Consider the following 53,332-nt stretch of genomic DNA (forward strand, 5'->3'; position numbering starts at 1 on the left):
ACGACGAACGGCAAACCGATGAAGGTCAGCGCGATCAGCACACCGGCCGGCGTGAAGGCGATCTTGATGCCGAGCGGTTCGAGAAACTGCCCGATCCAGCCGTTGCCCGCATACACCGCCGCGAGCGAAATACCGGCCACGGACGTCGGCAAAGCAAACGGCAGATCGACCACCGCGTCGACGATGCGCTTGAACGGGAACGTATAACGCACCAGCACCCACGCGACCAGAAAGCCGAACACCGCGTTGATCAGCGCGCCGCCGAGGGCCGAGAAAAACGTGAGGCGATACGACGCGAGCACGCGCGGCGAGCTCACCGCGCGCACGAACTGGGCCCAGTCGAGCGTCGCGGTCTTGAGAAAGGTCGCCGCAAGCGGAATCAGCACCACGAGGCTCAGATAAGCCACCGTGATGCCGAGTGTCAGGCCAAAACCGGGCAAGGCGCTCGGTTTTCGGAAGGTCAACGTCGTCATGCTCAGTACTCTTTCAGGGTTGAGGCCGGCGGCTCTTTTTCGGCCGCCTGGCTGGCCATGAAGCGCGCCGGTGGGTACGCTTCATGGCAAGGTATGACTAACGTTTCTAACTGCGGCGTCTAACCGCGGCGTCTAACCGCGCATCTCGTCCGGCTGAGTGCCCGTTACTGCGGCGAGTAAATCGAATCGAACACGCCGCCGTCGGCAAAGTGCGTCTTCTGCGCGTTCGCCCAACCGCCGAACGAATCGTCCACCGTGTAAAGCTTCAGCTTCGGAAACTTCGAGGTCAGCTCGGCCGGCACCTTGTTCGAACGCGGGCGGTAGAAGTTTTTCGCCGCGATTTCCTGACCTTGCTCGCTGTACAGGAAGTTCAGATACGCTTCCGCCAGCTTGCGCGTGCCGTGCTTGTCGACCACCTTGTCCACCACCGCAACCGGCGGCTCGGCCAGAATGCTCACCGACGGCACGACGATTTCAAACTTGTCCGGACCGAATTCCTTCAGCGACAGGAACGCTTCGTTCTCCCACGCGATCAGCACGTCGCCGATCCCGCGTTGCACGAAGCTGGTGGTCGCGCCACGCGCGCCCGAATCCAACACGCCGGCATTCTTATAGAGCTTGCCGACAAATTCCTTGGCCTTCTGGTCGTTGCCGCCCGGCTGATGCTCGGCATAGGCCCATGCGGCCAGATAGTTCCAGCGCGCGCCGCCCGAGGTCTTCGGATTCGGCGTGACGATCGACACACCCGGCTTGATCAGATCGTCCCAATCCTTGATGTGCTTCGGGTTGCCTTTGCGCACGAGAAACACGATCGTCGACGTGTACGGCGAGGCGTTGTCCGGCAAACGCTTTTGCCAGCCTTTGTCGAGCAAACCCTTGTTGGCCAGCGCGTCGATGTCGTAGGCCAAGGCCAGCGTCACGACATCCGCCTGCAAACCGTCCAGCACCGAACGCGCTTGCGCACCCGAGCCGCCGTGCGACTGCTTGAAGGTGATCGTCTCGCCCGTTTTCGCCTTCCATTCCTTGCCAAATGCCTGGTTGACGTCCTGGTACAGCTCGCGTGTCGGGTCGTACGACACGTTCAGCAGCGTCGTGTCGGCTGCATGTGCCGGCGTCATGACGCCGGCCGCGGCGATCGCGCCGACCGCGCCGAATGCGAGCGCCGCAATGAGTTTTCTGGTCCTGCCTGCCAGCCCCGTGCCTTGATGGTTCATGCCAACTTTCTCCGCGTTGTGGTCCGCTGAAACAGCGTGGTGTTGTTCTATGTCGCGGTCACGTGCACATGAGCGCCAACTCGAAGGGCAGTCTATCGAAGAGCTTTCATCATTAAAAATAATGTTTCTTCATTTTTTAATACGTAAAAGTGGTAATGACGGCTGGATAAGGCGTTGCGACACGAAAACGGGTGTTAGGGCGTCCGTTTGCGGCGCTGGAACGCCACCCCAGGCCACGAACTTAAAGTAAAGCTTGAATTGTGCGGAATACTGTATAAAAATACAGTCACCTGTTCATACATACAGTGGCGCCATGACCAAACTCACCGCACGACAGCAGCAGGTTTTCGATCTGATCCGCCGAGCCATCGAACGCACTGGCTTTCCGCCCACTCGCGCGGAGATCGCCGCCGAGCTGGGTTTCAGCTCGGCCAACTCGGCAGAAGAACATTTGCGGGCGCTGGCTCGCAAGGGCGTGATCGAGCTTGCGGCAGGCGCATCGCGCGGCATTCGCCTGCTGGCGGGCCCGGAAGACTCGCCCTACCAGTTCACGCTGCCGCACGCCAGCATCATGCAACTGTCGCTGCCGCTGATCGGCCGCGTTGCGGCGGGTAGCCCGATCCTCGCGCAGGAACATATCTCGCAGCACTACGCGTGCGACCCGGCGCTGTTCTCGAGCAAGCCGGATTACCTGCTGAAGGTGCGCGGGCTATCCATGCGCGACGCGGGCATCTTCGACGGCGACCTGCTCGCGGTGCAGAAGAAAAGCGAAGCCAAAGACGGCCAGATCATCATCGCGCGCCTTGGCGACGACGTGACGGTCAAGCGCCTGAAGCGCCGGCCGAACGGTATCGAGCTGATCGCCGAGAACCCCGATTACGACAACATCTTCGTTGAAACCGGCAGTGCGGATTTCGCGCTCGAGGGTATCGCCGTCGGGCTGATCCGCCCGGGCGAGTTCTAACCACCCCCTCGTGCGCCAACCCAAAGCTGCCCCAACGTTGAATCGCCTGGAGAGACTCATGGAACGCCTTGCCCGCCTGCTGCCTTTTCGCCAGTTCGGTCGTTTGCGCCATCTGCGCAAACTGGTGCCCTGCTCACTGATCGAGGCGTCCTCGGCGAGTACTCCATCGCTGTTCGACGCGCCCGCCGGTGTATCGGGCTTGCCGTCCTCGTTGCCGGCTTTTGCGCGCGTGTCGTTGAATTCGGGGCTGAATACGGCCGAGCCCGCGCGTCGTGCGCCGGTGCGCGTCTATCACGGGCCGTCGCGGCTGATCATGGTCGGCACGGTAGACGCCGTGTGCCGCATGATCGATCGTTGCATCGCCGACGAGGCCAACGTGCACGGCGCGGTGTTCGAGTCATAAGCTGCACTCCGCGTGCACGGCATTCCACTGTGGTTGTGCGGCTCGCGGCGTGCGACGCCCGGCGTGCGACGCGCGGCCTAAAGTCTTTCGCCCGCCCGCATCTTCTCGGATGTCGCATCGCCTGGGATCGTTTTCGCGTGGCCGCGGTCCACGTTAGATCACACCTGATGGAGAGTCCCACCTGATGCCAGTTTCAACTCGCACGAGACGCAGCGCTATCCGGCCGCTGATCGTCACTTTGATTGTGATTGCGGTGATCGCCGCGTTGGGGTTCGGTTACGCGTCGCCCTACATGGCGCTGAATAACCTCAAACGCGCGGCAGATGCGCGTGATGTGCAAACCGTCAATGAATACGTCGACTTTCCCGCATTGCGCGAGAGCCTGAAGCAGCAGGTCACCGGCTTGCTCACACGTCGGATCGAGGCGCATGGCAACGGCAATCCGTTCGCGGCGATTGGCGCAATGATCGGCGTGGCCCTGATCGGTCCGCTGGTCGACGCTTATGCGACACCCGACGGCGTTGCGGCTTTGCTGAACGGCATGCCGCCGCGCGGCAACCCGGGCGAACGGCCGCCTGTTCCGCCTGCCGCAGCGGCGCCTGCATCGGAACCGGCACCGCCTGTTGCCGGCAATACGGCCAACGGCGCAGCTAATAGCGAAAACAACGCGACGCCACCGCAACCGCCGCAAACCACTGCGGGCTATCGCGGCCTCAACGAGTTCGTCGTCACCTATCAGCATGGAACTGGCGACGCGCGTTACTCGGCGATCTTGCGGCGCGAAGGCTTGTTCACATGGAAGCTTGCCGCGGTCAATCTGAACGAGTGATCGTCTGGCGAGCGCTATTGACTTGAGCGAGCCACAGTTTGGCCAACACGGTCGCCCTGAACGAGCGACCGTTCGGCCCACGTGGCCTATTCAACCCACCGAGCCCGCCAAGCCCAGCAGGCCTCCACCCCGCCGTGCGTCAAGCCGCCGCCGCTTGCTGCTGCTCCTGCGCGGAAGAGCACGCCACCAGAATGCTGCACGAGACCCGATCGAGCAGCGGGGTATTCCCCGCGCCCATCCACCATCGTGACAGACCGGTGCGGCAACGATGGCCGACCACCACGAGGTCGACATGTAATTCGTTGGCGAGGTTGGCGATCTCGTCGATCGGATGGCCAAACGCAAAATGCCCTTGCGCGGTCACGCCACGTTCGGTGAGCCAGTCCACCCCTTCCTGCAGGATGTCACGGGCTGTTTTTTCAAAGCTGCCACAGGCCACATCGGTCAGGAGGCCCGCGCTTTGGGCGATGCTCGAGCGCATGTCGACCACTGACAATAAGTGCGTTTCCGCCTTCAGATCCAACGCCAGGTCGGCACCGCAACGTAACGCTTTGCGGCCTTCGCGCGAGCCGTCGTAGCACAACAGGATTTTTTGGTAGCTCGCCATGATTTTTCTCCCATCCCGCGAAGCACGCGGTCTGAATGAATCATGGTGCGCCGCAATTCAGGTTGCAAGGGATGGAAAACGCTAAGTGCGCCCTAAACAGGTGCGTGCTGGATTCGGGCGGGGTCCAGGTCGCCCGTGAATCTATGCGGCAGCGCAAGAAACGCCGTCGGGCGCCTCCGGTGGCAATCAACACCTCGCTGCCGATGCCATAGAATGAGCGGCCTTACCGGCCATTTGCGTCTTTTCCCGGAGCCTCGATCGATCCATGTCTGAAGCCGCCATTGAATTCCACCAGGTTAAAAAAAGCTACGGCGAAAAGACGGTCGTCGACGGCCTGTCGTTTCATGTCAACGCCGGAGAATGTTTCGGCCTGCTCGGTCCGAACGGCGCCGGCAAGACCACCACGTTGCGCATGCTGCTCGGCATCGCCGCACCGGATGCCGGCACGATCCGCCTGTGCGGCGAACCGATTCCCGGCCGCGCGCGCGTGGCGCGAGCGCGTGTCGGCGTCGTGCCGCAGTTCGACAATCTCGATCCCGATTTCACGGTCCGCGAAAACCTGCTGGTGTTCGGCCGCTACTTCGGCCTGAGCGCCGCGCAATGCCGCGCGATGGTGCCGTCGCTGCTCGAATTCGCGCGCCTCGAGAGCAAGGCGGATGCACGCGTGAGCGAACTGTCGGGTGGCATGAAGCGGCGCCTCACTCTGGCTCGCGCGCTCGTCAACGATCCCGACGTGCTGATCATGGATGAGCCGACCACCGGCCTCGATCCGCAAGCGCGCCATCTGATCTGGGAGCGACTGCGCTCGCTGCTCGTACGCGGCAAGACCATCCTGCTGACCACGCACTTCATGGAAGAAGCCGAACGGCTGTGCCACCGCCTGTGCGTGATCGAGGAAGGACGCAAGATCGCCGAAGGTGCGCCGCGCGCGTTGATCGCATCCGAGATAGGCTGTGATGTGATCGAAATTTTCGGACCCGATCCGGTTGCATTGCGCGATGAATTGGCGCCGCTTGTCGAGCGCACCGAAATCAGTGGCGAGACGCTCTTCTGCTATGTGAACGACGCCCAGCCGGTGCATGCCCGGCTCAAGCAACGCGCCGATCTGCGCTATCTGCATCGCCCGGCGAATCTGGAAGATGTGTTCCTGCGCCTGACCGGGCGCGAGATGCAGGACTGACGCGAATCGGCATCGGCTCGCCATCCTCTACAGCTATAACGACACGGCAAGAGACACGCAATGGACGCACGCACTTACGAACCCCACGGCGAGACACCGCCGAAGCAGGAAACCTTCGCCGCTTTCCCCGCCAACGCCGTCAACTGGATTGCGGTGTGGCGCCGCAACTATCTTGTCTGGAAGAAGCTCGCGATTGCTTCGATGTTTGGCAATCTTGCCGATCCGATGATCTATCTGTTCGGCTTGGGCTTCGGGCTTGGGCTGATGGTCGGGCATGTCGACGGCGTGTCGTATATCGCGTTTCTCGCTGCGGGCACGGTGGCATCGAGCGTGATGATGTCGGCCAGTTTCGAGTCGATGTATTCGGGGTTTTCGCGCATGCACGTACAGCGCACGTGGGAGGCGATCATGCATACGCCGCTGACGCTCGGCGACATCGTGCTCGGCGAGGTGATCTGGGCAGGCAGCAAGTCGATGCTATCGGGCGCGGCGATCATGCTGGTCGCGGGGGCTCTCGGCTATGCGAGTTTTCCGTCGATGTTGCTGGCGTTGCCGGTGATCGTGCTAACGGGGCTCGCGTTCGCGAGTATCGCGATGGTGGTGACGGCGCTCGCGCCGTCGTATGACTTCTTTATGTTTTACCAGACGTTGGTGTTGACGCCGATGTTGCTCTTGTCCGGGGTGTTTTTTCCTGTTTCACAGTTGCCGGCCGCGGCGCGGGTCGTGACTGAACTTTTGCCTTTGGCGCATGCTGTCGATCTGATTCGGCCGGCTATGCTTGGGCGGCCTGTCGATGGTGCTGTTTTGCACGTTGCCGTGCTGGTGGCTTATGCGGTGGGTGGGTTTGTTGTTTCGGCGGTTTTGTTTCGGCGCAGGATGATGAAATAGGGGTTGGGGCCTGCGGCTGGTTTTTTTCCGCGTGGCGGGTGAATCGTTTTTTTGTGCTGCGCGGCGCTTGTTGTCTGTTTGCCTATGGCGCTGGCATTTCCTTGATCTGGTTGCCCACTCTGCGCTTTTTTCTGTGTGCTTACGGCGCTGGCCTTTCCTTGATTTGTTATTGGTTTATACACGGCCGGCAAAGAGAAGTAAGTGCCGCCCCGCACAGGGGCAACGCTAATAAACCAATATCAATTCAAGGAAAGGCCAACGCCATAGGCAAACAGACAAACAAGCGCCGCGAAGGCAAAAACCCTCATTTAATCCTCATCATCCGTCCAAGGAATCTCCACATCAGAAATAAAAGCCACCGTTGCAAACGGCCCCCCATCCTGACGTCCGATCTTTCCATCTGCCCGCTGCCATTCCACCCTGAACACCGTGGCCGGATCATCGGCAATCAACCGGACAGTTCGAACCTCATCCGGATCCGCCTCCTCGACGGGGCCGTCCAGCGAAACCAGCAATTCCTGTGGCCACAGCCCATCGGCGGGATCGTAAATCTTGTCGCCGTCCGGAATCAGCGTGAATGCCTCCACGCCGATCGTCGCCGACGCGTCGACAATCATCTTGCCCAAGGCGCGCAGCAACGCGGTCGCCCGTGCCGAATTGGCCTGGCGAATTGCAAGATCCCCGCGCGTCAGCGCCTGCTCAAGTTTTGGGTTTGTTTTTTGTTGCGCCATTCGATGTCCTGAGTCCTATCGCTCTGTTGTGGACGGCACGCCCATTCATCGCGTACCGCTCTCCATTTTTCGGGCTGCATCCTACCACTGGTATGGGCCACAGCACCGCGAGCCGCGCAGTAAAGGCCGACCAGCCCGCCCCGTCCCCTCAGTTTAGGTCGTGATTCGCCGTCCGACAGAGAGATTTGCCTTTCAAGGCGATCAATGCGTCTCGCCGCGCTTTCGTGCCGGCTTCGGCGCCGCAGCATCCGCGGGTTTCGCGCCGCCGATCTCTACGATCAAATGGTCGCGGAACGCCTTCACGGACGGCGGCAACTCCCGTCCAGCCATCGTCTGCACCTGGATGCTGCGCTGGCGCATCTGCGGGTGCGTCAGCGGTATCGCGACGAAGCCGTCGCCGGCGTAACGGTCGCGCACCGACAGCAGCCCCGTGAACATGATCGCACCGGACTTCTGCGCGTAGCGGTACATCGCGCCGCTATTGTTGCAGGTGAGATCGGGCTCGAGCAGCACGCCTTCGAGCGCGCAGGTGATGTCGATCAACTGCCGGATCGTCGTGCCAGGCTCCGGCAGCACCAACGGATAGCGCTGCAGGTCGGCAAGCGACACCCTCGCGCGCGCGGCCAGCGGATGATCGGCCCGCAGCAGCGCCAACACCGGCGCCCGCTCAGTGTGTTCGACCTTGACGCCCTTCTCCGGTGCGAGACTGAACGTCAGCGCGAGATCGGCGTCGCCATCACGCACCCGGCGAGTCGCCTCGCCCGGCGGCACCACGGAGAGCGTGAAGTCGATCCCCGGATAGTGGCTGCGGAACGCCGCCATTGCACTGGGCAGGAAGTCCGCGGCAAAACCCTCCGAACTGGCGACCTTGATCATGCTGCCGTGCAACGCCTCGAGGCCGCCGATCTCCTTCATTACATGCTCCGCCTCGAGCAGGCTGCGCTGCGCGTAGGCAAGCAGACGCTCGCCCGCCTCGGAGAGCGACATGCCGCGCGGCCGCCGCTCGAACAGCGCGACGCCGAGATCGCTTTCGAGCCGCGCGATCTGCCGGCTGATCGCCGAAACGGCCACATGCAGCCGCGCGGACGCGTCGCTGATCGAGCCGGTGCGAGCCACTTCAACAAAATAGCGCAATGCGATGCCGTGCAATGAAAGTGCCATGAGCGATGCCTATGCGGGTGAACGCGCGAGCGTATGCAGCCGTGTGCGGGGTGTGTCGAGCTTTGCCTTTTTGGCAACGCAAGCTTCGAAATACGATCATTGTGACAAAAATAACGGCCTCCTAGAATCGTTTCGAAGCTGATGGCCGCGAACCAGACGTGCCACGCACGGCGCGGCGGCGCCGCCATCCCCCGCACCCCGCATCGGAGAGAGACAAATATGAGCCGCAACCAGGCCATCGAACACGCGACGCATCATTTCGAATCAGGCGCCTTTCTCGAGAACCTCAACCGGCGCGTCGGATTTCGCACCGAGAGCCAGGAAAGCGACCGCGCCGCCACGCTACTCTCGTATCTGACCGACGAAATCGCGCCCGAAGTCGAAGGGCTAGGCTTCAGCACCCGCATTGTCGATAACCCCGCGGAAGGGTTCGGACCGTTCCTGTTCGCCAATCGTCACGAAGACGACCGTCTGCCCACCGTGCTGATCTACGGCCACGGCGACGTCGTGCGCGGCTACGACAGCCAGTGGCGCGCGCCGCTGACGCCGTGGGCCGTGACCATCGAAGGCGAACGCTGGTATGGCCGTGGCGCCGCCGACAACAAGGGCCAGCACTCCATCAACCTCGCGGCGCTCGCGAGCGTGCTGGCCGCGCGCGGCGGCAAGCTCGGCTTCAACGCGAAACTGCTGATCGAGATGGGCGAGGAAACCGGCTCGCCGGGGCTCGGCGCGATCTGCCACAAACATAAACAGGAACTGGTCGCGGACGTGCTGATCGCGTCCGACGGTCCGCGCCTCGCCGCGCGCCGCCCCACCGTGTTCCTCGGCTCGCGCGGCTCGGTGAATTTCAAGCTCTCGCTGAATCTGCGCGACGGCGCGCATCACTCAGGCAATTGGGGTGGTCTGCTGCGCAACCCGGCCACCGTGCTGGCGAACGCAATCGCCAGCCTGGTCGATGCGCGCGGCGTGATCGCTGTCGACGGTTTGCGTCCGCCGCCGATTCCCGAGGCAGTGCGCCGTGCACTGGCCGATATCACGGTAGGTGGCGGCCCAGGCGACCCGGCCGTCGACGATAACTGGGGCGAGCCCGGTCTCACGCCGCCAGAACGTGTGTTCGGCTGGAACAGCTTCGAAGTGCTGGCCTTCAAGGCGGGCAATCCCGAGAACCCGGTCAATGCGATTCCGTCGTCGGCGTTCGCGCATTGCCAGTTGCGCTTCGTGGTCGGCACCGACTGGGAAAACCTGGCGCAGCATCTGCGCACGCATCTGGACGCGCATGGCTTTTCGCTCGTCGAGATCAGCGTCGAGCGCGGTGCGCCGGCGACACGTCTGAATCCCGACGACCCGTGGGTCAAGTGGGCCATCGCCTCGCTCGAACAGACCACCGGCAAGAAAACAGCGGTGCTGCCGAATCTCGGCGGCACGCTACCCAACGAAGTGTTCGCCGACACGCTTGGCCTGCCGACCATCTGGGTGCCGCATTCGTACCCGGCCTGCTCGCAGCACGCGCCGAACGAGCATCTGCTCGGACCGGTGGTGCGCGAGGGCCTGCAGATCATGGCGGGGCTCTTCTGGGATCTCGGCGAGAATTCGCCGCGCGCAAGCGCAACGACAACAGAAGCCGCGGCCTGAGCAATCAACGCAGCACGCCTGCATCACGCCCACAGTTCACCCGCAGTTCACTGTTAGCCGCATCCGCCACAAGGCACGCCCACGATGATCACATCCACCTTGCCAGCCAGCACCGCGCAGCCATCCGCCGCGAAGATCCATCGCATCATTCTCGCGGCGTCGATCGGCAATGCGCTTGAATGGTTCGACCTCGTCGTCTACGGTTTTTTCGCGGTCACGATCGCGAAGCTGTTCTTCCCTGCCCGCACAGAAGCGATTTCGTTGATGCTCACGCTTGGGACCTTCGGCATCTCGTACATGATCCGGCCGCTCGGCGGACTCGTGCTCGGCTCACTCGCGGATCGTGCGGGGCGCAAGGTGTCGCTGCTGCTGTCGATCGGTTTGATGATGATCGGCACCCTGACGATTGCCGTGATGCCGCCGTATGCCGCGATCGGTTTGTGGGCGCCAGCCGGCATCATGCTGTCGCGGCTTGTTCAAGGATTCTCGGCGGGCGGCGAGTTCGGCGCCTCCACCGCGTTTCTGGTCGAGCATGCACCCGAGCGGCGCGGCTTCATGGGCAGCTGGCAGTTCGCCAGCCAGGGCCTCGCGACGCTGCTCGCCTCGGGTTTCGGCGCGTTGCTGACGAGCCAGCTCACGACGGCACAACTCGACTCGTGGGGCTGGCGCATTCCGTTTCTGTTCGGCCTCGCGATCGGCCCGGTCGGCTTCTATATTCGCCGCTACGTGGACGAAGGCGCCGAGTTCAACACGGAACCCAAAACGCGCACGCCGCTGCGCGATCTATTCGGCACGCAGAAGGTCCGCATGCTGCTCGCGGTCGGCTCGCTGGTCATTTCGACCTCGGCCAACTACATGATTCTGTACATGCCGACCTACGCGATCAAGCAACTGCACCTGCCCGCTTCGACCGGCTTCGCGGCCACGCTCGCGACGGGAATCGTGCTGACGGTGCTGACGCCGTTCGCCGGCCACTTGTCCGACAGCATGGGACGGATCCGCATCATGGCGGCTTCGGCGACGTTGATGCTGCTGACGGTCTATCCGACCTTCGTGTATATGAATGCGCACCCGTCGTTCGCCACGATGCTGCTGGCGTTGATCTGGATCGGCGTATTGAAGGCGACGTACTTCGGCGCGCTGCCCGCGCTGATGTCGGAGATTTTCCCGACCCAGACGCGCGCAACCGGTCTCGCGGTCAGCTACAACATCGGCGTGACGGTGTTCGGCGGCTTTGCGCCCTTCGTGATCACCTGGCTGATCAATGCGAGCGGCAATAAGCTCGCGCCCGGCTTCTATCTGATGTTCTGCGCGGTGGCGAGTTTGCTGGCGCTCTATGCGGTGCGCTCGAAGCTGAAGATTCGCTGAACGAGTTTGAGTGAGTTCGAACAAGGTTGAGGTGGGCAAGGCGGATCGACTCGCCTTGCCGCCCCGGCAACTACGTCAAGGCGCCGGATTAGGCTGCAGTTCATGCAGCTTGTCGATCTCCGCGAGCGCTTCCGGCGAGAGTTTCACCTCGGCGCTGGCGATGTTTTCCTTCAGCTGATCGAGCGACGTAGCGCCAATCAAATTGCTCGTCAGGAACGGCCGGCTGTTGACGAAGGCCAGCGCGAATTGCGCGGGCGACAAACCGTGACGCTTCGCCAGTTCCACATAACGCGTGGTCGCCTGAACCGCTTGCGGCTTGCTGTAGCGTTGAAAGCGCTCGAATAGCGAAATGCGGGCGCCTGCCGGACGCGCGCCACCTTCATACTTGCCCGACAGCCAGCCGAAGGCCAGTGGCGAATACGCAAGCAAGCCGATGTTGTCACGATGCGCGTACTCGGACAGACCGACTTCGTACGTGCGGTTCAACAGGCTATACGGATTCTGGATGCTGACGATGCGCGGCAAGCCGAGCTTTTCCGCCGCGCGCAGAAACTGCGCCACACCCCAAGGCGTTTCGTTCGACACGCCGATATGGCGGATCTTGCCTGCCTTGACGAATTCGGCGAGCACCGACAGCGTTTCTTCGATCGGCACCGTATACGCGTCGTCGACCCACGGATAGGCGGGACGGCCGAACGTCATCGTGCTGCGATCCGGCCAGTGCAACTGATACAGATCGACGTAGTCTGTTTGCAGACGCTTCAGACTATCGTTCAGCGCTTCGGTCAGGTTCTTGCGGTCGAACTGGTTGCCCTCACCACGAATGTGACGCGGATTGTGCGGTTGACGCGCCGGGCCGGCGATCTTGGTAGCCAGCACGATCTTCTCGCGCGCGCTGCGATGCTGCGCGATCCATGTGCCGATATAGCGCTCGGTCGAGCCTTGCGTCTCGGGACGCGGCGGCACCGGGTACATTTCCGCGGCGTCGATCAGATTGACGCCATGGTCGAGCGCGCAATCGATCTGTGCGTGCGCTTCCTGCTCGGTGTTCTGCTCGCCCCACGTCATGGTGCCGAGACCGATCAGGCTAACCTTCACATCCGAGTCGCCGAGTCTGCGGTATTCCATCGAACTTGTCCTGTTGATTGTGAAAACGGAAAGCGCTGACGTTACCATGCCGGCGCAATGCCTGCAGCGCGGCTAAAATGCTGCTTCAGCAGGCGCGCACACCACCGCGCTCAATGAACTTTCCGTCGACCCCTCTGCGATGAATCCTGAACACCTCGAACTCCTGGTCACGCGCGTGATGCCTTACGGAAAATACAAAGGCCGGCTGATCGCGGATCTGCCCGGTCACTATCTGAACTGGTTTGCGAGCCAGGGCTTTCCGCCGGGCGAAATCGGCCGCCTGCTGGCGTTGATGCACGAGATCGATCACAACGGTTTGTCGTCGCTGATCGAGCCTTTACGCAAGCGCTGACTATTTCGCGAGACGAGGCTTGCCGAACCCGCTTTCCCTGGGCAGGCAACCCATGGCGGTCAGATGCACGAGCAGGCGGTCTACCGCCTCTTCGATCGACACCCGATCGGTTTCGATCATGACATCGGGGTCGAGCGGCACATCGAACGGCCCGGAAATACCGGTGAAATGTGGAATTTCACCTCGCCGCGCACGCGCGTAGAGGCCTTTGACATCGCGCGCTTCGCACACCGTCAGCGGCGCATTGACGAACACTTCGACGAACCCAACGCCCACGATCTCGCGAGCCATGCGCCGATGCCGATGCTCGGGCGAGATCACCGCGGCAATCGCGATGAAGCCCCGTTGCATGAACAGCGTCGCAACGTGCGCGACCCGCCGCAGATTTTCAGCGCGGTCTTCGGGTGTGAAGCCGAGGCCGGCGGTCAGGCCGCGTCGCAGCACGTCGCCGTCGAGCACGATCGAGGCATGCCCTGCTTCTTTCAGACGCTGGTGCAACGCGTCGGCCAAAGTCGATTTACCGGCACCGGACAAACCGGTCATCCATATGACCGCCCCGCGGATTGCGCTCATGACTTCCGCTCCGTGCCGCTAGCCGCCGCGTCGGCATCTGCCAGAGGTGCACGCTTGTGCGCACTAAAGTCCGCCGGCGCCAACTCCGGTCCCGGCCCCTCGAACAAGGGTCGCAGCAATGCCTGCTTCGGCTGCAAGCGCTGCACCGACGTCTTGTAGAGCGGACGGCGCACCTGTGCCGCGCTTGCCGTGTTCACCTGCCGCGTGGTCTGGTGAAACGACAGACAGCGCTCGTCCCAATTGAGTCCGCAATGCGCGAGCAAACGCCGGACATTGCCTTCGATATCTTCGACCAGCTCTTCGTATTTGATTTCGATCATCGTGCCCTCGGGCAACACGCGTTGCCAATGTGCCATCAGGGCATCGTACCCGCGATAGTAGCGGCCCAGTTCACCGAGATCGTAGCTGAACGGCACATCGTGAAAAATTCGCGAAAAAATCGACAGGCAGCTTTGCAACGGCGAGCGGCGGCTATGAATGAAGCGCGCATTCGGCAACGCCAGATGAATCAGCCCGACGTTGATGAAATTGAACGGATATTTGTCGGTGAAGCGCGTATAGCCCGGCGCTCCGGTTTGCATTTCCGGCAGCGACGTGTGCATGCGGCGCAAATAGTCGGCGCCGAGCGTGCGCAATTGCGCGGCACCGACGCCCTGCAATGCTTCGATATCGATGCGCAACGGGTCGTCTAAATCGCGGCCGATGCAATTCACCAATGCCTCGCCGAACTCCGTGCGCTCACCCGTGCCGACAACTTGCGGATGACTCGCGAGGATCTGTTCGATCAGGGTCGAACCGGAGCGCGGCATGCCGACGATAAAGACCGGTGCAGCCGATGGGTCGCCCAGACCGCGTTTAGCGGCCAGCACCTCTGAAGTCAGAAGCTCGGGCAAATGTGCGAACAGGCCGAGCGACGCAGCTTCGTCATAACGCACACCGGCGCGGTGCAATGCGTTGCCCTTCAGGAAGTGATCGAACGACGCATCGTTGCGTCCCACATCGGACAGCGCCTGAGCATACGCGAAGTGAATCTCCGCCTGATTGGCGGGCGTGAGCGAAGCGGCAACGCCGACGAGTTGCTCGAGCGCGACGAACACCGGATCGTCGGCGGTAAGGCGCTTGGATTGCACGAAGTTGCGGTAATACAGCGGCACCTGCGGCGCGGCCTCGATCGCGCGGCGATAGGCTTCGTGCGACTCGTCGAAACGGCCGAGTGCCTGCAGGCAGTTGCCCATGTTGTTGTACGAGCCGTCGGATTTCGGATTCAACCGGACTGCTTCGCGATAGGCGTCAATCGCCTGCTCGAGCCGATGCATCTGCTCGAGCGACCAGCCGAGGCCGTGATGCAAATCGGTGTTCCGCGGATCGAACGCGATTGCTTCGTGATAGCGGGCGACGGCTTCGGAAAAGCGGTTCAACGCAGCGAGCGTCGCGGCGAGGCGCTCACGGACAACGGCGTCGACGGGATCGAGCGCGCGCGCTGCTTCGAAACATTGGAGTGCGGCCTGGAGTTCGCCGCGAGCGGCACAGGCGTCGCCTTCGGCGCGCCATTCTGATGCGGTCGCAAGCTGTGGATCGTGCTTCATTGACGGCCAGGTTTTTGCAGGCTTTGCATCAGGCGGCCCGGCAAAGTGGGATGCGTTCTTCTTCGTCCAGTGTCAGCACACGCATGGGTCTGGATTCAAAGGGAAATTGTCTGACGGGAAAGTATCAGGCGCGCCCTACAGTTACGTTTCGAATATTTAACGAACTGTTACAGCGCGAACAGCGCGATGAATCCGTCATGGTTTGGAAGACTGCCGCAATACTCGGCCGCTACGGCGTTGGATCGCCGCTCGGGCGTGGTGGAAGCGCGGTGGCGCATTCGAGCCGTAATTTGCGGACACAAATCCGGCTGAACTCCCCGGCACGCCGTTTTTCTCATTCTTATACGCGGGAGAAAATCGTGAGCAGGCTCGTTGCATCAGTCGCGATGTTGGCAGTGGCGGCAAGTCTCACCGGGTGCGTGGTCGCGCCGGGCTACGACTATGCCTACGCGCAACCCTATTACCCCGGCTACGGTTATGCCTACGGGCCGGCGTATGGACCGGCATACGGCGCGGTGGACATCTGGGGCGGTTGGGGTGGCCCGTGCTGTTACTACCATGGGCACGGCGAGCACGGGCATGGCGGCGAGTGGCATGGCGGAGGGTGGCACGGAGGCGGCGGACACGGCGGTGGCGAGCACGGCGGTGGTGGCGGCTCCCACGGCAACGGCGGTGAATCGTGGAGCAGCGGCGGCGGCCATGGGGGGCATGTGCATTGACGCGGCGGGCGGCTAATCTGCCCTTCGCCGCGGCCGGGTCTCCAGCCCGAACGAGCGGTTTTATGCCTTGCGGTAAAATCGGGTTTTGATTGATGCCGTATGGCCGCCCCATGTCTTCAGCTCAAACTCCCAGTCCACGCCGCGTTTCCGTCGCGCCGATGATGGACTGGACCGATCGCCACTGCCGCTCCTTGCATCGCGTGATATCGCGCCATACGTGGCTTTACACCGAAATGGTCACCACCGGCGCGCTGCTGCACGGCGATGTGCCGCGCCATCTGGCGTTTACGCCCGAAGAAGCGCCGGTTGCCTTGCAGCTCGGCGGCAGTGAGCCTGACGACCTCGCGCGTTCGGCCAAGCTGGGTGAGCAATGGGGCTATGACGAGATCAATCTGAACTGCGGCTGCCCGTCCGAGCGCGTGCAGCGCGGTGCGTTCGGCGCTTGCCTGATGAACGAGCCGCAACTCGTCGCCGATTGCGTGAAGGCAATGCGCGATGCCGTGTCAGTACCGGTGACGGTCAAGCACCGGATCGGCGTCGATGCGGTCGAGGAATACGGCTTTGTGCGCGACTTCGTCGGCAGGATCGCGGACGCCGGTTGCAACGTGTTCGTCGTGCACGCGCGCAACGCGATTCTCAAGGGCTTGAGCCCGAAAGAGAACCGCGAGATTCCGCCGCTCAAATACGACTACGCGTATCAGTTGAAGCGCGACTTCCCGCATCTGGAGATCATCATCAATGGCGGCATCAAGACGCTTGATGAGGTGGAGACGCATCTTCAGCATATCGATGGTGTGATGCTTGGGCGCGAGGCCTATCACAACCCTTATGTGCTTGCCGATGTCGATGCACGTTTCTATGGCTCGACAGAGACGCCGCTCACGCGCGAGCAGGTCGAGGCGAAGCTGATCGAATATTGCGCGGCTGAAATGGCACGCGGCACGTACCTTGGTGCGATCACGCGTCATGCGCTCGGCCTCTACCGCGGTGAGGCAGGTGCACGTGGATGGCGTCGCGTGTTGTCCGATAGCAAACGTCTGGCGGCGCGCGATCTGAGCATCTTCGACGAGGCAAGACAGCATCTGCGCCAGCCTGTCGAAATTTTTGAATAAAGGGCTAGGCAAACGGAATTCTTGTTCGTATAATCTCGTTTCTTCATCGACGAGCCAAGTTTCTCAGCAATGAGTTGTTTAGCAAGTCAAGCAGATGTCAGTGGTGGCTGTAGCTCAGTTGGTAGAGTCCAGGATTGTGATTCCTGTTGTCGTGGGTTCGAGCCCCATCAGCCACCCCAAAGAATTCGAGCAGTAAAAGTTTTGCGAAAGTTTGAGCAAACGGCGTTGTGAGAAATCACAACGCCGTTTTTGTTTTTGCATCGCGGTTTACTGTGCCGCGGAGTGCATGCTGTTGCGCCGACTTCCCAAGAAAAACCCCGCCGAAGCGAGGTTTTCAATTGGGAAAGCGCAAACGGATCAAACCAGCCGCACTTCCAGACGCCTGCCGAGAACGGCAAACGCAGACTCGACCATCTCGATCTTTGATGAATGACGGAAATTTAAAAGACGATCGACCTGCACCTGGTTGACCTTCAATCGACGCGCCAACTCTGCCTTACGCACGTTCTGCTGCAGCATCTCGTTTGCAAGCAAAACCTTCGAGGTTACGAGAGCAGGAAGCGTTACAACACGCTGGCCGCGCTTTGCCTTAGACGGCAAAGGGATGGACCGCTTATCCGAAAAGTAGATCTCAAGTGCGGCCTCCAGTGCGTCGAGAGCTTGCACAGCTGCATCATCTTCGTTCTCTCCAACGGTGATCGCTTCAGGCACGTCCGGAAACGTGACGAGGAGCGTGCCGTTAGAATCCGGCGTCAGCTCGATGGGATACGACAACATTACGGTTCTCCAGTGGGACTGCTTCAAGAAAAACACAAAGCCAGCGAATATTGGGAGAGGCTCGCCCGGCCTCTCCTGCTCATTTGATACCAAGCTGCCTCTTGATCGCCTCGACGAGATGGGTACCCATTTCCTTGGCGCCGTGATCCGGGAAGATAGTTGTCTTGCCGTTGAGCGTAACCCGGTAGTGACTTGAACCGCTCCTGTGCCTTTCGAATGTCGCACCTTGTTTCTTCAGCCACTTCCTAAACTCGCTGTACTTCATGTTCCTCCTCTTGTTGAGCAAGAGAAGGAAAGATACAACACAAATGTTGTACCAAAAAAGCCAATGACACAACATTTAAGTTGTTTTTTTCTGCGATGCAAACAGGGGGTAAGGAGCACCGGCGTGCGCTGCGGCCGTGAGGCGGCGGCGCAGTGCGAGTCAGCGCACTTACAGTGTGGATCGCCGACATTCGAAGCGTCGACGCCCTCCCTGCGCTTCAGCAAGAACCACCGATAACCCGCCCTGCCAACCGGGCTTTTGAGCGCCGAAAACGCTTGGCCGACGGGGTCAGACCGCCGCTCACGCCTGTCGCATAACCCTCTGAGCGATTATTTCAATAGCGAGAATAGTAATTTCAGATTATCGGTACAAATTTTCAATAGTAGGGGTATACACTGCATTCCATCAACGTTGCAGATACAACCCATCGGCCCCTGCGACGCCTTCCTGAAATGAAGTCGAAACGTTATCGGAGTCACACCATGAAGACCAAGCTTATCGCCGCCCTGCTGGTTGCTGTTTCTGCCTCGATCGCTGCTCCCGCATTCGCTAGCGGCTACGGCCCGGCACCGTTCTATCGTCCGTCGGTCGGCGCACCGGCTTCGCAACAAGGCCAGAGCGCGCAAACCGTCGCGGCTGAACGCGCTAACGCCGAATCGAACGCATACGGCGGCGTGAACAACGTGTCGTCGCAATCGGGTGCGCGTGCACCGGCTTCGTCGGGCCCGCAATCGGTTTTCTTCGGCCACTAATCTGTCGCCGTTGAAGGTTGCCGTCCACAAGACGGCAGCCGAACTGGGCGCCGCGCATGCAGCGATGCATGCCGACGCCCAGTTCCGTTTACCTAGCGGCCCGTAGCGGCCGCGCTCGCGGCTTCGAGCCCGGCGTCGCGTTAATTAAATGCGTTTGCCGACTCACGTGATTGTGGCTAGGCGGCGAGGCCGGCATCGATCGTTTCGCGCGCCGCCCTGAAGCCTGCCTCGGCTGCGGCATGCTCGGTGGACCATAGGGTGTCGATGTGCACGAGCCGCCAGTCGACCACCACCGCGTCGTTGCGCAACACCCGAAAATGCGCTTTGACGCCGGTGAGCACCTGTTCGACCGCGACTTCGATCTCGTAGTCCTGATAGCGCTCCTGGTAGTCGCCCATGTCGAGGCCCTTCGGCTCCATGATCGCCTCCTTGAGGTCTTCCGTGTCGCTGGTGAAATTCCGCGGCGATACCTGTCCACCGGGCCGCCGTCGCGGCTCGGAGCATGCACCTGCCGGCCCTCATCTGACGATCAGTCGCAATCGCCAGAAAGATACTGCCGGCCGCTACAGGTGATCTCGACTTCGCCGCCGCTCGCTTCGGCGGCAAGCCCGTTCGCCAGCAACTCCGCCGTGACGGATTGCGCAAACTTCAGCATGGGCTGTCCAACGCCGACATCGTTCAGGCGCCGCAATGCTTCAACCGCTTCCGGACTTAATGACTTCGACATGGCCGTCTCCGTCGTGATGCTCAATTCATCGTAGCAAGTTTCGCGGCCGTACGCAGGGGCGTGTCGAAGCATGGGCGTTGCGTGCCCGGCGTTGCGCGCGTTAGACACGCCGATATCTAAACGCTGCGCAACAGATGATGCACGAGCCGCCCGCCAGCGCCGCCAACGCGAAATAGCGTCGGCACACGTGACGGTGCGAACCGTGCGAACGGTGCAATCGGGCTTAAAGGCGCGCGATCGACACCTCCGTCGACTTCACCAGCGCGACCACCTCCGAGCCGACCTTCAAGTCGAGTTCGTCGACCGAGCGCGTGGTGATCACCGAGGTGACGATACCGAACGGCGTGTCCACATCGACCTCGGACACCACCGGCCCGCGGATAATTTCCTTGACCTTGCCTTTGAACTGATTGCGTACGTTGATTGCGGAAATGCTCATGTCGAGTGACTCCAGATAAGCGATTGAAAACAGTCAGTCAAGGGATGTCAGACGGCCCAGCGGACGTCTGTCGGCCGCGTGAGGCGGCCTTCGTTACGTGCGTCGTAAGCGCGATGGGACTGCGCGTTGTCATTCGGCGCCGTCTTCAGTACGCGTTGCAACACATGTTCTTCCAGCGCGGCAAAACCGGCCGATGCACGCGCCCGCGGGCGCGCAAGTGGCACCGGCTGATCGAGCGCGATGCGCCCTTCTTCGATCAGCAAAATCCGGTCGCCTAGCGCGACGGCTTCATGCACGTCGTGCGTCACCAGCAGCGCGGTAAATTGATGCTCGCGCCACAGGCGTTCGATCAGCGCGTGCATTTCGATGCGCGTCAACGCGTCGAGCGCGCCGAGCGGTTCGTCCAGCAGCAGCAATTGCGGCCGATGCACCAGTGCCCGAGCCAACGCCACGCGCTGACGCTGACCGCCGGAAAGCTGCGCGGGCCAATCGTTGGCACGCTCCAGCAAGCCGACTTCGGCGAGCACGGCGCGCGCATCTTCACGCGCACTGCGGCCGAGGCCGAGCATCACGTTTTGCAGCACGCTCTTCCAGGGCAAGAGCCGCGCGTCCTGAAACATGATGCGAGTGTCGAGCCGCCGGCCGTCTTCGGCGCGCTTTTCGAGCACGCCCGACGTGGTCTTTTCCAGACCCGCGACCAAGCGCAGCAAGGTCGATTTCCCGCAGCCGCTGCGGCCGACGATTGCGACGAAACTGCCGCGCTCGATCGACAAATCAAAATCGGTCAACACCTTGCGCTCGCCGTACTGCTTGCCGACGTCGCGCAACTCGACCGCATAATCGGCGGACCGGCGTGCGTCGTTGCGCGCCGATGCACCCGTCGCCGAGGGCACAACGCCCACGCCGCCCACACCGCCCACGCGATGGCGATCGTGCGCCGGATCTGCACGGTCGAAGCCGGCAGCCTCGTCTGCGTCGTGATCGACGGTACGCGGTTGCGCCAGTTCGGCTTCGAGATCGCTGCCCGCGATGCCGCCAAACGACGCTGACAATGTCGTTGCGCTCATGCTTTCGCTCCTCGTTGATAGGCCGGATGCCAACGCAGCGACACGCGCTCGAGACTCTTGGCCAGCACGTCGGCGAGTTTGCCGAGCGCCGCGTACAGCAGGATGCCGACCACCACCACATCGGTTTGCAGGAATTCGCGTGCGTTCATCGTCATGTAGCCGATGCCGGACTGCGCGGAAATGGTTTCAGCGACGATCAGCGTGACCCACATCAGCCCGAACGCGAAACGCACGCCGACCAGAATCGACGGCAACGCGCCCGGCAGAATCACGTGCCGGTAAAGTGCGAAACCCTTCACGCCGTAACTGCGCGCCATTTCGATCAGATTGGCGTCGACCGAGCGGATGCCGTGGAACGTGTTCACGTAGATCGGAAAAAACACGCCCAGCGCGACGAGAAACACCTTCGCTTCTTCCTCGATACCGAACCACAGGATCACGAGCGGGATCATCGCCAGCGCGGGAATGTTGCGGACCATCTGCACGGTCGAATCGAGCGCGATTTCGGCGGGTTTGAAAAGCCCCGTCGCGAGGCCGAGCACGAGTCCGATACCGCCGCCGATCACAAAGCCGGACACCGCGCGCCACGTGCTGACCTTCACATCCGCCCACATTTCGCCGGACTGGATCAGCGACCACGCGGCCTTCACGACCGCGAGAGGTTCGGGCAGCACGCGCGTCGAGAGAATGCCGCTTCGCGCCGCGAATTCCCACGCCAGCAGAATCGCCAGCGGCGCGAGCCAGGGGGCAAGATGCGCACCGATGCGGCGCAATACGGTGAGAGTCGTGCGTGAATGCGCACCTGTATTCACGTCCGCATTGACGTCTGCATTTACGTCCGCGCGCGCGCCTGCGCTTGTGCCTCGTCCCGCACTCACAGTGGATTGAGCCATGATGATTTCCTCATTGCTTAACCGATGGGCGTCGTTGCCGAACCGAGCGAAAGCGCTCAGCTCGAACTCGCCGCCTTCGGCAGATAGTTGTTGCCGACGATCTCGCCGAACGGACCCGACAGCGGACCACCTGAGGTCTTGCTTTGACGGCCCGGCAGCAGCGGAAACACCAGTTCGGCGAAGCGATACGACTCTTCGAGATGCGGATAGCCGGACAGGATGAACGTGTCGATGCCGAGCTCCGCGTATTCGTTCATCAGCGCCGCCACCTGTTCGGGATTGCCGACTAACGCCGTCCCAGCGCCGCCGCGCACGAGCCCCACTCCCGCCCACAGATGCGGATACACCTCGAGTTCCGCGCGGCCGCCACGCTTGCCGCCGTGCAACGCGGCCATGCGGCGCTGTCCTTCGGAATCCATCTTCGAGAACGAAGCCTGCGCACGGGAAATGGTTTCGTCGTCGAGCTTGCTGATCAGCTTGTCCGCGGCGGCCCATGCTTCTTCTTCGGTCTCGCGCACGATGACGTGCAGGCGAATGCCGAACTTGATCTTGCGGCCACGCGCTTCGGCACGGGCGCGAATGTCGGCGATCTTCTTCGCGACGGCCGCGGGCGGCTCGCCCCACGTCAGATACGTGTCGATGTGATCGCCCGCGATGTCGTGCGCAGCCGCCGACGAACCGCCGAACCACAGCGGTGGATGCGGGTTCTGCACCGGCGGATACAGCGCCTTGCCGCCCTTCGAGCTCAGATGCTTGCCGCTGAAGTCGATCGCGTCGTTGGTATGCGCGGCGCTCAGCAGCTTGCGCCAGATATGCAGGAATTCGTCGGTGATTTCATAGCGCGTGTCGTGATCGACGAACACCCCGTCGCCTTCCAGTTCAGCCGAATCGCCGCCGGTCACGACGTTGATCAGCAGACGTCCATTCGACAGCCGGTCGAAGGTCGCCGCCATGCGCGCCGCCAGACCCGGTGACGAAATGCCCGGACGGATCGCCACCAGAAACTTCAGACGTTTGGTCGCGGCAATCAGGCTCGACGCGACGACCCATGCGTCTTCGCACGAACGGCCGGTCGGCAGCAGCACGCCCTCGTAGCCGAGCGTATCGGCGGCGACGGCGATCTGCTGGAAGTAGTCGTAATCGGCTGCGCGTGCGCCTTGGGCCGTACCGAGATAGCGGCTGTCGCCGTGAGTCGGAATGAACCAGAACACATTCATTTGCTGCTCCTGCTTGTTCGAAACTGGATTGAATGGAGACGTGTGTAACGACGATACGTCGAGTGAAAGCGCACACGCCGTCCGCGCGCCGCTGGTCGCGCACATCCATCCGGCACGAGAGCCGGAGATGCAAGCGCAAAAAGGACGGAAATACTGCGGTGAGGCGCGGATTAGTTCCGACAGCGCATCCGCAAACGCGCGTGCGCCATGGAGCAATTGAAGATCGGCATCAGGCAGGACATCGCGACGGCTTCCCTCGACCAAACGTGCGCGTGATGCGCTCGATTAAACAGGCGACGGCGTGTCGTGATCGACGAACCCACCGTCTGCATGGAGAAACAGTCTATGGATCGGGACCCGGCTTTTGAACGATTTTTTTTAGCTTAGGTTTTCCACTTTCGTGATTAGCCCGACGCTAAAGCATATGGGTGTTGCGCGGGTGTTGCACCTTACCGACGCTGGAAGCGGGTTGCCCCTCTATATAATGGCGCCACGTTTCCAATAATCCGGTGCAGGCCGCGCGAACCACGCCGCCTGAGCTCTCGCGGTGCAATGCATGCAAAAACTCATCCTGCCGTTCGTCGCCGGCTTTCTGGCTTCCCTGTTCTTTCATGAATCGACCCTGGCGTTGCTGCACGCAGCTGGTCTGATCGACCCAACCGGTTTTTCGACCGCCCCGTTTTTGCCGCTCGGGCTGCCCGAGTTCATTGCGAACGCAATCTGGAGCGCGTTCTGGGCGGTGCTGATGGCGTGGCTGTTGCGCGTGGCGCCCGAGCGGCGCGCGCCGTGGGTGCCCGCCTTTGTATTCGGCGGCATTGCGTTGACGGCGGCGAGCGTGTTCGTGGTCGATCCGTTGCGCGGCATCTGGCCGAGCGGCAACATGCTGCCGCGCCTCGCGGTAGGTTTCGCGTCGAACGCGATGTGGGGCTGGGGCGCGCTGGTGTTCATGCGCGCATTCATGGCGAGCGAAGACGAGGACTGAGCGTCTTTAGGCCTTGCTCGCGAGGCTATGCCGGTCCGGCGGTCCGGCAACCGGCATAGCTTCTACTGCTGCTATCGAAGTTGCCAGGTCTTGGTCAAGCACGCAGATGCTCAAGCACGCAGATCGCGCAACGGGTGTTCGTTCGGCGGCCACGGGCTTTCGAACATCTTCGCCACATCGGCGGCGCTCACGTCTTCAATGCGCGCAAAACGCCAGCGCGGCGCATTGTCCTTGTCGATGATACGCGCGCGAATTCCTTCGATGGTGTCGCCCTGCGCAAAGCTCGTGCGCGTCAGATCGAGATCGCAGCGCAATACATCGGCCATCGAACCCTCGGCGCGCGTCACCACTTCCAGCGACACGGCCATCGACAACGGCGAACGTTCGCGCAACACGGCAATCGTCTGCTCGGCCCAATCGGCGGCGTCGCCGCCACGCTCCCGTTCCTGCTCCAACGAAGCGAGAATCTGCGTCATGTCGGGCAACGCGAAATGCCGGTCGATCAACGCACGTGTGCTTGCGAGCAGCGAAGCATCGGGTTCCGGCGCGACCTGATGCGCGGCTGTCTCGCGCCCGACGCACGCCACCACGTCTGCGCCACGTTCGAACAGCTCGGTGCGCAACGTGTCGACTAGCGCGGGCAATGCCGCATCGTCGATATAGGCGTCGGCGAGGCCCGCGTAGAGCGCGTCGGCCGCGCCGATCGTTTCCCCGGTGACCGCCAGATAACGGCCAAGCGCACCGGGCGTGCGCGCCAGAAACCAGCTCGCACCGACATCGGGAAAGAGTCCGATGCGAGTCTCGGGCATCGCCATCTTCGTCGAGTTCGTCACCACACGCAGGCCACCGGTACGATGCGCGCCCTGCGAAATCCCCATGCCGCCACCCATCACGACACCGTTCGTCAACGCGATATACGGCTTCGGGTAGGTGAAGATCGCGTGATTGAGCCGGTATTCCTCGGTGAAAAACGTATCGCGCCCCTCGTGCTCGCCGCGCTGCGCCGACTCGTACAGAAAGCGGATATCGCCGCCTGCGCAGAACGCTCGCGGATGCTGGCTGCGCACCACCACGGCGAGCACGTCGGGATCTTCGCGCCACTGATCGAGCGCCGCGTGCATCGCGCGAATCATGCCGGTCGACAGCGCGTTGAGCGCCTTCGGCCTTTCCAGTTCGATGAAACCAATGCGGTTGGCTACGTAAGTCGCGACTTCGTCGCTGACGGCGGGCGAGGCGGAAATGGACATGGAGAGCTAAGCGCGATGGCGCGAAATGAATCGGAACTGAACGTTATCACGCACTCGCGGCTTTGCGCTTGGTGGCGGGTTTGACGGCCGATGGCCCTGGCGGCTTGGTGGACTTTTTGCCCGACGGCGCGGATGGCTGAGATGACTGAGCGGCCGGTTCGCCGCCCGGCTCGACGTACGATTCAACCGGCGCTTCAGCAGACTTTTTTTTCCGCGAGCGGGAAGCGCTCGTGACGCCTGGCGACTGCCCGGCGTCTTGCGTACCCAGCCAGGCATCGAGTGCGACACCCACCACCGTATCCAGCGGCGCGGTCGGAAACACGGGACATGTGAGGTTGAGCGCGACGATGCCGTGCAGTGTCGCCCAGAACGCCTCCGCCCACACGGCCACGTCCATCGATGCGGACAAGCGCCCCGCCGCTTTCAACTCTTCGAGCGCGGAAAGCATGATGTGCAACGCGGCGTCGCCGGGGTCGTCGTCCGGTTTCGCCGGCGCGAGGCTCGCTTTTCCGGACGCGACAGAACCCACGGCCGGTGTTCCTGCCGCCGCGATCTCCATCGCTTCATGCGCCGCACCCGCATCCGCGACCGCAGCCACCGGCGTAGCCTTCCCCGATGCAGCCGCCACGCCGCTCAGCGCCGCGCCCGTGTAGCTCGGATCTTCCATGAAGATCAGCCGGTAGGTTTCCGGATGCGCGACACCGAATGCCACATAAGCACGCCCGAGCGCCTTCAAGCGTTCAGCCGGATCGGCAATCTGCACAAGCGGCACGAACGTCTCCAGCAATTGCGCATAGCCTTCCGCGCACAACGCCTGTGCGATCTCGTCGCGGCTCGCGAAGTGAAGGTACAGCGTGGCGGGCGAATACTCGATGGCCTCGGCAATCTTGCGCATTGACAGCGCGGCAAAGCCGTCGCGCATCACGATGCGCCGCGCTGCATCGAGGATGCGCTCGCGCAGTGCCTGTTTCTGACGGCTTTTTCGTTCGACAATTCCCATGGCGAACATTTTCGGGTTGACAAACTGAAAAGTCAAATTAAACTGAACACTGTTTACTGAACGGTGTTCAGTAAATTTTCATCGGTCAGCCAACACGCCGATCGGCCAACATTTTCCAGGCGCGATACGGCGCCACCTTCAGGAGTCGTCATGCAAGCCACAGGAAAAGTGGGTTTATTCGGTGCCGCGGGCGCGGCAGGTCAAATCATCGCGGCGGCGCTAAGCGCCGCGGGCCGGGATTACCGGGTGGTCGGCCGCTCGCGCGCGCCGCTCGAGGCGGCCTTCGGCCGCGACCCGCATGCGGAAATCGTCACGTGGAATCCAGACGATCCGGCTTCGATCAGCGCTGCGGCAGCCAGTTTGCAGACCGTGATCTATCTTGTGGGCGTGCCCTACGATCAGTTCGCCACGCATCCACCGCTCATGGAAAAAACGCTCGCCGGCGTGACGGCGGCGGGTGTCGAGCGCTTCATTCTGATTGGCACCGTGTATCCGTACGGCCGCGCGCGCGGCAATCCGATTAGCGAAAATCATCCGCGTGAGCCCCATACGTTCAAAGGCAAGATGCGGCTCGCGCAGGAAAATCTGGTGCTGGCGGCGAATGGACGTGCAAGCGGATCGACCCGCTTGTCGACCTTGGTGCTGCGTCTGCCGGATTTCTACGGGCCCGGCATCGAACGCAGTCTGCTGAATGGCGTGTTCGAGGGCGCGGCGCGCGGCAAGCGCGCGCAAGTGATCGGGCCGGTGGATGTGCCGCACGAATTCATCTACCTGCCGGATATCGGACCGGTGGTCGAGAAACTCACGCGCACACCCGACGCATACGGCCGGTGGTGGCACCTGGCCGGCGCGGGCACGATCACACAGCGCGAAGTGGCGAGACAGGCCTATGCGCTAGCGGGCCGCGAGCCGAAGCTGATGGTGGCCGGCAAGACCATGCTGCGCATGCTTGGCCTCTTCAATCCGCTGATGCGGGAACTGGTGGAGATGAATTACCTGATGACCGAGCCGGTTGTGCTTGACGACGCCGCATTGGCGAAGCTGATCGGCCCGATCGTAAAAACCTCATACGAGGAAGGTATTCGGCATGCTTTCGATGCAGCGCGCGAGGCGGCATCGGCGAGTGCGGACACGCACCGGAACGCCGCGAAAACAGCCTGACTGCGAATCTGACGGCGAATGGCTTTCGCAAGCGAGGCTGTTTAGACCACGCTATCCATGTATCGGCGAATGAGCCGCCTCAGCCCGTCATGTTGCCTGGTGGGAAATGGCCGCTCTTGAGCAGCACGGGCGTGCCATTGCTGATCTGCAAATGCTCGCGCGCGATCGCCTCGATGCGCGGACGCCCGGCGTCGAACGCGCGCATCCATCCTTCGAGGTCTTCTGAGTACGCGCCGAAGTGATCCTCGAGCGCCTCGACCGAGATCGCGCACGGCACCGATTCGCCGTCCACGAGCGCGGGAAACACAACCGTCAGATTGGAGTCGCGGTAAGCAGGCGCATCCGCGGGAAACCGAATTTCCATGGTCGCCTCATCAGAAGTATCCGGCAGGATAGCGACACCGGTGAGAACCGACCGCCTCCGGACATGCCCGTTATGGTACCCGCGCGGTTGGACCGCGGTCCAGCGTCCTTCGCCCTCCTACTCGATGCCGCGCGCCCCGAGCAGATAAGTTCTTCATGCGCATCGATACGCCGAATTGCACTTGTGCCGCCGGCCCCTGTCGAAGTCGTTCATCGGCACGATCCGTGCCGATGCAGTAACGCCATTTCGAGTTCACCGAGCGCAATATGGGAAAATATTTTCTGCAGAATCACGAATTGCCTGAGCCGGATGCGGCAATCAAGTGGTTTGATTACGCCGAAAGCCACGGCATCGACATTCCGAAAGCCATTAGCATCTGGGAAGACGCGGCAACTGAAAGCGGCACCGAAAGCCGCCAACTGGTAAGCGCGGCGGGCATCACGATCGAAACGCCTTAGCCCCCCCTAGGGCACACTTCCGGTGTGCGTGGCGAGTCTCGATACCTATTTGAAAGGAAACATCACGATGCATTTCATGACGCAACTGCGCCGCTCCGGCCGCTTCCGACCTAGCAGCGCCGCGCTTGCTCTAGTCCGCAGGGCGTCCCTGACTGTCACCCTGCCCGCCGCCGTGCTGCTCGGCGCGGCTCTGAGCGGTTGCGCTTCGTCGAACACCGCCTCGCTGATCAATCTGCCGAACGGTCAGACCGGCTTTGCGGTGAACTGCAGCGGCGCAGACGCCGCTTCTAGTTGGGCCTCCTGCTACGTGCAGGCGGGCAAGGCATGTGGCGCAACCGGCTACGACATCGTGTCGAAAGACAACGACGAAGGCGGGGCCGCGGGCGGCAGCATCACGAACGTCGTCTCGGCCAACGTGAAAAACCGTTCGATGATCGTGCGCTGCAAGTAACGCTCAGTGCGCCTGCATCTTCGAGAACATGTTCAACACGGCGACGCCGGCAATGATCAGTCCAAGCCCAATGATGGCCGGCACGTCCGGCACTTGCCGGTACAGCACGACCGCGACCAGCGTAATCAGCACGATGCCGGCGCCAGACCACACCGCGTAGACGATGCCCACCGGAATAGTCTTGAGCGTGAGAGACAGGCAATAGAACGCGATGCCGTAGCCGATCACCACCACCGTTGCGGGCAACAGCCGCGAAAAACCTTCCGACGCCCGCATTGCGGAGGTCGCGATGACTTCGGCAACGATCGCAATGGCGAGCAACGCAAAAGGAGGCATCCGCATGGCCTTAGGCCTTTGCAAGCGCAAGCTTGCTGTAGTCGTGGCCGAGGTGAGCACACAGCGCTTCCACCACCAGTTCGTGATCCGCACGCTGCGGCAAACCGGATACCGTGATCGAGCCGATCACACCAGCGCCCACTACCGTCAATGGGAACGCGCCGCCGTGGGACGCATACTCAGTGACCGACAAGCCGTGCTTGTCGGCGAGCGTGCTACCCGCCTGCTGCATCTTCAAACCGATCGCGTACGAACTGCGCCGAAAATGCGCGACCGTGTTGCCCTTGCGGCGCGCCCAGTCGACGTTGTCTGGCGTCGCTCCGTCGAGCAGGCTGAAGAACAGCGGCTGACCAAACGTGCGCACGTCGATGGCGGCGGCAATGCCGCGTGCCTTGGCAACCTCGTGCAGATAGGCACCGACCTGCCATGCGCGGTCGGCATCGAATTGCGGGAATACCAGCGCGTGTTCCTGAGCGGCAATCACCTGTAGATCGTGAGCGATATCCATGGAGTTCAGAGCAAGGTAAGAAGTGAAGCGCAGGCCGTTGCGCATGCAGTCCGGCTCGCGAAGAGAATCTGGATTCTAGCGCAGTGCCTTACGCGGGCCTTCCGGTATGCGACACCGGCACTGCGCGCCGCGACTTCGGAGACTGCGTCGCTTCGGGGGCCGCATCGCATGCGGCGTGTATTGAAGCCGGTTCTTAAATAGCTATTGCGTTGGCTGTGGCTTTGTTCTATAATCCTTTCTTCGACGGACGCGGGGTGGAGCAGTCTGGCAGCTCGTCGGGCTCATAACCCGAAGGTCGTAGGTTCAAATCCTACCCCCGCAACCAAGTAGCTCTAAAGTAGCTAAAGCGGTTCGAAACGTCGAAACAACATCAAAGGCTTGCCCAACCGGCAGGCCTTTTTTGTTTTCTGCCTCGCCCTCATCGATCTGGACTCCGAATAGATTCGCATTCTTCCTCAACGGGCGTGACGGACAAGCGCGAGGCACGCGCGCCAGCGGGGGCCCGATCAGTGAAGTCTCACCCCGCGCTGACTGGCGCACACCGCCATGGTCCGCTCCCGGCAAAGCTCGCCCCAGTGATAAACTCCCATCACACTTTCTCGTCCCCTTCCTATGAAATTCTGTTCTGTCTGCGGTCACGGCGTCAGCCTGAGCATCCCGCCGGGTGACAACCGCGAGCGCTTCGTATGCGGCAGTTGCGGCACGGTGCATTATCAGAATCCGCGCAACGTGGTCGGCACCGTCCCGGTCTGGGACGACAAAGTGCTGCTGTGCCGTCGCGCGATCGAACCGCGCTACGGCTACTGGACGCTGCCGGCGGGCTTCATGGAAATGGGTGAAACCACCGCCGAAGCGGCTTCGCGCGAAACGCTAGAAGAAGCCGGCGCGCGCGTCGAGGTGCAGAACCTGTTCTCGCTGCTGAACGTACCGCACGTGCATCAGGTGCATCTGTTCTATATGGCGCGCCTGCTCGACCTCGACATCGCCGCCGGAGAGGAAAGCCTCGAAGTGAAACTCTTCGAGGAACACGACATTCCGTGGGACGAGATCGCCTTCCCGACCGTCGGCCAAACCTTGCGTTTCTTTTTCGCCGACCGTGCCGCCGGCAGCTTCGGCCTGCACACGGGCGATATCTTCCGCTCACTGCGCGAAGGTTGAGCGGCGCGCATGGTTCCCTGGCTCGGACCTGACGATCCGTTTCCCCCAGTCGAGCGCGCGCTCGGCGCGACAAGCGGCGCACCCGGCCTGCTCGCCGCCAGCGGCGACCTGCTGCCCTCGCGGCTGATCGACGCCTATCGGCGCGGCATCTTCCCGTGGTACTCGGACGGCCAGCCGGTCCTGTGGTGGAGTCCCGATCCGCGCATGATCCTGCGCCCCACCGAGTTCAAAGTGTCGCCGTCGCTGCGCAAGACGCTCAAGCGTGTGCTGCGCGAGGACGCGTGGGAAATCCGCGTCGACCATGATTTCGCCGCCGTGATGCGTGCCTGTGCGCAGGCGCCCCGGCGCGGCCAGCGCGGCACGTGGATCACCGCCGACGTGGTCGAGGCGTATTCGTCGCTGCACCGGGTGGGCGATGCACACAGCATCGAGACCTGGTTCGACGGCCAGCGCGTAGGCGGGTTGTACGGGGTGTCGTTCGGCCGGATGTTCTTCGGCGAATCGATGTTCGCAGAGGTCACCGATGCATCGAAAATGGCGCTGGCCGCGCTTGTCGGACACTTGCGCCGTCACGAAATAGAAATGATAGACTGCCAGCAGAACACGTCGCATCTGGCGTCGCTAGGCGGCCGCGAGATAGCGCGCAAAGCATTCATTGCGCATGTTCGCGCGTCTGTCGATGCACCACCGATTCCTTGGCACTTCGACAAGACCGTATTGCGCGATGTCGTCGCGCCGGCGGCGTAGGAAGAATCAGGCCGAATCCGGATCCGTCGCCCACCGAGCCGCGGGTCACGAGCCGTAAGGCACGCCGGGTTTGCAATACCAGAGACGCTTCGAGAGCTGCCAACGTGACTCATCCCAACGAGCTGCCTCTTTCCCCGCTTTCCGCGCTGCAATTTTATGCAACGGCGCCCTATCCCTGCAGCTATCTGGATGGCCGCATCGCGCGTTCGCAAGTCGCCACCCCCAGCCATCTGATCAACTCCGACGTCTATACCGACCTCGTCAAAGCCGGCTTCCGCCGCTCGGGTGTGTTCACCTACCGCCCGTATTGCGATGGCTGCCGCGCCTGCGTGCCGGTGCGCGTGCCGGTCGATCATTTCGTGGCGAACCGCACGCAACGCCGGGTCTGGAAGAAGCACGGCGAGCTGGTCGCAACGGTCGCCCCACTGCATTACGACGAAGAGCACTACGCGCTCTACATGCGCTATCAGTCGGCACGGCATGCCGGGGGCGGCATGGACCGCGACAGCCGCGACCAATACGAACAGTTCCTGCTGCAGAGCCGGATCAACTCGCGGCTGGTCGAGTTTCGCGAGCCGCTGCCGGATCATCCGGAAGCGCCGGGCATTCTGCGCATGATCAGCATGATCGACATCCTCGGTGACGGGCTCTCGTCGGTCTATACGTTCTTCGAACCGGGTCTGCCGCATACCAGCTTCGGCACCTACAACATCTACTGGCAGATCGAGCAGGCGAAGAGCCTCAAGCTGCCCTACGTGTACCTCGGCTACTGGATTCGCGAGAGCCCGAAGATGGCGTACAAGGCGAATTTCCGGCCACTCGAAGGCTTGATCGACGGTGCCTGGAAAGTGCTCGATCCCGCTACCGTCGATCTGCCGCCGGTCGATCTGGCGATTCAGGGCCGGCGCGGGCCGCTGCGGCCGTAACGATTCTCCACGCCCCTTCCAGTTAGTCTCATTAACGCCTCAAAGCCGGTAAAATGGCGGGTTCCCATTTTCCGGCCGCCCGGCCTCGTCCCGTGTTCAGTTCCCTCTACCCGCTCGTACGCGCCCAACTCTTTCGCATGGACGCGGAAGACGCTCACCACCTGACCTTGCGTATCCTCGGCGCCGCCGGCCGCACCGGTCTTGCAGGCGTGCTCGCGCCACGCGTGCCAAATGCGCCGCGCACCGTGATGGGGCTGACGTTCCGCAACCCGGTCGGGCTCGCCGCGGGTCTCGACAAGGACGGCGCGTGCATCGACGGTCTGGCGGCGCTCGGCTTCGGCTTCATTGAAGTGGGCACGGTCACGCCGCGCGCGCAGCCGGGTAATCCGCGCCCGCGCATGTTCCGCCTGCCGCAGGCGAATGCCGTGATCAACCGGATGGGCTTCAACAACGCGGGCGTCGACCAGTTTGTCAAGAACGTGCAGGCTGCGCGCTATCGCGGCATTCTCGGGCTGAACATCGGCAAGAACGCTGACACGCCGATCGAGCGCGCCGCCGAAGACTATCTGTACTGCCTCGAACGCGTGTACCCGTTCGCGAGCTACGTGACGGTCAACATCTCGTCGCCGAACACGAAGAATCTGCGCCAGTTGCAAGGCGCGGGCGAACTCGACGCGCTGCTCGCCGCCTTGAAGGACAAGCAGCAACGTCTGGCCGACATGCACGGCAAACTGGTGCCGCTCGCGCTGAAAATCGCGCCGGACCTCGACGACGAACAGATCAAATCGATCGCCGATACGCTGTTGCGCCATAAGTTCGAAGGCGTGATCGCCACCAACACCACGCTGTCGCGCACCGCCGTCACCGGCATGCAATACGGCGACGAAGCCGGCGGCCTGTCGGGCAAGCCGGTGTTCGACGCGTCGAACGAAGTGATCCGCAAGCTGCGCACCGAAGTCGGCGAGACGGTGCCGATCATCGGCGTGGGCGGGATTTTCTCGGGCGAGGACGCGCGCGCGAAGCTGGCTGCGGGCGCTTCGCTGGTGCAGCTCTACACCGGTTTCATCTACCGCGGACCGGCGCTGGTGGCCGAATGCGCGCAGGCGCTGCGCTAAGCCGCCCCAATCCGCATCCGTAATATAGACATATTCAAACGGTATTTAGGTTTCGATAGTCTGCTTTGTTATGCTTTCGTCTGTTAAAACGCCAGACGAACAAAAAAGGAACACGATGAAATTTGGCTTGCTGAAAAAGATGCTCGTCGCCGGCCTGATCGGCGCGTCGTTCACTGCTGTCACCGCCCACGCGGACGACCTGCTCGACCAGGTCAAGCAACGCGGCACGCTGCGCATCGGTCTGGAAGGCACCTTCCCGCCGTTCAATTCGAAAGCGCCGTCGGGCGAACTGGTCGGCTATGACGTCGACATCGCCAAGGCCGTCGCCGCGAAGCTCGGCGTGAAGCCGGAGTTCGTCACGACCGAGTGGAGCGGCATCATCGCCGGTCTGCAGGCGAACAAGTTCGACGTGATCGTCAACCAGGTTGGCATCACCGACGCACGCAAGCAGGCGCTCGACTTCTCGCCGGCGTACACGTACTCGGCCGCGCAACTGATCCAGCGTAAGGACGACACGCGTCAGTTCAAATCGCTCGACGATCTGAAGGGCAAAAAACTCGGCGTCGGTCTGGGCACGAACTACATGGACATGGCGAAGTCGGTGCCGGGCATCGACGTGAAGACGTATCCGGGCGCGCCTGAATACCTGCGCGATCTGGCCGCCGGCCGTCTGGACGCGGCGCTGAACGACCGCCTGATGCTCGCGTATCTGATGAAGAACTCGCAACTGCCGCTGCGCACGGGCGCGACGGTCGGCGCAGGCAACCCGTCGGGCATTCCGTTCAGGAAGGGCAATCCGAAGTTCGCCAAGGCGATCGACGAGGCGATGACCCAGCTCGAAGCGGACGGCACGTTCTCGAAGATCTCGGACAAATGGTTCGGTATCGACGTCAGCAAGCCGATCAAGTAACGCGCGCTGGATGAAACGAAGGGCGGCATCGTCGATGATGCCGCCCTTCGCTTTTGCAGAGGCGTTTATCGCAGAGGCGCTTATCGCCCGCCAAAGTTTATGATGTGCGCTTTGCGCGCCAACCCTACCCACCGCTCATGTCCACCACTTCCCTGCTCGTCCAATCGCTTCCTGTGCTCGCACAGGGCGCCGTCCTGACGGTCAAGTTCGCGGTTCTGTCGATGATCTTCGGCCTCGTTGCCGGCGCCGTGCTCGCGGTGATGGGCATCAGCCACAGCCGCGTGCTGAACTGGATCGCGCGCGTGTATGTCAGCCTGTTCCGCGGCACGCCGCTACTGGTGCAGATCTTCGTGATCTATTACGGCTTGCCGACTCTCGGCATTTCGCTCGACCCGACACCCGCGGGCGTGATCGCGTTATCGGCGAACGTGGCGGCGTATCTGTCGGAGAGCATGCGCGGCGCGATTCTCGGCATTCCCAGCGGCCAGTGGCTGGCCGCCTATAGCCTGGGGCTCTCGCGACGCCAGACGCTGCGCTACGTGATCGCGCCGCAGGCCTTGCGCATCGCCGTGCCGAGTCTGTCGAACAGTTTGATCAGCCTGATCAAGGATACGTCGCTGGTGTCGGTGATTACCGTGACCGAATTGCTGCGCAGCGCGCAGGAGATCATTGCGTCGACCTATCAGCCGCTGCCGCTGTACCTTGCGGCAGCCGCAGTCTACTGGGTGCTGTGCCAGGTGCTCGAATGGGTGCAGCACTGGTACGAAAAGCGCCTGGCGCTACCGACGCGCCACTGAGCCTCCATACTTCGCCGCCAACTTACCGGCTGGCGGCGAGCGACGCCGCATCCAGCGGCGCGCCAAAGCGCTCGAAGCGCGGTTTGTAGTAGTGATCCGGGTCAAGCGAAAACGCGACGTGACGCGTGCGGCCCATCAGTTCCTTGCGCGGAAAGAAGCCGAAGTAACGCGAATCGGCGCTGTCATCGCGATTGTCGCCAAGCATCAGATACTTGCCTTGCGGCACGATCACCGGCCCGAACGAATTACGCGGACTCGGCGCCTCAGGCGCAAGCCGCACCGTGTGCGTAACGCCGTCGAAACGTTCGGTCAGATAGTCGCCTGGAGATGCGGCATCGCCCGGCAGCGGCTTCAGGTGCAGCGGCCGATAATCCGCGCGCACGCCGTTCACGTACAGCACGTTGTCGCGCATGGCGACACGGTCGCCGGGCAAGCCGATCAGACGCTTGACGATCAACTCATGTGCGGCCGACGAATCGATCGTGACGATATCGCCGCGCTGCGGATCGTGCAGATGCGCGATCGTGATGTGGGTGAGCGGCACGCGCAGATCGTAGGCCATCTTGTCGACGAAAATCCGGTCGCCTTCGCGAATGGTCGGCAACATCGAACCGGTCGGCACGACGTTCCAGTCGGCCACGGCGCTGCGGAACAGCACCATCAGAAATAGAAAGGCGACGAGGCTCTTGTTGTCGTGCCACAGTTTTCCAAGCATGCGCATCGCAGGCGGCTCCAGTGGAAGGTGATCGAAAGCTGTGAGCAGGCGGGCTCTTTTTTCGAGTCCGCGCGCCCGTGCAAATCGTACCACCGCCGCTGGAAGCAACGCGGCAACGGGCCCTCACTCTCCCGCGAACTTAAGCCCCAACGCGGCGCGCGCGGCATCGGCCATTTCGATCATCTGCAGCGACTTGCTATGCGGCATCAGCGGACTCTCAATCTGCCCCGCTCGAATCAGCTCGCAAAAATGCGCGGTCTCGTAGTTCAGACCGCCGCCTTCGAACGGTTCATCGAGTTCGACCACATGGCCGTCGGCGTAGCGGATCGTCGCGCGCGCCGGATTCCACCAGGGCTCATGAATCGTGACATGCCCGCCTTTGGCCATCAGCAACGCGTCGCCCTTGCCGTGCAGGTCGAGTCCGCAAAATAGCTGGGCGATACCGCGCTCATGCTGACTGTTCAGGCTCGCAAACGTATCGACGCCGGTCCGGCCGAGCCGCCCGAGCGTCTGCACCTCACGCGGCGCACCAAGCCAGTCGACCGCGAGAAACATCTCGTAGACGCCGATATCGAGTAGCGCGCCGCCCGCATGCTCGAACGACATCGACGGATGATCGTCCGGCACGCCCGACACCGAACAGCCGGCGCGTACGAGACCCACCTCGCCGATCGGCTCGGCATCCAGATGCGCGCGCAACTTTCTGTAGAGCGGATAAAACGGCGGCTTCATGGCTTCCATGAAAAGCCGTTGCTCGGCGCGCGCGACCTCGAGCACGCGCTCGAGTTGCGGCTTGTTGACGGTGGCGGGTTTTTCGCACAGCACGTGCAGACCGGCTTGCAGCGCGGCGACTGCGTAGTCGGCGTGACTGTCCTGGACCGTGGCGATATAAAGCGCGTCGATACCGCTCGCGAGCAGCGCGTCGAAACTCGCGCACGCCTCGCCGCCGAATTCTTCGGCGAAGGCCAAGGCCGGTTCGGCGCGACGTGACCACAGCGCGGTGAGTTGCGCATGCGGCACATGGGTGAGTCCTTGAGCAAAGCGACGGGCAATGCGGCCCGTCCCGACGATCCCCCAGCGAATCATGCCGCCCGAGGGGGCTTCTTGCATTGCGATTGTCATCGTCCCTTCGAGTCCGTGCAGTTCAGAACAGGCGCTATTGTGACGCAAGCCGCGCGCGTGTGCGCGGGCATGCCGCCGCGCCGTTCGTTATGCCAGGTCTCTACAGGAAGGCAAGCTGAGCCGCCGCCGCAGCGGCCACGCTCGGCCGCGCTCAGCCGCGCACCGGCGGTTCCGGAGCGAACTTGCTGCCGATCTCTTCCGTGACGTAGTCGATCATCGCCAGCGAGGCGATTTCCGCTTCCTTCGGATCGCGCCGTTCGATTGCTTCGACCACGCGTTGATGCGTGCTCACCGCCTTCTCCCACATACCTTCTTTCTGACTGACGATCGGGTTGACGGTCGACAGCGCGCCGCGAATGATCGCCGCCATCTGTTTGAAGAACTGATTGCCGCTCGCCACCACGATGCGAGCGTGGAAGAGTTCATCGGCGGCCTGATAGCCGGGCTCGCCCGGCCGGATCACGCGGAACGCTTCGAAGGCCTCGCGAATCGCGGCGATGTCGGCGGCGCTGCCCCGCGCGGCCGCCTGCGCCGAGGCGCGCGGTTCGATCAGGATGCGAAACTCGATCACGTCGCGCAGAAACAGCGGATCGGGCTTCGCGCGAAAACGCCAGTTCACGACGTCCTCGTCGATCATGCGCCAATCGCTCATCGGCCGGATGCGCGTGCCGATCTTGGGCCGCACGTCCAGCATGTCGCGCGCGAGCAGCATCGACAGCGCCTCGCGCATGACGGTGCGGCTGACGTCGAATTCCTTCGACAGCACATCCTGCGGTGGCAGGATGGCGCCGTACTTCTCTTCGACAATGCCGGTCACAAGTCCGTCCATGACTTTGCTGACCAGCGATCGATCCTTGTTTGCCTGTTCCATGACCCTCTCCCCGAAGCGGTGTTTGTCCCCGCGTAGCCTGTTGATCAAGCAGCCCTAGTGTGTCGTTTTATCGATGTGTTTTGTTCTTTTACGATACGTTGCTAGCTTCGAAACGGTTGCGCCAGTTGGGAAACGTCCTGAGAGGGTTATCCCTCTGAAGAATTGTTTCTTCCGTGTAACGCCGCATGTTTTGACGGGCCATAAGCTTGCGTCCCAAGCGTGCCTGCGTTCCAAAATTTGCATAGTGCGAAGACGCACGTAGTGAATCGAATTGTCTGATCCTCACCCCTCGTTGGCTGCGGACAGGCGCGAAAAGACCGGCGCAACGATGCGGCGCGTCACGCGTCGAGCTTCGTTGGCAACTGAATGTGAAAAACACGGGCGAATTGAAGGGAAACCAGGCGTCCAACGTGCATGGAAGGCGCGATCAGCATTCGCACCATCACAGGAGTTCGAACGTGTTGACGGAGGCCGCGCCATCGCGCTCGCGGCGCCGCGTTCCGAAGAGCGGCTGGCTGCCGCGCACCTGGCGCGTCAGGCCGATGAACGGCACGCCATGTTCGAGGTACGGCCCCTCCGTCTTGCGAAAGCCGAATTGCTCGTAGAAGTCGCGCAAACCGAGCGGCGCGCTCACGCGCGCGGCGTGCCCCGGCCAACGCTCGGCGATCGCCTGCAGTACCCGTTCGAGCAACAGTTCGGCGGTGCCGTCGCCGCGCCGCAGCGGGCTCGTCAGCACCTTGTCGACAGTGATTTCCGGATCTTCAGCGTCGCCGGGTTGCAGGCGCGCGTAGGCCAGGATCGGCATGGGGCGGGCCATATCCTCGACCGCGAAGACGTGCAGCGCGTTCTCATCGCGGCCATCGGCATCAAGACAGACGTGCGATTGCTCGACCACGAAGACCGCGCTGCGCGCCCGCAGGATCAGATACAACTCACGTGCCGAAAGCTGCCCGAATTCCAGCGTTTTCCAGTTCATGACGTTCCCCAGCGGAAAATAAGTTCAGCGAGGACGGCATCGCACGCCGCCCTCGACGGCCTGGCTCGACACGGCGGCCGGTTGTCATGGCTACACGGTACGTCCGCGAAACGCGTGTTTCAGTGCGGCATCGCACCGACGCTGGGTTTTGGCAATTCTTAAACGGGGCGTCGTGAAATCATGACCGACGAATGCCTCAACGGCCTCGATATTCGTCTGCTGAACGAACGTGCTCAACCGTTGCACGTGCAACTGGAATCCCCGTAGAGAAACTCGTTGCCCGTGCATCCAATGCGGAGTTTAAAGCTGACGCAACATACGAGGCACACGCTGGCGAAGTCCGCGCGATCAATGCGGTATCCGCCACCTTCTATGGTTGAATGTCGTCCCTAAACTAGCCATCCCATCGCAATGCGCCAAAAGCCCGCGCTGCACGAGCCCACCTGTCTGGTCTGCGGAATCACTGTTGGTTTAATTGCGACTTCCCGGTCCTCAAAAAGGACACTTCGTACGGTACCGTATGCAGCGTATGGAACACATCTGAATCAATTCCGGCACACTCCGGACGGCCCCTGACAACGCACGCGCGAAGGCTATTTCATCTCTGAGACACCCGCTGCAAAGCGATGCTCATCAACCGCTAACCCAATCCGATCAATGACTTGGCGCGAATAAAAAACCCCTTCGAAGGGGTCGCGCGTTAAGCAGACGTTGTACAGAATTGAAACAAAAAGCCACGTTTGGTTTCGCACACCGCTAAGGCTCTGTTCGCTGCGCCACACCAGCACTCGTTTTCTCCATGGTTGGCACGCTCCTCGCTAAAGAGAAAGCGCAACGCCGCGTCGCCGTAACGAGATCGACAAGAACGACGGTGGCGCATAAGGCCAATACGGGGCCGTACCTGTTCATCCCTTCGCTGCCTGCCAGGCAGCACGTCGTCGATTCAAGGATGCGGGCATCGGATCAAAAACACGAAGCCACGCGACGCACGGCTTCAGCAAGGACCGATCATGTTGACACTTCAATCAGATCTGCACGGCAACCATTTGCTTGGCGCATTGCCGTCCCACGAATGGCAAGCACTTGCCCCGCATCTCGAACTGGTCCATCTGCGCACCGAACAACTGCTGTGCGATTCGGGTCAACGCATCCATCACGTCTACTTCCCGACCACGGCGATCATCTCGATGCTCTCGACCATGGAAGACGGCAGTTCGGTCGAAATCGCCGCGGTCGGCCGTGAAGGCATGACCGGCGTGCCGGTGCTCACGGGCGGCGAAACCATGCCGAACCGCGTGCAGGTGCAATGCGCCGGCTTCGCCTACCGAATGAGCGCACAGGCGCTCAAGCAGCAATTCGCACGCTCCGACTTCCTGCGCCGCCTCATGCTGCTGTACATGCACGCCCTCCTCACGCAAGTCGCGCAAACCGCGGCCTGCAATCGCCACCACGCGTTGAACAAGCAACTGTGCCGCTGGCTGCTGATCGAGGTGGACCGCGTGGCATCGAACGATCTGACGGTCACCCAGCAACTGATCGCCGACATGCTGGGCGTGCGCCGCGAAGGCATTACCGAAGCGGCCGGCAAGTTGCATGACGAAGGCCTGATTCATCACAGCCGCGGCCATATCAAGGTACTCGATCGCAAGGGTCTCGAAGCGCGCGCCTGCGAATGTTACGGCCTCGTGAAACGCGAATTCGACCGTCTGCTGCCGCGCCTGCACCAGGCTGAAACCGTCGAGTAAGCAGCCATCCGAAGGCTGCATCGTGCGACTAGAAGGTAGATCGTCATGTTCGGGAATACTGCGCGATGTCTCGACGCACTCTTCGTGATTGCGGGCGGGCTGCTCGCTCACTGGATGCGTTTTTCGACGCCGATTGCGTTGTCGGACACCGAGCGCCTCCTGATCGCCTTTAACTGCGTGCTCGTGTTGCTGCTGTTTCCCGGCTTCGGCGTCTATGAAACGTGGCGCGGCAAGGCGCTGCCTTCCATGCTGTTAAGAGTTGCCGCAGCGTGGCTGATTGTCGTCGCCACCGCTCTTGTGCTGGCGTTCACCTTGCACCGCATGGATGCGGTTTCGCGGCTGTGGTTCGGTTACTCGACGCTGATCTCCGGCGCGCTGATCATCGTCACCAAGTGCCTCGTGCATGTGGCCTTGCGCAGCGTGCGCCGGCGCGGCATGAATTTCCGCACGGTCGCGATCGTCGGTGCGCCCGGCTTCTCGCGTACGTTGCTCGCGCATCTCGACCATGCGCCGCAAGCCGGCTTCAAGCCGGTCTGCGTTTTCGACACCGGCGACACCGGCATCGAAGCAGCCGGCGCGTACGGCGCGCGTCTGAATCGCCTGCCGGTGCTGACCGACCTGAACGCGTTCGCCGCCAAGGTGCGCGAAGAGCATGTGAACGAAGTGTGGCTCGCTTTACCGCTTTCCGAAGAACATACGATCTATCGCTTCACGCGCATTTTCAGGCATGACTTTGTGAATCTGCGCTTCATTCCCGATGTACGCAGCCTCTCGCTTTTCAACCACGCGCTGGTCGATGTCGTCGGTTTACCCACGCTCAATCTGAGCGCGACACCCGTCTCGTCGCCGCAGATGTGGCTCAAGCTGATCTTCGACCGCCTGTTCGCGGCGGCCGCCCTGCTGGCGCTCGCGCCCCTGTTCATCGTGCTCGCGATCGGCATCAAGCTGGGCTCGCCGGGGCCGGTGTTCTTCCGCCAGACCCGCAAGGGCGTGGACGGCCAGCCATTCGCGATCTACAAGTTCCGTTCGATGACCGTGCACCACGAAGCCCGCGGCCAGGTCACGCAGGCTGCACGCAACGACGCGCGCATCACGAAGCTCGGCGGCTTCATGCGCCGCACCAGTCTCGACGAACTGCCGCAATTTCTGAACGTGCTGCTCGGGCAGATGTCGGTGGTTGGTCCGCGGCCCCATGCGGTCGAGCACGACGATCTCTACAAGGATCAGGTGTACGGCTATATGAACCGCTACCGGATCAAGCCGGGCATCACCGGCTGGGCGCAGGTAAACGGTTATCGCGGCGCCACCACCAAGGTCGAAAAGATGGAGACGCGCGTCAAGTTCGACCTCTTCTACATCCATAACTGGTCGTTCTGGTTCGACATGAAGATCGTGTTCATCACGATTTTCAGAGGTTTCGTCGGCCGCAACGCCTTCTGACCATGCCTCTGCGGGAACCGTCTGTGAAAGTCTCCGTGATCGTGCCGACGTACCGGCGCACCGCCGATCTCGCACGCTGCCTCGCGGCACTCGATGCGCAGGAGCGCCGCGCCGACGAAGTGATCGTGATCGCACGCCACGACGACTACGCGACGCTCGACTGGCTGCGCACACGCGAAGCGAACCGGCCCGACCCGCGCCGCTGGATCGTGCTGGTGGACAAGCCGGGCGTGGTCGCGGCTTACAACCTCGGCATCGACAGCGCCAGCGGCGGCGTGCTCTGCTTTACCGACGACGATGCGGCACCGCATTCCGACTGGATCGCGCGGATCGCCCGCGCGTTCGAAAACGATCCGGCACTCGGCGGCCTGGGCGGACGCGACATCGTGCATGAACGCAATGGCATTCTGCAGGGGCAGAAGCCGCTGGTGGGCCTCGTGCGCTGGTATGGCCGGATCATCGGCAATCACCATATCGGCCACGGCGCGCCACGCGAAGTCCAGGTGCTCAAGGGCGTCAACATGGCGTTTCGCCGCGAGGCGATCGGCACACTGCGCTTTGACGCCCGCTTGCGCGGCACTGGCGCGCAGGTTCACTGCGAGATGGCCTTCAGTCTGGAGGTGCAAAGGCGCGGCTGGGCCCTGATTTACGACCCGTCGCTGCTGGTGGAGCACTTCCCGGCCCAACGCTGCGACGAAGACCAGCACTTCACATTTAACGACGCCGCTTTCTATAACGCGTCATTCAATCTCCGACTCATCATGTGCGAATACCTGAGCCCACCCGGCCGATGGGCGTTCGTCGTTTACTCGACGCTGATCGGCGATCGTGCGGACCCGGGGTTCCTGCGCGCATTGTCGTTGGCATTCGAGCGCGGCGGCGTGGCACTCGCGCTTCGTAAATGGCGAGTTGGTTTGCGCGCAATGCGCGGGGCATGGCAGGAGGCGGCGCGCTGACCGATCAGTAGGGGGCTTCACGCGAGGGACCACCAAAATAACGATCAAAATGGCAGCCGCAGCGTCCAGCACAAGTCTGGCGCCGCGCCGCGCTTACAGAAATGCGCTGACGTCGGTATGAAAACGCACGGCCAGCGCCTTCGCCACCTTTTTGCTGATGGCGCGCCGGCCCGCGAGAATATCGCTCACCACGGTGGGCGATGCGATACCGATCAGATCCTTTTGCTTGAGCCCGTGCGTCTCCAGCAGATGCCGCAGCACTTCGCGCGGTTCCGCTTTCGGGATCGTCACGTTGCTCGCTTCCCAGCTTTCGATCAGGTCGGTAACAATCGCGAACAGATCAGCCAGCGGATCCTCCTCGCTACCGTTCAGGTGATCGGCGAGCGCGTTGGCGAGCCGCACCATCTTCTGATAGTCCTGCTCGTTGCGAATGGGCGTGATCGGCAACTGGGTTTGCAACGCAGCCCAGGTTTGAGCAATGTCGGGAAAGGCTCCCGGAAGGCGATCGGCATTCATGAGTTTAAATTCTTCCTCGTCCAAAGGTCGTATTGCGCATGCGTCAGTACGTGACGAACGAACAACGACTGCCTGTTGTAGTGAATCGCCGCGATGATCCGGAACCGGTTGCCGCCCACGTCGAGGCCGGATCGACACCGATAGTCAGCCGGACGGCATAGACCGAACAGCCAGCTACGGCTTACTGCAGTATGAAAACAGCATTTTATTCGCATATCGCGAAGTTCTAAATATGCGGATAACGAGATAATCATCCCGCTTCACGGCATCGCTTTATCGCCCCGCGTCACGACTCTTTTTCGAACTCACGTCACCCTGTGCCGCGGCTGTACGCGAGTTCGCCTCAGCGCCCCCAACTACTTCCTTGCACACGTTCGCCGGGCCATGCGAGGTCCTCGGCCGCCAGATCGTGTTCGATCCGCTCTGCCGCAGCCACCCGCAGCCGCCAGCCTGACGCCGCGATCGTGCGCGTTACTTCGGCCATGAAGGCACGCCGGAAAACCGCCGGCGAAAAACGTTCGGCATTCGCGCGGCATGCCGCCGCTGTGATCTGTCCACTCTGCCGCTCGAAGCGGTCAATTGCGTCGAGCATCGACACGACCGTTTGGCTTGCGAAATACACACCGGTCGGACGCGCCTCGCCGACCGGCACCACCGTTTCAAGCGCCCCGCCCTTGCCGAATGCGATGACCGGCGTGCCGCATGCCTGCGCTTCGAGCGCGACGATGCCGAAGTCTTCTTCGGCGGCGAACACGAAGGCGCGCGCGCGTTGCAGATGATCCTTGAGAACCTTGAACGGCTGATCGCCGAGGATCGTCACATTCGGACCGGCCTTGGCGCGAATCGCCGCCATCTCTGGCCCGTCGCCGATCACGATCAGCTTGCGGTGCGGCGTCGCCGTGAAGGTTTCGACGATCAGATCGATTCGCTCGCAAGGCACCATCCGCGAGGCGGTCAGATAGAAGTCTTCCTTGTGTGTGGACAGTTCGAACTGGTGCACGTCGACGGGAGGCGGAATCACCGCCGCATCGCGCCGGTAAGTTTTCATCATGCACCGCGCGACGAATTGCGAATTCACGATCAGACCGTCGACGCTGTTCGCCGAATGCGAATCCCAGCCGCGCAGATAATGAAGTAACGCACGCACGACCCATGACTTCGGCCCGCGCGTCAGATTCGCTTCGCGCAAATACTGGTGCTGCAGATCCCACGCGTAGCGCATCGGCGCATGCACGTAGCTCACGTGCGTCTGATTGGGGCCGGCCAGTACACCCTTAGCAGCAGCGTAGGAACTCGTGATGATGAGGTCGTAACCTGAGAGATCGAATTGCCCGATGGCCAGCGGAATCAACGGCAGATACGCGCGATAGTGGCGCCGCGCAAACGGCAGGCTTTGAATGAACGATGTCGTGACGGGTTTGCCACCCAGCGGCCGGCGGTCTTCGAGGAAATCGCCGAGACTGAAGAGATCGGCATCGGGAAAACACTCGATGATCTGTTCGAGCACTTTCTCGGCGCAGCCGGGTGCGACGAGCCAGTCGTGCACGATCGCCACGTTCATGATCTCTCCACCTGTCGATAAACGCCGCATGGCCATACCAACGAGTGTAAGTGCCGCATCATTTACTGTGCGTGCGTATGCGCACATTCGACGCGTGACAGTCCGCGAATAATGAAGACGCGCCATTCGCCTCTTGCAAACGGCGCGGGCAAGCCGCGCGCTAATGCGGGTTGACGTTGATTAGCGCGGGTCGAGGCTGGTCTCTGTTGGGGCGAGAAACTGGAAACGTAGGTTAGTGCAGGTTGAGGCTGGTTGCTGCTGGAGCGAGAGACCGCCGACCTAAGTCAGTGCAGGTCGACGTTAGTTCGATGCAGGCGTGCGAGCCGGCTAAAGCAGGCTCGCACCCGGCTGCAAAAGCGCGGTAATCAGCTCTTGCTGTATTCGATCGTCTCGACGCCTGTATCCGTGCCGAGCATGCACAAATTCGCGCCGCGGCCTGCGAACAGGCCCACCGTCACCACGCCCGGCCACGCATTGATGTGCGTTTCCATCGTGCGCGGGTCGCTGATGCGCAAACCCTTGACGTCGATGATCTCGTTGCCGTTGTCGGTAATGAACGGCACGCCTTCCTTGGTCACGCGCACCACCGGCACGCCGCCGAGCGCCGTCACGCGGCGGCCGATCGCGGTACGCGCCATCGGCACGACTTCGATCGGCAGCGGGAAGTTGCCGAGCGTGTCGACCAGCTTGCTCGCGTCGGCGATGCAGACGAACACGTCCGACACCGAGGCGACGATCTTCTCGCGCGTCAGCGCGCCGCCACCGCCCTTGATCATCGCGCCGCTGTGGTCGATTTCATCGGCGCCGTCCACATACACCGGCAGCGAATCGATTTCGTTCAGGTCGAGCACCTTGAAACCGTGCGATTGCAGACGCGCGGTGGTGGCGAGCGAGCTCGACACCGCGCCGCGATAGCGGGTCTTGCTGGCGGCCAGCGCGTCGATGAAACAGTTCGCGGTGGAGCCGGTGCCGACGCCGATCACGGAGCCTTCCGGCACGTTGGCGTTCACATAGTCGGCAGCGGCCTGGCCGACCAGTTGCTTGAGTTCGTCTTGGGTCATGGGGAATGCAGGCGAGCGTAGAAAACGACAAGTTTACCGGAGTCGCGAGCGCGCTTCGTTTACTTCCTCATTTACTTCTTCACCGAGCGCTGCCGAACCGCTTCGAACAGGCACACGCCGCTCGCCACTGAGACGTTCAGGCTTTCGACCGTACCCGCCATCGGAATCTGCATGACGACGTCGCAGGTATCGCGCGTGAGACGGCGCATGCCCTCGCCTTCGGCGCCCATCACCAGCGCGACCGGACCGTCGAGTTCGGTCTCGTAGAGGCTCTTGGTGGCTTCGCCGGCGGTACCGACAACCCACACGCCCGCGTCCTTCAACTCACGCAGCGCACGCGCCAGATTCGTGACGGTGATGTACGGCACGGTGTCGGCTGCGCCGCTCGCCACCTTCGCAGCCGTCGCATTCAACCCCACCGCGCGGTCACGCGGCGCGATCACCGCGTGCGCGCCGGCCGCATCGGCCACGCGCAGGCAGGCGCCGAGATTGTGCGGATCGGTCACGCCGTCCAGCACCAGAATCAAGGGCGAACCGTTGATGCCGTCGAGCAGTTCGGCAAGATTCTGCGCGAGCGGCATATCGCCCGCACGCGCCACCACGCCCTGGTGCCGCTCGGTATGCGAGAGACCCCACAGACGCGTTTCGTCGGCGGCGATCAGACGCACGCCGGCTTCTTTCGCCGCATGCAGGAATTCGGTCATGCGACGGTCTTTGCGCGTCGCGTCGTAATAAACCTCTTCGACCGTCGACGCATCGTGCCGCATACGCGCGGTCACTGCGTGGAAACCGTATAGAACCTTGAGACGTGACATGACTGAAAAACCTTTGATTGAGCGCGCCTTGAAACGCGCGCTGCTGTGATGAATACGAGCCTGCTTACTGTGTTGCTGGCGTATCTGCTTCGATACTTGACTTGATTGCGATGAAACGAAGACCGCGCGCAACCGGTACGTCTCAACGTACCCGATGCGCGCGGTTCAAGCCGTCATGCGACTTCAGCGCTTCTTGCGGGCCTGCGGTTTCGATGCCGGCTTGGCCGCAGCGCCGCCGTGCTTCTTCGCCGCGCCGCGTGCCGCGCGCGCTTCCTTGACGGCCGCGGTTTGCGCCGGCGCAGCCTTCTTGCGCCGTCCACCCGCGCCTGCCGTCGCGCCGCCTACCCCGCCGTCCATTGGCGGCAACGAACGCACGCGTGCACCGCCGCTTTCGCCGGATGCCTTGTCGGCAAGAGCCGGACGACTCGCCGGCGGCTTGATCGGCGTATCGCGCACGAGGCGGAAGTCGATCTTGCGCGCATCGAGATCGACGCGGCTCACCTGCACCCGCACGCGATCCGACAGGCGGTAGCGAATGCCGGTGCGCTCGCCGCGCAACTCGTTCTTGATCTCGTCGTACTGGAAGTAGTCCGAGCCCAGTTCGGTGACATGCACGAGGCCTTCAATAAAGAGCGAGTCGAGCTGCACGAAAATGCCGAACGACGTCACGCCGTTCACCATGCCGCCGTACTCTTCACCCAGCTTGTCGCGCATGAAGTAGCACTTGAGCCAGGCTTCGACGTCGCGCGATGCTTCGTCCGCGCGGCGTTCGTTGGCCGAGCAATGCAGACCGAGCTCTTCCCAGATCGCCACGTTGTTCCCACGCTGACGGCCACGCTTTTCGTCGTCGGCTTGCTGCATCGCGCGGGCGCGCGGCGACAGCGCCGTATTCAACTCGACGCCCTGCGGCGGCTCCGGCTGATACTTGCGGCCTTGCAAAACCGCGTAGATCGCGCGGTGCGTGAGCAGGTCGGGATAGCGGCGAATCGGGCTCGTGAAGTGCGCGTACGCCTCATATGCGAGACCGAAGTGGCCGATGTTGTCCGGACTGTAGACGGCCTGTTGCATTGAGCGCAGCAGCATGGTCTGCAACATCTGCGCGTCCGGCCGTTCGCGGATCTGCGCCATCAGCGCGGCGTAATCACTAGCATGCGGCTTGTCGCCGCCGGCGAGCGTGAGGCCCATGCCGCGCAGGAAGGTGCGCAGATTCTCGAGCTTCTCAGCGGTCGGTCCGGCGTGCACCCGGTACAGACCCGGGTGCTTGTTGCGCTTGAGGAAGTCAGCCGCGCAGACGTTCGCGGCCAGCATGCATTCCTCGATCAGCTTGTGTGCGTCGTTGCGGGTGCGCGGAATGATCTGCTCGATCTTGCCCTGCGCATTGCAGACGATGTACGTCTCGGTCGTATCGAAGTCGATCGCGCCGCGCTTCTGGCGCGCGGCGAACAGCGACTTGTAGACGCCATACAGATTCTGCAGTTGCGGCAGCAAGGCGGCGCGACGCGCGGCCTCCGGGCCCTTGGTGTTCTTGAGGACCGCGGCGACTTCAGTGTAGGTGAGGCGCGCGGCGGAATTGATCACACCCGGATAGAACTGATATGCCTTCACTTCGCCACGCGCGGTGACGATCATGTCGCACACCAGCACGCAACGGTCGACGTGCGGATTCAGCGAGCACAGTCCGTTCGAGAGCTTTTCCGGCAGCATTGGAATCACGCGGCGCGGGAAGTACACCGAGGTGCTGCGCTCGAGCGCGTCGGCGTCGAGCGCGCTCTTCGGATGCACATAATGCGAGACGTCCGCGATCGCAACGATCAGGCGGAAGCCTTCGCCGCGGCCGACCTGAACCGGTTCGCAATAGACCGCGTCGTCGAAGTCGCGGGCATCTTCACCGTCGATCGTGACGAGCGGCACGTCGCGCAGATCGATGCGATGACGCGCGTCGACCGGCCGCACCTCGTCGGGCAGCTTGGCGGCTTCGTCGAGCGCGGCCAGGCCGAATTCGTGCGGCACGCCGTACTTGCGCACCGCGATTTCGATTTCCATGCCGGGGTCGTCGATATCACCGAGCACTTCCACCACGCGGCCGAGCGGCTGCGAATGACGGCTCGGGAAATCGGTCAGCTCGACCACCACCACCTGGCCGACCTTGGCCTTCTTGGTGTTCTGCGTGATCAGGATGTCGTGACCGATGCGCTTGTCTTCAGGCGCGACGATCAGCGCGCCGTTCTCGTTGAGCAGGCGGCCGATCACACGCTTGTTGGCGCGATCCGTGACTTCGACGATATGCCCTTCCGGCCTGCCGCGGCGGTCATAGCCGACGATGCGCGCAAGCACGCGATCGTTGTGCATAACCTTCTGCATTTCGCCGGTGGGCAGGAACAGATCGTCCTGGCCGTCGTCGCGAATGAGAAAGCCGTAGCCGTCGCGATGGCCCTGCACGCGACCCGCGACGAAGTTCGACGGATGGGTCAGCTGATAGAGATTGCGCTGATCGAGCCGGATCTGGCCGTCGCGCTCCATGGCACCCAAGCGCTTGAAAAATCCTTCGCGCTCCTGGCGCTTGATCGACAGGGCTTCGGCGATGTCGTTCGCGGCAAGCGGCGCTTCACTCGTGCGCAGGACGCCCAGGATTTCTTCGCGGCTTGGGATCGGATACGGGAATTTGCTCAAGGGCTTGTCGATGATGGGTTTCTCGGTTCGGGCCAGAAGCCTTGATTTCATTGGTTTTCGTTTCTGCTCATGCATTTACGAGTGTTTCGACAGCGTCTTATTGTACCGCGTTTACCCTAGTTTGCTCTTGTTTTCGTGGTGCCACGGTGCCAAAATCGGTGCCGCCAACGTCATGGCACCACGGAGCGGACACAATGGGCGCAATCACGCCACGAACGAACAAGGACGGTAGCACATCCTACAAGGCCCAGGTGCGGATCCGCAAGGATGGCAAGGTGCTGCACCAGGAAACCAAGACCTTTGCCCGCAGGCAGGCTGCCGTCGCCTGGGTGAAGAAACTGGAAACCGAACTAGCCGATCCGGCAGGGCTGAAAAAGGCGCTGGCCGAAGACCCGCCACTGAAAGACGTGATCGACCGGGCGCGGAAAGAGACCAAGCGGGCTATGAGCAAGTCGAAAATCAATGTGCTGAAAATGATTGAGGCACACGATTTCGCCATGAAGCGCTGTTCGCAGATTGACAGTGCGGCGCTCGTCGGATTCGTTGGCGGCCTCGGTGTTTCCCCGTCCACCGCAGACAATTACTTTTCGCATCTGGCATCCATCCTTAAAATCGCCAGGCCAGCATGGGGATTCCCGATTGACGAACAGGCAGTTAATGACGCCCGGGTGGTAATGAAGCGCCTCGGCACGATTGCCCGCTCAAATAAACGCGATAGACGCCCCACCGTCGATGAAATGAACCGGCTGATGGATTATTTCAGCAAGTCGAAAAGCACGCGCGGCGATACGCTGCCAATGACGTCGATCTGTTTAATGACGATTTTCTCGCTGCGCCGCTCCATCGAGATATGCAATATCACATGGAATGACCTTGACATCGACGGATGCCGGGTCATGGTGCGCGACCTTAAACATCCTGAAGAAAAGGCGGGAAATGATACGTGGTGTTATCTGACACCCGAAGCCTTGCGGGTGATTCTGGCCCAGCCGAAAGTGACCGGGCAACCGCGCATATTCCCGCACGTGCCCAAGTCGACCAGCGATGCATTCGCCAGTGCGACGCTCGCGCTCGGCATTGAAGACTTGACGCTCAACGATCTGCGGCACGAGGGCGCGAGCCGTCTGTCGGAGATGGGCTGGACTGTTCAGCGCGTTGCGTCCGTTTCTGGACACCGTAGCTGGAACACCCTGAAGCGGTACACGCACGTCCGAGAGGTTGGCGACAAATGGGCTGGCTGGGAATGGTTGGACCGCATAGCACCTCAGACCACGCCCGCCAGTTGATCGCATTCCTTCTTCGCTGCCGCCCGGGCCGCGTCGATGTAGTCGGCCAGGTCCTGCACATAGACGCCCTTGGCCGCCTTCTGGCTTTTCTCGCTCCGGACCAGCGGCAACGCGATTTCGCCGGTTGCGATCTTGCGTAGCAGCTTGTCCAGTTCGAGATGTGCGAAGTACTCCCGACGCACCTCTTCGATTGGGATCACAGCTCGAGCGCCAAACTGCGCCATCAAAAGAAACACGGTATTCATTCCCTACCTCCCAAGCCATTCCCGTCGAGTGACGGCCAAGATTCGTTGTGCTGCGTCGATCATGCGCCCTTCACACACAAAACCTGTTTTAGGACGGCAACCACTTCAACGAGATCGGTCTGGTTTGCCATGACTTCATCAATGTTCTTGTACGCACCAGGAATCTCATCAAGCACCGAATCATCCTTAAGACACTCGACGCCATCCGTTTGCGCCTGAAGGTCGGCCACCGTGAAGCGCTTGCGAGCTGCAGTTCGGCTCATCCGTCGCCCGGCACCATGCGAGCATGAGCAGTAGGATTGAAGTTCGCCCTTCCCTCGCACGATATAACTGCGTTGCCCCATTGAGCCGGGGATAATCCCCAGATCGCCCTCACGCGCCCGAATGGCCCCCTTCCGCGTGATCCACAGATTCCGCCCGAAGTGATTCTCCCGGGCGACATAGTTGTGATGACACTGGATCGCCTCCTGAGTCACCGTGAAATCTATGGAAATGTGTCGGCGTAATGCAGCAATGGTGCGCTCCATCATGACCCGGCGATTCTCCAGGGCGTACTCTTGCGCCCACTCGACGGCTGCCATGTAGTCGTTGAAGTCCTCGGTGTCTTCAGGCAGGTAGGCCAGATCGACGTCGGGCAGGTTGATAAACCAGCCCTTCATAGCCTTCTTGGCGCGTTCGATGAAGTACGAGCCGATCATGTTTCCGATGCCGCGTGAACCGCTGTGGAGCATCACCCACACGTTTTGATCAGCATCGAGACATACTTCGATGAAGTGATTGCCTGAGCCAAGCGAACCCAGTTGCTTCCATGCCTTTGTCGTCAGGCTCTTGCCGATCCCCGGATGCTTCTCGCCGATCATCTTGAGGCGCATCAGGAATGACGGGTCAACATCAGGCATATCCTGGTCGCGTTGATGCGCTCCACCGGCGCCCAGCGGTATGTCTCGCTCTATCTGGCTGCGGATCGCCTTCAGGTCGTCAGGCAGATCGCTTGCCTTCAGAGACAGTCGCACTGCGACCATGCCACATCCCAGGTCGACCCCAACCGTTGCCGGAATTACAGCCTTGTCGGTGGCGATCACGGACCCGATAGTTGAGCCTCGGCCTGAATGCACATCCGGCATCAGTGCGACTCCGTTCGCCGCAATGAACGGCAGGCGCGCAAGATTCTTTGCCTGTTGCAATGCCTCCGGTTCGATATCATCCGTCCAAATCTTGATCGGCCGCGCGCCCTCTTCGTTGATGACCTTCTTCATCGTTGCTCCTCAGTTGTTTGTTCCGCAAACCACAGCACCGCCCTAAGTTCATCCACCGAGAAAACTCCATCCATCACCACTAGGTCAGCGCGCCAATCAGGTACGCCGTCGAGCATCTGGATGTTGCCGCCGCAGTCGCGGAGAATTTGTTTGGCTTGGTCGTGGGTCATTTTGGTTCCTTGATCAAATTCGCCTCGACCCACTGGCGCATGCGCACCCAGCGCTGCTCCGGAGTGTCATATTCGATATGACCAAGGGCGGCATTCCAGTGATAGTCGTTCTCGTCATTCTCGAACACGATTTCTGCCGCAAGAGCGGGCGCTATGTTGAAAGCCGCCCCAACGGCGTCACGGTCTTCCGGGTCAAGCTTCGCCATATCCACGCCGCGCGCATGCCCCAGGACGCCGATCGTGCAGAACTCACCTTCGGCGGTCTGCAGTTCGTCAGCAATTAGGCGCTTTTCCGGCATCGCATCGAGTGCCGCGGCGAGGTCCCGGAAAAATGCCTGCCCGCGCTTGCCTCTAATGGCTGACTTGACCGCGCCGCGCCACAACTCCACGCCTTCGTAATCGTCGCTATATCCGCTTCTGCTCATTTCTCATCCTTATATCGCTCACTGCGCTGCCTGGCCCGCTCGACCAACTTCATGAAATGACGCATTCGTAGCAACGTTCCGACAGCCTTCTGATAATCACCCCACGAGCCGACCATGAAGCGATACCCTCCGCAGCGCGGGCCGAACTTTGCAATGGCGATAGACAGTTGGGCTTCGGCCTGCTGAAGGTGCTGCTCGACTTCGCTCAGGACTTCTGCGTCGGTCTGGCGCATTAACCCTCCCTATCACCCAAAGCACCCCTAGCCCGCCCCTTCGCCCACCCCT

General features: G+C 61.9%; 62 protein-coding genes and 2 tRNA genes (2 of these 64 running past the window's edge). 27 read left to right on the forward strand and 37 right to left on the reverse strand.

Annotated features, from left to right (window positions below):
• Together cysT and GNZ13_RS31635 are read right to left on the reverse strand one after the other, a co-directional pair.
• Positions 1-473: the 5' portion of a sulfate ABC transporter permease subunit CysT gene (cysT, locus tag GNZ13_RS31630; RefSeq protein ID WP_172171912.1), read on the reverse strand. The gene continues 430 nt to the left of window position 1, outside the view; 473 of the gene's 903 nt are visible here — the first part of the coding sequence; the start codon lies at positions 471-473; its stop codon lies beyond the left edge, outside the window.
• Between the two features lie 164 nt (positions 474-637).
• On the reverse strand, positions 638-1,687 hold the full coding sequence (locus GNZ13_RS31635) for a sulfate ABC transporter substrate-binding protein (protein WP_172171914.1): 1,050 nt from the start codon (positions 1,685-1,687) through the stop codon (positions 638-640).
• A gap of 313 nt (positions 1,688-2,000) precedes the next feature.
• On the opposite strand from GNZ13_RS31635, the gene lexA reads away from it, so the two are divergent.
• The 3 genes from lexA (at position 2,001) to GNZ13_RS31650 (ending at position 3,883) form a co-directional block, all read left to right on the forward strand.
• Complete coding sequence (lexA, locus tag GNZ13_RS31640; protein ID WP_172171916.1) at positions 2,001-2,651, forward strand: transcriptional repressor LexA; 651 nt, start codon at positions 2,001-2,003, stop codon at positions 2,649-2,651.
• A 58-nt stretch (positions 2,652-2,709) separates the two neighbouring features.
• Entirely contained in the window at positions 2,710-3,054 is a 345-nt protein-coding gene (locus GNZ13_RS31645) for a hypothetical protein (RefSeq protein ID WP_172171918.1), read from the forward strand.
• Positions 3,055-3,238: 184 nt separating this feature from the next.
• Positions 3,239-3,883: a DUF2939 domain-containing protein gene (locus tag GNZ13_RS31650; protein WP_172171920.1), complete on the forward strand. Its 645-nt coding sequence runs from the start codon at positions 3,239-3,241 to the stop codon at positions 3,881-3,883.
• A gap of 139 nt (positions 3,884-4,022) precedes the next feature.
• On the opposite strand, the gene GNZ13_RS31655 is transcribed toward GNZ13_RS31650, so the two are convergent.
• Entirely contained in the window at positions 4,023-4,490 is a 468-nt protein-coding gene (locus GNZ13_RS31655) for a universal stress protein (protein WP_054034575.1), read from the reverse strand.
• Between the two features lie 265 nt (positions 4,491-4,755).
• Here GNZ13_RS31655 and nodI point away from each other — a divergent pair, with 265 nt between their 5' ends.
• Both nodI and GNZ13_RS31665 read left to right on the forward strand, forming a co-directional pair.
• Positions 4,756-5,670: a nodulation factor ABC transporter ATP-binding protein NodI gene (gene nodI, locus GNZ13_RS31660; RefSeq protein ID WP_172171922.1), complete on the forward strand. Its 915-nt coding sequence runs from the start codon at positions 4,756-4,758 to the stop codon at positions 5,668-5,670.
• 60 nt (positions 5,671-5,730) lie between these two features.
• Positions 5,731-6,558: an ABC transporter permease gene (locus GNZ13_RS31665; protein ID WP_172171924.1), complete on the forward strand. Its 828-nt coding sequence runs from the start codon at positions 5,731-5,733 to the stop codon at positions 6,556-6,558.
• Between the two features lie 308 nt (positions 6,559-6,866).
• Here the strand turns inward: GNZ13_RS31665 and GNZ13_RS31670 are convergent, their stop codons facing one another.
• Complete coding sequence (locus tag GNZ13_RS31670) at positions 6,867-7,289, reverse strand: hypothetical protein (RefSeq protein WP_172171926.1); 423 nt, start codon at positions 7,287-7,289, stop codon at positions 6,867-6,869.
• A gap of 201 nt (positions 7,290-7,490) precedes the next feature.
• Entirely contained in the window at positions 7,491-8,450 is a 960-nt protein-coding gene (locus tag GNZ13_RS31675) for a LysR family transcriptional regulator (protein ID WP_172171928.1), read from the reverse strand.
• Positions 8,451-8,669: 219 nt separating this feature from the next.
• Here GNZ13_RS31675 and GNZ13_RS31680 point away from each other — a divergent pair, with 219 nt between their 5' ends.
• Positions 8,670-10,082 (forward strand): M20 family metallopeptidase, encoded by a 1,413-nt coding sequence (locus tag GNZ13_RS31680; protein ID WP_172171930.1) that lies wholly within the window; start codon positions 8,670-8,672, stop codon positions 10,080-10,082.
• An 84-nt stretch (positions 10,083-10,166) separates the two neighbouring features.
• Positions 10,167-11,450, forward strand: a complete 1,284-nt coding sequence (locus GNZ13_RS31685; RefSeq protein WP_172171932.1) for an MFS transporter — start codon at positions 10,167-10,169, stop codon at positions 11,448-11,450.
• A 75-nt stretch (positions 11,451-11,525) separates the two neighbouring features.
• Here GNZ13_RS31685 and GNZ13_RS31690 read toward each other — a convergent pair whose 3' ends face one another.
• Positions 11,526-12,578, reverse strand: coding sequence for an NADP(H)-dependent aldo-keto reductase (locus GNZ13_RS31690; protein WP_172171934.1), 1,053 nt, complete (start codon positions 12,576-12,578; stop codon positions 11,526-11,528).
• A gap of 139 nt (positions 12,579-12,717) precedes the next feature.
• Between GNZ13_RS31690 and GNZ13_RS31695 the strand changes: the two genes are divergently transcribed.
• Positions 12,718-12,930 (forward strand): DUF3820 family protein, encoded by a 213-nt coding sequence (locus tag GNZ13_RS31695; protein WP_006048800.1) that lies wholly within the window; start codon positions 12,718-12,720, stop codon positions 12,928-12,930.
• On the opposite strand, the gene cysC is transcribed toward GNZ13_RS31695, so the two are convergent.
• Entirely contained in the window at positions 12,931-13,503 is a 573-nt protein-coding gene (cysC, locus tag GNZ13_RS31700; RefSeq protein WP_172171936.1) for an adenylyl-sulfate kinase, read from the reverse strand.
• On the reverse strand, positions 13,500-15,089 hold the full coding sequence (locus GNZ13_RS31705; protein WP_172171938.1) for a tetratricopeptide repeat-containing sulfotransferase family protein: 1,590 nt from the start codon (positions 15,087-15,089) through the stop codon (positions 13,500-13,502). The genes cysC and GNZ13_RS31705 overlap by 4 nt, the downstream gene beginning before the upstream one ends.
• Before the next feature lie 359 nt (positions 15,090-15,448).
• On the opposite strand from GNZ13_RS31705, the gene GNZ13_RS31710 reads away from it, so the two are divergent.
• From GNZ13_RS31710 to GNZ13_RS31720, 3 genes are all read left to right on the forward strand, one after another.
• The gene (locus tag GNZ13_RS31710) at positions 15,449-15,808 is read left to right on the forward strand and encodes a hypothetical protein (RefSeq protein WP_172171940.1); all 360 of its coding nucleotides are present in this window, start codon (positions 15,449-15,451) and stop codon (positions 15,806-15,808) included.
• Positions 15,809-15,918: 110 nt separating this feature from the next.
• A complete protein-coding gene (gene dusA / locus GNZ13_RS31715) occupies positions 15,919-16,920 on the forward strand; it encodes a tRNA dihydrouridine(20/20a) synthase DusA (protein WP_172171942.1) in 1,002 nt (333 codons plus the stop codon).
• Between the two features lie 103 nt (positions 16,921-17,023).
• Positions 17,024-17,099, forward strand: a tRNA-His gene (locus tag GNZ13_RS31720).
• A 178-nt stretch (positions 17,100-17,277) separates the two neighbouring features.
• On the opposite strand, the gene GNZ13_RS31725 is transcribed toward GNZ13_RS31720, so the two are convergent.
• Both GNZ13_RS31725 and GNZ13_RS31730 read right to left on the reverse strand, forming a co-directional pair.
• Positions 17,278-17,697, reverse strand: coding sequence for a type II toxin-antitoxin system HicB family antitoxin (locus tag GNZ13_RS31725; RefSeq protein WP_172171944.1), 420 nt, complete (start codon positions 17,695-17,697; stop codon positions 17,278-17,280).
• Between the two features lie 79 nt (positions 17,698-17,776).
• On the reverse strand, positions 17,777-17,962 hold the full coding sequence (locus GNZ13_RS31730; protein ID WP_172171946.1) for a type II toxin-antitoxin system HicA family toxin: 186 nt from the start codon (positions 17,960-17,962) through the stop codon (positions 17,777-17,779).
• A gap of 482 nt (positions 17,963-18,444) precedes the next feature.
• Between GNZ13_RS31730 and GNZ13_RS31735 the strand changes: the two genes are divergently transcribed.
• A complete protein-coding gene (locus tag GNZ13_RS31735) occupies positions 18,445-18,714 on the forward strand; it encodes a hypothetical protein (protein ID WP_172171948.1) in 270 nt (89 codons plus the stop codon).
• A 176-nt stretch (positions 18,715-18,890) separates the two neighbouring features.
• Here GNZ13_RS31735 and GNZ13_RS31740 read toward each other — a convergent pair whose 3' ends face one another.
• The 6 genes from GNZ13_RS31740 to ssuD all read right to left on the reverse strand — a co-directional run bounded on the left by GNZ13_RS31740 (position 18,891) and on the right by ssuD (position 23,057).
• Positions 18,891-19,133, reverse strand: coding sequence for a DUF6566 family protein (locus GNZ13_RS31740; RefSeq protein WP_172171950.1), 243 nt, complete (start codon positions 19,131-19,133; stop codon positions 18,891-18,893).
• Between the two features lie 110 nt (positions 19,134-19,243).
• Positions 19,244-19,441 (reverse strand): hypothetical protein, encoded by a 198-nt coding sequence (locus GNZ13_RS31745; RefSeq protein ID WP_172171952.1) that lies wholly within the window; start codon positions 19,439-19,441, stop codon positions 19,244-19,246.
• 223 nt (positions 19,442-19,664) lie between these two features.
• A complete protein-coding gene (locus GNZ13_RS31750) occupies positions 19,665-19,880 on the reverse strand; it encodes a TOBE domain-containing protein (protein WP_011488137.1) in 216 nt (71 codons plus the stop codon).
• A 47-nt stretch (positions 19,881-19,927) separates the two neighbouring features.
• Positions 19,928-20,947, reverse strand: coding sequence for an ATP-binding cassette domain-containing protein (locus GNZ13_RS31755; RefSeq protein ID WP_172171954.1), 1,020 nt, complete (start codon positions 20,945-20,947; stop codon positions 19,928-19,930).
• Positions 20,944-21,840 (reverse strand): aliphatic sulfonate ABC transporter permease SsuC, encoded by an 897-nt coding sequence (ssuC, locus tag GNZ13_RS31760; RefSeq protein WP_236002282.1) that lies wholly within the window; start codon positions 21,838-21,840, stop codon positions 20,944-20,946. Before ssuC ends, GNZ13_RS31755 begins: the two co-directional genes overlap by 4 nt.
• Before the next feature lie 56 nt (positions 21,841-21,896).
• Complete coding sequence (gene ssuD, locus GNZ13_RS31765; RefSeq protein ID WP_172171957.1) at positions 21,897-23,057, reverse strand: FMNH2-dependent alkanesulfonate monooxygenase; 1,161 nt, start codon at positions 23,055-23,057, stop codon at positions 21,897-21,899.
• A gap of 556 nt (positions 23,058-23,613) precedes the next feature.
• Between ssuD and GNZ13_RS31770 the strand changes: the two genes are divergently transcribed.
• Positions 23,614-24,039 (forward strand): hypothetical protein, encoded by a 426-nt coding sequence (locus GNZ13_RS31770; RefSeq protein ID WP_172171959.1) that lies wholly within the window; start codon positions 23,614-23,616, stop codon positions 24,037-24,039.
• Positions 24,040-24,149: 110 nt separating this feature from the next.
• On the opposite strand, the gene GNZ13_RS31775 is transcribed toward GNZ13_RS31770, so the two are convergent.
• Both GNZ13_RS31775 and GNZ13_RS31780 read right to left on the reverse strand, forming a co-directional pair.
• On the reverse strand, positions 24,150-25,286 hold the full coding sequence (locus GNZ13_RS31775; protein ID WP_172171961.1) for an enoyl-CoA hydratase/isomerase family protein: 1,137 nt from the start codon (positions 25,284-25,286) through the stop codon (positions 24,150-24,152).
• A 46-nt stretch (positions 25,287-25,332) separates the two neighbouring features.
• On the reverse strand, positions 25,333-26,286 hold the full coding sequence (locus tag GNZ13_RS31780) for a TetR/AcrR family transcriptional regulator (RefSeq protein WP_172171963.1): 954 nt from the start codon (positions 26,284-26,286) through the stop codon (positions 25,333-25,335).
• A 150-nt stretch (positions 26,287-26,436) separates the two neighbouring features.
• Between GNZ13_RS31780 and GNZ13_RS31785 the strand changes: the two genes are divergently transcribed.
• Positions 26,437-27,447 carry an NAD-dependent epimerase/dehydratase family protein gene (locus tag GNZ13_RS31785; RefSeq protein WP_172171965.1) on the forward strand — a complete coding sequence of 337 codons (1,011 nt, stop codon included), beginning with the start codon at positions 26,437-26,439 and terminating at the stop codon, positions 27,445-27,447.
• A 79-nt stretch (positions 27,448-27,526) separates the two neighbouring features.
• Here the strand turns inward: GNZ13_RS31785 and GNZ13_RS31790 are convergent, their stop codons facing one another.
• Positions 27,527-27,811: a DUF1488 family protein gene (locus tag GNZ13_RS31790; RefSeq protein ID WP_172171967.1), complete on the reverse strand. Its 285-nt coding sequence runs from the start codon at positions 27,809-27,811 to the stop codon at positions 27,527-27,529.
• 266 nt (positions 27,812-28,077) lie between these two features.
• Between GNZ13_RS31790 and GNZ13_RS31795 the strand changes: the two genes are divergently transcribed.
• The gene (locus GNZ13_RS31795; protein ID WP_172171969.1) at positions 28,078-28,269 is read left to right on the forward strand and encodes a hypothetical protein; all 192 of its coding nucleotides are present in this window, start codon (positions 28,078-28,080) and stop codon (positions 28,267-28,269) included.
• Positions 28,270-28,336: 67 nt separating this feature from the next.
• Positions 28,337-28,720: a hypothetical protein gene (locus tag GNZ13_RS31800; RefSeq protein WP_172171971.1), complete on the forward strand. Its 384-nt coding sequence runs from the start codon at positions 28,337-28,339 to the stop codon at positions 28,718-28,720.
• A gap of 3 nt (positions 28,721-28,723) precedes the next feature.
• Here the strand turns inward: GNZ13_RS31800 and GNZ13_RS31805 are convergent, their stop codons facing one another.
• Positions 28,724-29,056, reverse strand: coding sequence for a DMT family transporter (locus GNZ13_RS31805; protein ID WP_407945678.1), 333 nt, complete (start codon positions 29,054-29,056; stop codon positions 28,724-28,726).
• A gap of 10 nt (positions 29,057-29,066) precedes the next feature.
• Positions 29,067-29,564 (reverse strand): heme-degrading domain-containing protein, encoded by a 498-nt coding sequence (locus GNZ13_RS31810; RefSeq protein ID WP_172171975.1) that lies wholly within the window; start codon positions 29,562-29,564, stop codon positions 29,067-29,069.
• A gap of 248 nt (positions 29,565-29,812) precedes the next feature.
• Here GNZ13_RS31810 and GNZ13_RS31815 point away from each other — a divergent pair.
• The 7 genes from GNZ13_RS31815 to GNZ13_RS31845 all read left to right on the forward strand — a co-directional run bounded on the left by GNZ13_RS31815 (position 29,813) and on the right by GNZ13_RS31845 (position 35,217).
• Positions 29,813-29,889: transfer RNA gene (locus tag GNZ13_RS31815), tRNA-Met, on the forward strand.
• 287 nt (positions 29,890-30,176) lie between these two features.
• Positions 30,177-30,722, forward strand: a complete 546-nt coding sequence (locus GNZ13_RS31820; RefSeq protein WP_115782789.1) for an NUDIX hydrolase — start codon at positions 30,177-30,179, stop codon at positions 30,720-30,722.
• Between the two features lie 9 nt (positions 30,723-30,731).
• Positions 30,732-31,469: a leucyl/phenylalanyl-tRNA--protein transferase gene (gene aat / locus GNZ13_RS31825; protein ID WP_172171977.1), complete on the forward strand. Its 738-nt coding sequence runs from the start codon at positions 30,732-30,734 to the stop codon at positions 31,467-31,469.
• A gap of 104 nt (positions 31,470-31,573) precedes the next feature.
• Positions 31,574-32,395, forward strand: a complete 822-nt coding sequence (locus GNZ13_RS31830; protein ID WP_172171979.1) for an arginyltransferase — start codon at positions 31,574-31,576, stop codon at positions 32,393-32,395.
• A gap of 53 nt (positions 32,396-32,448) precedes the next feature.
• On the forward strand, positions 32,449-33,510 hold the full coding sequence (locus GNZ13_RS31835; RefSeq protein ID WP_172171981.1) for a quinone-dependent dihydroorotate dehydrogenase: 1,062 nt from the start codon (positions 32,449-32,451) through the stop codon (positions 33,508-33,510).
• Positions 33,511-33,625: 115 nt separating this feature from the next.
• Positions 33,626-34,420, forward strand: coding sequence for a cystine ABC transporter substrate-binding protein (locus tag GNZ13_RS31840; protein WP_172171983.1), 795 nt, complete (start codon positions 33,626-33,628; stop codon positions 34,418-34,420).
• Between the two features lie 137 nt (positions 34,421-34,557).
• Positions 34,558-35,217 (forward strand): amino acid ABC transporter permease, encoded by a 660-nt coding sequence (locus GNZ13_RS31845; protein WP_172171985.1) that lies wholly within the window; start codon positions 34,558-34,560, stop codon positions 35,215-35,217.
• A 22-nt stretch (positions 35,218-35,239) separates the two neighbouring features.
• Here GNZ13_RS31845 and lepB read toward each other — a convergent pair whose 3' ends face one another.
• From lepB to GNZ13_RS31865, 4 genes are all read right to left on the reverse strand, one after another.
• Positions 35,240-35,938 (reverse strand): signal peptidase I, encoded by a 699-nt coding sequence (gene lepB, locus GNZ13_RS31850; protein ID WP_172171987.1) that lies wholly within the window; start codon positions 35,936-35,938, stop codon positions 35,240-35,242.
• 117 nt (positions 35,939-36,055) lie between these two features.
• Positions 36,056-37,042 carry a Gfo/Idh/MocA family protein gene (locus GNZ13_RS31855; RefSeq protein ID WP_172171989.1) on the reverse strand — a complete coding sequence of 329 codons (987 nt, stop codon included), beginning with the start codon at positions 37,040-37,042 and terminating at the stop codon, positions 36,056-36,058.
• 163 nt (positions 37,043-37,205) lie between these two features.
• Positions 37,206-37,925 carry a FadR/GntR family transcriptional regulator gene (locus tag GNZ13_RS31860; RefSeq protein WP_172171991.1) on the reverse strand — a complete coding sequence of 240 codons (720 nt, stop codon included), beginning with the start codon at positions 37,923-37,925 and terminating at the stop codon, positions 37,206-37,208.
• A 442-nt stretch (positions 37,926-38,367) separates the two neighbouring features.
• Entirely contained in the window at positions 38,368-38,901 is a 534-nt protein-coding gene (locus GNZ13_RS31865) for a GNAT family N-acetyltransferase (RefSeq protein ID WP_172171993.1), read from the reverse strand.
• Positions 38,902-39,911: 1,010 nt separating this feature from the next.
• Here GNZ13_RS31865 and GNZ13_RS31870 point away from each other — a divergent pair.
• From GNZ13_RS31870 to GNZ13_RS31880, 3 genes are read left to right on the forward strand one after another with little or no spacing between them, the layout of a single operon-like run.
• Complete coding sequence (locus tag GNZ13_RS31870) at positions 39,912-40,646, forward strand: Crp/Fnr family transcriptional regulator (RefSeq protein WP_169500093.1); 735 nt, start codon at positions 39,912-39,914, stop codon at positions 40,644-40,646.
• Positions 40,647-40,691: 45 nt separating this feature from the next.
• Positions 40,692-42,086, forward strand: a complete 1,395-nt coding sequence (locus GNZ13_RS31875) for an undecaprenyl-phosphate glucose phosphotransferase (RefSeq protein ID WP_172171995.1) — start codon at positions 40,692-40,694, stop codon at positions 42,084-42,086.
• A 2-nt stretch (positions 42,087-42,088) separates the two neighbouring features.
• A complete protein-coding gene (locus GNZ13_RS31880) occupies positions 42,089-43,042 on the forward strand; it encodes a glycosyltransferase family 2 protein (RefSeq protein WP_172171997.1) in 954 nt (317 codons plus the stop codon).
• 93 nt (positions 43,043-43,135) lie between these two features.
• On the opposite strand, the gene GNZ13_RS31885 is transcribed toward GNZ13_RS31880, so the two are convergent.
• The 6 genes from GNZ13_RS31885 to rnr all read right to left on the reverse strand — a co-directional run bounded on the left by GNZ13_RS31885 (position 43,136) and on the right by rnr (position 49,716).
• Positions 43,136-43,558 carry a helix-turn-helix domain-containing protein gene (locus tag GNZ13_RS31885; protein ID WP_172171999.1) on the reverse strand — a complete coding sequence of 141 codons (423 nt, stop codon included), beginning with the start codon at positions 43,556-43,558 and terminating at the stop codon, positions 43,136-43,138.
• Complete coding sequence (locus GNZ13_RS53970; protein WP_328807329.1) at positions 43,555-43,812, reverse strand: type II toxin-antitoxin system HigB family toxin; 258 nt, start codon at positions 43,810-43,812, stop codon at positions 43,555-43,557. The genes GNZ13_RS31885 and GNZ13_RS53970 overlap by 4 nt, the downstream gene beginning before the upstream one ends.
• A gap of 89 nt (positions 43,813-43,901) precedes the next feature.
• Positions 43,902-45,119, reverse strand: a complete 1,218-nt coding sequence (locus GNZ13_RS31895; protein WP_172172001.1) for a glycosyltransferase family 4 protein — start codon at positions 45,117-45,119, stop codon at positions 43,902-43,904.
• Between the two features lie 365 nt (positions 45,120-45,484).
• Positions 45,485-46,180, reverse strand: coding sequence for a ribose-5-phosphate isomerase RpiA (gene rpiA / locus GNZ13_RS31900; RefSeq protein ID WP_172172003.1), 696 nt, complete (start codon positions 46,178-46,180; stop codon positions 45,485-45,487).
• 71 nt (positions 46,181-46,251) lie between these two features.
• Positions 46,252-46,995, reverse strand: a complete 744-nt coding sequence (gene rlmB / locus GNZ13_RS31905; protein ID WP_063496380.1) for a 23S rRNA (guanosine(2251)-2'-O)-methyltransferase RlmB — start codon at positions 46,993-46,995, stop codon at positions 46,252-46,254.
• A gap of 183 nt (positions 46,996-47,178) precedes the next feature.
• Positions 47,179-49,716, reverse strand: coding sequence for a ribonuclease R (gene rnr / locus GNZ13_RS31910; RefSeq protein WP_172172005.1), 2,538 nt, complete (start codon positions 49,714-49,716; stop codon positions 47,179-47,181).
• A 143-nt stretch (positions 49,717-49,859) separates the two neighbouring features.
• Between rnr and GNZ13_RS31915 the strand changes: the two genes are divergently transcribed.
• Complete coding sequence (locus GNZ13_RS31915) at positions 49,860-50,951, forward strand: site-specific integrase (RefSeq protein WP_172172007.1); 1,092 nt, start codon at positions 49,860-49,862, stop codon at positions 50,949-50,951.
• Here the strand turns inward: GNZ13_RS31915 and GNZ13_RS31920 are convergent.
• The 6 genes in view from GNZ13_RS31920 to GNZ13_RS31945 are tightly spaced (at most 59 nt apart) and all read right to left on the reverse strand, a layout consistent with a single transcriptional unit that may run on beyond the window.
• Positions 50,930-51,196 (reverse strand): pyocin activator PrtN family protein, encoded by a 267-nt coding sequence (locus GNZ13_RS31920; RefSeq protein WP_172172009.1) that lies wholly within the window; start codon positions 51,194-51,196, stop codon positions 50,930-50,932. The genes GNZ13_RS31915 and GNZ13_RS31920 overlap by 22 nt on opposite strands.
• Positions 51,197-51,255: 59 nt before the next feature.
• Complete coding sequence (locus GNZ13_RS31925; RefSeq protein ID WP_172172011.1) at positions 51,256-52,452, reverse strand: RtcB family protein; 1,197 nt, start codon at positions 52,450-52,452, stop codon at positions 51,256-51,258.
• The gene (locus GNZ13_RS31930) at positions 52,449-52,622 is read right to left on the reverse strand and encodes a hypothetical protein (RefSeq protein ID WP_172172013.1); all 174 of its coding nucleotides are present in this window, start codon (positions 52,620-52,622) and stop codon (positions 52,449-52,451) included. The genes GNZ13_RS31925 and GNZ13_RS31930 overlap by 4 nt, the downstream gene beginning before the upstream one ends.
• Complete coding sequence (locus GNZ13_RS31935; RefSeq protein WP_216675104.1) at positions 52,619-53,005, reverse strand: hypothetical protein; 387 nt, start codon at positions 53,003-53,005, stop codon at positions 52,619-52,621. Before GNZ13_RS31935 ends, GNZ13_RS31930 begins: the two co-directional genes overlap by 4 nt.
• A 38-nt stretch (positions 53,006-53,043) precedes the next feature.
• A complete protein-coding gene (locus GNZ13_RS31940; RefSeq protein ID WP_172172017.1) occupies positions 53,044-53,280 on the reverse strand; it encodes a hypothetical protein in 237 nt (78 codons plus the stop codon).
• On the reverse strand, positions 53,280-53,332 hold the 3' end of the coding sequence (locus GNZ13_RS31945; RefSeq protein ID WP_172172019.1) for a hypothetical protein. It continues 175 nt past the right edge of the window; only the last 53 of its 228 coding nucleotides appear in the window; the start codon falls outside the window, past its right edge; the stop codon is at positions 53,280-53,282. Before GNZ13_RS31945 ends, GNZ13_RS31940 begins: the two co-directional genes overlap by 1 nt.

It is taken from the genome of Paraburkholderia elongata, assembly GCF_013177735.1.
Classification (GTDB): Bacteria; Pseudomonadota; Gammaproteobacteria; order Burkholderiales; family Burkholderiaceae; genus Paraburkholderia; species Paraburkholderia elongata.

Coding starts and splice junctions, on each gene's coding strand:
- GNZ13_RS31635 (WP_172171914.1), bottom strand. CDS start 1,687: ATGAACCATCAAGGCACGGGGCTGGCAGGCAGGACCAGAAAACTCATT.
- lexA (WP_172171916.1), top strand. CDS start 2,001: ATGACCAAACTCACCGCACGACAGCAGCAGGTTTTCGATCTGATCCGC.
- GNZ13_RS31645 (WP_172171918.1), top strand. CDS start 2,710: ATGGAACGCCTTGCCCGCCTGCTGCCTTTTCGCCAGTTCGGTCGTTTG.
- GNZ13_RS31650 (WP_172171920.1), top strand. CDS start 3,239: ATGCCAGTTTCAACTCGCACGAGACGCAGCGCTATCCGGCCGCTGATC.
- GNZ13_RS31655 (WP_054034575.1), bottom strand. CDS start 4,490: ATGGCGAGCTACCAAAAAATCCTGTTGTGCTACGACGGCTCGCGCGAA.
- nodI (WP_172171922.1), top strand. CDS start 4,756: ATGTCTGAAGCCGCCATTGAATTCCACCAGGTTAAAAAAAGCTACGGC.
- GNZ13_RS31665 (WP_172171924.1), top strand. CDS start 5,731: ATGGACGCACGCACTTACGAACCCCACGGCGAGACACCGCCGAAGCAG.
- GNZ13_RS31670 (WP_172171926.1), bottom strand. CDS start 7,289: ATGGCGCAACAAAAAACAAACCCAAAACTTGAGCAGGCGCTGACGCGC.
- GNZ13_RS31675 (WP_172171928.1), bottom strand. CDS start 8,450: ATGGCACTTTCATTGCACGGCATCGCATTGCGCTATTTTGTTGAAGTG.
- GNZ13_RS31680 (WP_172171930.1), top strand. CDS start 8,670: ATGAGCCGCAACCAGGCCATCGAACACGCGACGCATCATTTCGAATCA.
- GNZ13_RS31685 (WP_172171932.1), top strand. CDS start 10,167: ATGATCACATCCACCTTGCCAGCCAGCACCGCGCAGCCATCCGCCGCG.
- GNZ13_RS31690 (WP_172171934.1), bottom strand. CDS start 12,578: ATGGAATACCGCAGACTCGGCGACTCGGATGTGAAGGTTAGCCTGATC.
- GNZ13_RS31695 (WP_006048800.1), top strand. CDS start 12,718: ATGAATCCTGAACACCTCGAACTCCTGGTCACGCGCGTGATGCCTTAC.
- cysC (WP_172171936.1), bottom strand. CDS start 13,503: ATGAGCGCAATCCGCGGGGCGGTCATATGGATGACCGGTTTGTCCGGT.
- GNZ13_RS31705 (WP_172171938.1), bottom strand. CDS start 15,089: ATGAAGCACGATCCACAGCTTGCGACCGCATCAGAATGGCGCGCCGAA.
- dusA (WP_172171942.1), top strand. CDS start 15,919: ATGTCTTCAGCTCAAACTCCCAGTCCACGCCGCGTTTCCGTCGCGCCG.
- GNZ13_RS31725 (WP_172171944.1), bottom strand. CDS start 17,697: ATGTTGTCGTATCCCATCGAGCTGACGCCGGATTCTAACGGCACGCTC.
- GNZ13_RS31730 (WP_172171946.1), bottom strand. CDS start 17,962: ATGAAGTACAGCGAGTTTAGGAAGTGGCTGAAGAAACAAGGTGCGACA.
- GNZ13_RS31735 (WP_172171948.1), top strand. CDS start 18,445: ATGAAGACCAAGCTTATCGCCGCCCTGCTGGTTGCTGTTTCTGCCTCG.
- GNZ13_RS31740 (WP_172171950.1), bottom strand. CDS start 19,133: ATGGAGCCGAAGGGCCTCGACATGGGCGACTACCAGGAGCGCTATCAG.
- GNZ13_RS31745 (WP_172171952.1), bottom strand. CDS start 19,441: ATGTCGAAGTCATTAAGTCCGGAAGCGGTTGAAGCATTGCGGCGCCTG.
- GNZ13_RS31750 (WP_011488137.1), bottom strand. CDS start 19,880: ATGAGCATTTCCGCAATCAACGTACGCAATCAGTTCAAAGGCAAGGTC.
- GNZ13_RS31755 (WP_172171954.1), bottom strand. CDS start 20,947: ATGAGCGCAACGACATTGTCAGCGTCGTTTGGCGGCATCGCGGGCAGC.
- ssuC (WP_236002282.1), bottom strand. CDS start 21,840: ATGGCTCAATCCACTGTGAGTGCGGGACGAGGCACAAGCGCAGGCGCG.
- ssuD (WP_172171957.1), bottom strand. CDS start 23,057: ATGAATGTGTTCTGGTTCATTCCGACTCACGGCGACAGCCGCTATCTC.
- GNZ13_RS31770 (WP_172171959.1), top strand. CDS start 23,614: ATGCAAAAACTCATCCTGCCGTTCGTCGCCGGCTTTCTGGCTTCCCTG.
- GNZ13_RS31775 (WP_172171961.1), bottom strand. CDS start 25,286: ATGTCCATTTCCGCCTCGCCCGCCGTCAGCGACGAAGTCGCGACTTAC.
- GNZ13_RS31780 (WP_172171963.1), bottom strand. CDS start 26,286: ATGGGAATTGTCGAACGAAAAAGCCGTCAGAAACAGGCACTGCGCGAG.
- GNZ13_RS31785 (WP_172171965.1), top strand. CDS start 26,437: ATGCAAGCCACAGGAAAAGTGGGTTTATTCGGTGCCGCGGGCGCGGCA.
- GNZ13_RS31790 (WP_172171967.1), bottom strand. CDS start 27,811: ATGGAAATTCGGTTTCCCGCGGATGCGCCTGCTTACCGCGACTCCAAT.
- GNZ13_RS31795 (WP_172171969.1), top strand. CDS start 28,078: ATGGGAAAATATTTTCTGCAGAATCACGAATTGCCTGAGCCGGATGCG.
- GNZ13_RS31800 (WP_172171971.1), top strand. CDS start 28,337: ATGCATTTCATGACGCAACTGCGCCGCTCCGGCCGCTTCCGACCTAGC.
- GNZ13_RS31805 (WP_407945678.1), bottom strand. CDS start 29,056: ATGCCTCCTTTTGCGTTGCTCGCCATTGCGATCGTTGCCGAAGTCATC.
- GNZ13_RS31810 (WP_172171975.1), bottom strand. CDS start 29,564: ATGGATATCGCTCACGATCTACAGGTGATTGCCGCTCAGGAACACGCG.
- GNZ13_RS31820 (WP_115782789.1), top strand. CDS start 30,177: ATGAAATTCTGTTCTGTCTGCGGTCACGGCGTCAGCCTGAGCATCCCG.
- aat (WP_172171977.1), top strand. CDS start 30,732: ATGGTTCCCTGGCTCGGACCTGACGATCCGTTTCCCCCAGTCGAGCGC.
- GNZ13_RS31835 (WP_172171981.1), top strand. CDS start 32,449: ATGGCGGGTTCCCATTTTCCGGCCGCCCGGCCTCGTCCCGTGTTCAGT.
- GNZ13_RS31840 (WP_172171983.1), top strand. CDS start 33,626: ATGAAATTTGGCTTGCTGAAAAAGATGCTCGTCGCCGGCCTGATCGGC.
- GNZ13_RS31845 (WP_172171985.1), top strand. CDS start 34,558: ATGTCCACCACTTCCCTGCTCGTCCAATCGCTTCCTGTGCTCGCACAG.
- lepB (WP_172171987.1), bottom strand. CDS start 35,938: ATGCGCATGCTTGGAAAACTGTGGCACGACAACAAGAGCCTCGTCGCC.
- GNZ13_RS31855 (WP_172171989.1), bottom strand. CDS start 37,042: ATGCAAGAAGCCCCCTCGGGCGGCATGATTCGCTGGGGGATCGTCGGG.
- GNZ13_RS31860 (WP_172171991.1), bottom strand. CDS start 37,925: ATGGAACAGGCAAACAAGGATCGATCGCTGGTCAGCAAAGTCATGGAC.
- GNZ13_RS31865 (WP_172171993.1), bottom strand. CDS start 38,901: ATGAACTGGAAAACGCTGGAATTCGGGCAGCTTTCGGCACGTGAGTTG.
- GNZ13_RS31870 (WP_169500093.1), top strand. CDS start 39,912: ATGTTGACACTTCAATCAGATCTGCACGGCAACCATTTGCTTGGCGCA.
- GNZ13_RS31875 (WP_172171995.1), top strand. CDS start 40,692: ATGTTCGGGAATACTGCGCGATGTCTCGACGCACTCTTCGTGATTGCG.
- GNZ13_RS31880 (WP_172171997.1), top strand. CDS start 42,089: ATGCCTCTGCGGGAACCGTCTGTGAAAGTCTCCGTGATCGTGCCGACG.
- GNZ13_RS31885 (WP_172171999.1), bottom strand. CDS start 43,558: ATGAATGCCGATCGCCTTCCGGGAGCCTTTCCCGACATTGCTCAAACC.
- GNZ13_RS53970 (WP_328807329.1), bottom strand. CDS start 43,812: ATGATTATCTCGTTATCCGCATATTTAGAACTTCGCGATATGCGAATA.
- GNZ13_RS31895 (WP_172172001.1), bottom strand. CDS start 45,119: ATGAACGTGGCGATCGTGCACGACTGGCTCGTCGCACCCGGCTGCGCC.
- rpiA (WP_172172003.1), bottom strand. CDS start 46,180: ATGACCCAAGACGAACTCAAGCAACTGGTCGGCCAGGCCGCTGCCGAC.
- rlmB (WP_063496380.1), bottom strand. CDS start 46,995: ATGTCACGTCTCAAGGTTCTATACGGTTTCCACGCAGTGACCGCGCGT.
- rnr (WP_172172005.1), bottom strand. CDS start 49,716: ATGAAATCAAGGCTTCTGGCCCGAACCGAGAAACCCATCATCGACAAG.
- GNZ13_RS31915 (WP_172172007.1), top strand. CDS start 49,860: ATGGGCGCAATCACGCCACGAACGAACAAGGACGGTAGCACATCCTAC.
- GNZ13_RS31920 (WP_172172009.1), bottom strand. CDS start 51,196: ATGAATACCGTGTTTCTTTTGATGGCGCAGTTTGGCGCTCGAGCTGTG.
- GNZ13_RS31925 (WP_172172011.1), bottom strand. CDS start 52,452: ATGAAGAAGGTCATCAACGAAGAGGGCGCGCGGCCGATCAAGATTTGG.
- GNZ13_RS31930 (WP_172172013.1), bottom strand. CDS start 52,622: ATGACCCACGACCAAGCCAAACAAATTCTCCGCGACTGCGGCGGCAAC.
- GNZ13_RS31940 (WP_172172017.1), bottom strand. CDS start 53,280: ATGCGCCAGACCGACGCAGAAGTCCTGAGCGAAGTCGAGCAGCACCTT.